This is a genomic window from Limnohabitans sp. Hippo4, assembly GCF_003063605.1.
Taxonomy (GTDB): Bacteria; Pseudomonadota; Gammaproteobacteria; order Burkholderiales; family Burkholderiaceae_C; genus Limnohabitans_A.
On the sequence record NZ_NESE01000001.1, the window covers coordinates 115,344 to 173,014 of the forward strand.

The window sequence follows — 57,671 nt, forward strand, 5'->3', positions numbered from 1 at the left end:
GCCCATCTTGTTTTTTGTGACTTGCCATGGGTGGCGGAAAGTAGTTTTATGGAGTTCTTCATCATCTCCATGCTCAATGGTTTGAGCTATGGGTTGTTGTTATTCATGCTCAGTTCAGGCTTGACCCTGATCTTCAGCATGATGGGGGTCTTGAATTTTGCACATGCATCGTTCTACATGATCGGTGCCTATTTTGGTTACACCTTAACCAGCGTCATTGGGTTTTGGCCTTCACTGATCATTGCCCCCATCTTGGTGGGAGTCACAGGTGTTCTCTTTGAACGCTTGTCTTTGCGCAAAGTGCACAAGTTCGGTCACGTTCCAGAATTACTGGTCACCTTTGGCTTGTCCTACATCGTCTATGAGTTGGTCCAACTCATTTGGGGCAGAACAGCCGTTGACTTTACGCCACCCGAAATTCTGCGTGGTGCCGCTTTTACGTTGGTCAATCACTCAGTCAACGGTTTGCAGATGATTTGGGGGGCAGCCCCTGCAGAAATGTGCAAAGCGGCTGATGCCAGCATTCGTTTGGTTTGTACGCCTTTTCCAGCCACCCGAGGCTTCATGATGATTGTGGCCTTGTTGATGTTGTTTTCACTTTGGCTGCTATTAACAAAAACACGAATTGGCCTGGTGATCCAAGCAGCATTGACACACCCAGAGACCGTTGAAGCACTTGGGCACAATGTGCCACGTGTGTTCATGCTTGTATTTGGTGCAGGTACAGGTTTGGCTGGTTTGGCTGGCGTTATTGGTGGTAGCACTTATGTCACTGAACCTGCCATGGCCGCAACTGTAGGTTCTGTTATTTTTGTGGTGGTCGTGGTGGGCGGTATGGGGTCCTTGTCAGGCGCTTTCTTGGCATCTGTCTTGATCGGTGTCATTCAAACATTTGCCATTGCTTTTGATTATTCTTTTGTCAGTGTCGCCAAACACATGGGATTTAATTTGTCTGACGCCTTGATGAACAACTCAGTTTTGAAACTGACCATTTCACAAGTTGCACCTATCTTGCCTTACTTGTTCTTGGTCTTGATTTTGATTTTCCGTCCAAAGGGACTTTTAGGTACCCGAGAAGGATGATGTCATGAGCAGTACCTTTAAATTCAAACCCTATAACGTTGGCAGATGGGTCATCTGGAGCCTTTTTGCCATCGTCCTCATTTTTGCACCCTTGGTTTTCACCAGCAACTTGTCTGGAACCATGTTGGCTCAAATGGGCATCGCCATCATTGCGTGTTTGTCCTATAACATTTTATTGGGGCAGGGCGGTATGTTGAGCTTTGGCCATGCGGTTTATACCGGTCTTGGCTCCTTCGTCGCCATTCACGCTTTGAATTCCATCAGTGGTGGACAATCCAATATCCCTGTCAGTCTCATCCCTTTGGTTGGCGGTATTGCAGGCATTGGTTTTGCTGTTTTGTTTGGTTATGTCACCACCAAAAAAGCAGGCACACCGTTTGCCATGATTACCTTGGGTGTTGCTGAACTTGTGTTCGCCATGTCCTTGATGTTCTCGGAGTTCTTTGGTGGCGAAGCCGGTATTTCTGGAAATCGCGTTGCGGGTCAAGCCTTTATGGGCATTACCTTTGGTCCTCAGATTCAAATTTACTATTTGATCGCCATCTATACATTTGTCTGCGTGGCACTGATGTATGCCTTCACCCAAACGCCTTTGGGACGCATTTTGAATGCCGTACGCGATAACCCCGAGCGTGTGGAGTTCATTGGTTACAACACCCAACGTGTGCGTTATTTGGCGTTCATCATTGCAGGTTTTTTTGCAGGCATTTCAGGCGGACTTGGCGCGCTCAATTTTGAAATTGTCACGGCAGAGGTGGTGGGCGCAGGACGCTCGGGAGGCTACTTGCTCTTTACCTTTTTGGGTGGCGCCACATTTTTCTTTGGCCCGATCATCGGCGGTATCCTGATGGTTTTGGCCTTCGTGTTGCTGTCCGAACTGACCAAAGCTTGGCTTCTGTATTTGGGCTTGCTGTTCTTGTTCATGGTGATGTATGCGCCTGGCGGCATTGCCAGTTTGATCATGATGAACTTGCGTGTTGCAGCGTTTGGCAAGCTCAAGCAAATATGGGTCAGTTACTTAGGTCTTTTTGTAACGGCCTTTGTTGCACTCATTGGCGCGGGTGCCATGATTGAAATGGTTTACCACCTTCAATTGAACTCCGCCTTGGGTGACACCTTGAAATTCATGGGTGTCACTCTGAATGCCAAAGGCATCGACAGTTGGGTTGGATCCATTTTTGTCATGATCACTGGCTTGGGCTTGTTTGAAATTGCCCGCCGTCATTTCATGATCGAATGGGGCGACATTCAAGTTGACATTGAAAAAGAAATTAAACGTCGGGAGACAGCGTGATGTCTTATGCGCTAGAACTCAAAGATCTCCGAAAAAATTTCGGAAAAACAGAAATCATTCGCGGTGCTAATTTGGCCGTTAATGCTGGTGAGCGTGTTGCCATCATTGGCCCTAATGGCGCTGGTAAATCTACCTTGTTCAACTTGATCAGTGGTCGATTTGGTCCAACCAGTGGTGAAATTTTGCTCAATGGGCACCGCATTGATCACAAAGCGCCCTATGAAATCAACCGCATGGGTTTGTCACGTAGTTTTCAAATCACCAACATCTTTCCCAAGCTTAGTGTTTTTGAAAACTTACGCTGTGCCGTGTTGTGGAGTTTGGGCTACAAATACACCTTCTTGAAATTTTTGTCCGGCTTAAAAGATGCCAACGAATTGGCAGAGAAGTACATGGAAATGATCCGCCTCGACAAAAAGCGAGACTTGTTAGCCATGAACCTTACCTACGCAGAGCAACGTGCTTTAGAGATAGGCATCACCATTGCGGGTGGCTCTGATGTCATTTTGCTCGACGAGCCTACAGCTGGCATGAGTAAAAGCGAAACGACACGGTTCATCAGTTTGATCAAAGAAGTCACCGTCGGTAAAACATTGCTAACAGTGGAGCATGACATGGGGGTGGTGTTTGGTCTTGCCGACAAAATTGCGGTCGTGGTCTATGGCGAGGTAATTGCCTTTGATACGCCCGAAGCTGTCAGGTCCAATGCGCGAGTCCAAGAGGCCTATTTAGGTTCTCATGTGGCTGACGAACAAGCGGGAGGTCACTGACATGTTGCACATTGACAATCTTCATGCCTTTTATGGCAAAAGCCACGTGCTGCACGGCGTCAGCTTCAACGTTAAACCCGGCGAAATTGTGGCACTTTTAGGTCGCAATGGTTCAGGTCGATCAACAACTGCCAAAGCCATCATGGGCTTGGTCGATAGCCAAGGTGACATCGGTTGGAAAGGCCAAAACGTTGTTGGCAAAAAAGCCTTCGAAATCGCCCACTTAGGGATTGGCTACGTGCCAGAAAATCGGGACATATTTCCCAAACTCACTGTGCATCAAAATTTGCTCCTCGGTCAAAAAGGAACTGGCAAGGGCAGTCGTTGGAGTTTTGACGACATGTATCAAATGTTTCCGCGGCTTTTGGAGCGCCAACACACTGAGGCTGGCGTTTTGTCGGGTGGTGAGCAACAAATGTTGACCTTGTGCCGTACCTTGATGGGCGATCCAGACTTGATCATCATCGATGAACCCACGGAAGGTCTTGCGCCTAAAATTGTTGTTCTGGTGGGTGAGTATCTCAAAAAGCTCAAAGACCGAGGTATTTCGGTATTGCTCATCGAGCAAAAACTGACCATTGCCATGAAGATCTCAGACCGTGCCTTGGTCATGGGCCATGGCAGTATTGTTTTTGAAGGCACCCCAGAAGAACTTAACGCGAATACCTACATTCGTAAGGAGTGGTTAGAGGTTTAAGGTGCTTTGATGGTGCGAAAAACACCGTCCCATGAGCGACAAACCCCCTACACACACTCGCCGAAACACCCTAGAATTAGCCAAAATAGAACGCCCGTTCTATTTTGGGATTGACACCACCTTTAGAGGAAAACAGCATGACCGCTGAATACAAAGTCATTGGCGATGTGGCCGTGATTACCATGAGCAACCCTCCCGTCAATGGGCTAGGACTTGCAACTCGCGTCGGCATCACCAACGGCTTGACCCAAGCCAACAGTGACGCTGCCGTTAAATCCATCATCATCACGGGTGCTGGCAACGCTTTTTCTGGCGGTGCCGACATCAATGAATTTGGATCACCCAAGGCGATCCAAGAGCCCAACCTGCTCAGCGTCATTCGCGCCTGCGAAAACTCTGCCAAGCCCGTTTTGGCCGCTGTTCACTCCGTTGCCATGGGCGGTGGTTTGGAGTTGGCATTGGGTTGCCATTACCGCATAGCAGCACCTGGCTGCAAAGTGGCACTGCCTGAAGTGAAGTTGGGCCTGATTCCCGGCGCTGGCGGCACACAGCGTTTGCCACGCGTTCTTGGTGTTGAGCCTGCCCTGAACATGATTGTCAGCGGTGAACCCATCAACAGCGAAATGCTGGCCATGTTGCCAGGTCAAAAGTTGTTTGATCGCATGGCCACTTCTGCCGAGTCTTTGGCCGCTGAAGCAATGGACTACGCTAAAGAATTGGCTGCACAACACGCTGACGGTTCTGCGCTGCCATTGGTTCGCAATTTGCCTTGCAAACACCCACAAGGCGACGCTTATTTCCAGTTCGCTCGCAACATGGTCAAGGGCATGGCCAAAAACTATCCAGCGCCTCCCAAGTGTGTGGATGCGGTTGAAGCGGCTACGAAGAAAAAATTCGAAGACGGCATGGTCTTTGAGCGTGAAATTTTCACCAACCTCATGTGGACACCTGAGTGCCGTGCATTGCGCCATATTTTCATGGCCGATCGCGCTGCGTCCAAAATTCCAGATGTGCCAAGTGACACACCCAAGCGCACCATTGCGTCTGTGGCCGTCATTGGCGCGGGCACCATGGGTGGCGGCATTTCCATGAACTTCTTGAACGCAGGCATTCCTGTCAAGATGCTCGAAATGAAGCAAGAAGCTTTGGACCGCGGTGTGGCCACCATTCGCAAGAACTACGAAGCTCAAGTGAAGAAGGGCAAGTTGAAGCAAGACAAATACGACCAGCGTATGGCTTTGCTCACCACCACTTTGAGCTATGACGACATTGGCAGCGCCGACTTGGTCATCGAAGCCGTGTTTGAAGAGATGGGCGTGAAAGAAGCCGTGTTCAAAAAGCTCGACGAAGTGATGAAGCCTGGTGCTATTTTGGCCTCCAACACATCTACTTTGGACGTCAACAAAATTGCTTCTTTCACCAAGCGTCCAGAGGACGTGGTGGGCATGCACTTCTTCAGTCCTGCCAACGTCATGAAATTGTTGGAAGTCATTCGCGGTGCCAAAACCAGCAAAGAAGTGCTGGCCACCGTGATGGCTTTGGGCAAAAAAATCAAGAAGACAGCCGTGGTGTCCGGCGTGTGCGACGGTTTCATCGGCAATCGCATGATTGAGCAATACAGCCGTCAAGCTGGCTTCCTGATTGAAGAAGGTTGTACGCCTGCACAAGTTGACAAAGCCGTTGAAAAGTTCGGTTTTGCGATGGGCCCATTCCGCATGGGCGACTTGGCCGGCAACGACATTGGCTGGGCCATTCGCAAGCGTCGCAATGTTGAGCGTCCTGGCATGAAGTACAGCAAAACAGCTGACCTCTTGTGCGAGATGGGCCGCTTCGGTCAAAAGACGGGCGCAGGCTGGTACGACTACCAAGCAGGCAAACGCGATGCCATTCCCAGTGCCTTGGTTGTTGAGATGATTGAAAAACACCGTGCTGCTGAAGGCATCACACCGCGCAAAATTTCAGATGAAGAAATCGTGCAGCGTTTGGTGTACTCCTTGGTCAATGAAGCCGCTCACATTTTGGAAGAGGGCATTGCCAGCAAGGCCAGCGACATCGACATGGTCTACCTCACTGGTTATGGATTCCCCATCTTCCGCGGCGGCCCCATGTTGTACGCAGACCAAGTTGGTTTGTTCAATGTGGCCGAAGCCATGAAACGCTTTGCCAAAAACCCACGCGACGATGCCGCTTTCTGGCAACCCGCTCCGCTGCTTGCCCGCTTGGTGGCAGACGGCAAAACATTCAACTGATCAGAGGTATTCAATATGACCAACGCCGTCATTGTTTCGACCGCACGCACACCTCTGGCCAAGAGCTGGAAGGGTGCTTTCAACATGACCCATGGCGCCACATTGGGTGGCCATGCGGTTCAACACGCCGTTCAACGTGCTGGTATTGATGCCTCTGAAGTTGAAGACGTCATCATGGGTTGCGCCACACCGGAAGGCGCTACTGGCGCCAACATTGCACGTCAAATTGCATTGAAGGCTGGCATGCCTATTTCTGTGTCTGGCATGACCGTCAACCGTTTCTGCTCATCGGGTTTGCAGACCATTGCATTGGCTGCCCAGCGCATCATCGCTGGCGAAGGCCAGGTCTATGTGGCCGGTGGTGTTGAAAGCATTTCTTGCGTTCAACAAGAAGCCAACCAACACATGCTGCAAGATTTGGCTTTAGCCAAAATGAAACCAGAAATTTACTGGAACATGTTACAGACGGCAGAGCAAGTGGCCAAGCGCTACAAAATTGGCCGTGACCGCATGGACGAATACGGTGCGGCCAGCCAACAAAAAGCTTGTGCAGCCCAAGCCGCTGGTTTGTTCAACGACGAAATTGCACCGATCACAGTGTCTGCAGGCGTCATCGACAAAACGATGGGTATGATGACCAAGCAAGTGACCGTCAGCGTGGACGAAGGTTTGCGTGAAGGCACAACAGTTGAAGCCATCTCAGGTCTGCGCTCAGCTTTGCCTGGTGGTTTAATTTCTGCAGGCAACGCCAGCCAATTCTCAGACGGCGCAGGCGCTTGCGTTTTGATGGACGAAAAATTGGCCGAGCAACGCGGCTTGAAGCCTCTGGGACGATTCTTGGGCTTTGCGGTTGCCGGTTGCGAACCCGATGAAATGGGCATCGGCCCTGTGTATGCTGTCCCCAAAGCTTTGGCACGTTTAGGCCTCAAAGTTTCCGACATTGATTTGTGGGAATTGAACGAAGCCTTTGCGGTGCAAGTTTTGTATTGCCGCGACACTTTGGGTATTCCTCCCGACCGCCTTAACGTCAATGGTGGCGCCATTGCCGTCGGTCACCCTTACGGCGTGAGCGGACAACGCCTCACAGGCCACGCATTGATCGAAGGCAAACGCCGCGGTGCTAAGCGTGTGGCTGTCACCATGTGCATTGGTGGTGGCATGGGTGCTTGCGGTATTTTTGAAGTGCTCTAAACGCACACGCTCAGCATCCACTAAGCAACCACGGGCGACCCGCTATCCATGCAGGCCGCCCGTTTTTAATTTTACTGAGAGCTATTTGCCATGAGCCTTCGGACTACGCTGGACTTTTTGTTGTACGAATGGTTGGACGTTAACCAACTGCAACAACGCGAACGATTCGCGGACCATAGTCAAGAAACCTTTGATGCCGTGCTGGACACTTGCGAGCGAATTGCCCGCGAAAAATACGCGCCCTTCAATCGCCTTGTCGACACAGAGGAACCTCGCTTTGATGGCGATAAAGTGATTCTGCCGCAAGCCACGCACGACGCGCAAAAAGCTTACGCCGCATCCGGCATGCTCAGCGCAGCGCAAGACTACGAGATTGGTGGCATGCAGTTGCCCTATACCGTTGAAGCGGCGGCCAATACTTTCTTTGCCATGGCTTCTGTCAGCATGGGCTCGGGTTTATTGACTGTCGGCAATGCCAATTTGCTGATGGCGCACGGTTCGGAATTGCAAAAGAAAGTGTTTGCTCTCAACGAGTTTTCAGGACGCTGGTCTGGCACCATGTGCTTGTCTGAACCTCAAGCAGGTTCTTCATTGAGCGACGTCATGACACGCGCCACGCCTGATGGCGCATCGTTCCAACAAGATCCTTTGGGTGCGCGCTATCGCCTCAAAGGTAACAAGATGTGGATCTCGGCGGGTGAACATGAACTTACCGAAAACATCATTCATTTGGTTTTGGCCAAAATTCCGGGTCCTGATGGCAAGTTGATTCCTGGCGTTAAAGGCATTTCCTTGTTCATCGTGCCCAAGAAAATGGTGAACACCGAAGGTCAATTGACGGGTGTTCGCAACGATGTGGCCCTGGCGGGTTTGAATCACAAATGCGGATGGCGTGGTACCACCAACACACTGCTGAATTTTGGGGAAGGCAAGTTCAAAGTTGCGACCGACAACACAGACTCAGATGGCTCGGGTGCTGTTGGTTACTTGGTCGGTGAACCAGGTCGTGGTTTGGGCTACATGTTCCACATGATGAACGAAGCACGGATCGGCGTGGGCTTGGCAGCCACCATGTTGGGCATGGCTGGCTATGAGGCCAGCTTGGAATACGCCAAAAACCGCCCACAAGGTCGTCCCGTTGCCGGTGGCTCACAGAAGGTGGTGAAGGATGCTGCGCAAGCGCAGGTTCGCATCATTGAACACGCCGACATCAAGCGCATGTTGCTGGCCCAAAAATCTTATTGCGAAGGTGCGTTGGCACTAGAGTTGTATTGCGCCAAATTGGTGGATGAGCAGCACACGGGTACAGCTGAAAATGCCGACGAAGCTCGCCTGCTGCTAGAAGTGTTAACGCCCATTGCCAAAAGCTGGCCCAGCGAATGGTGTCTGGAAGCCAACAGCTTGGCCATTCAAATTCATGGTGGCTATGGTTACACCCGAGATTTTCCTGTGGAACAGTACTGGCGAGACAACCGCCTGAACATGATCCATGAAGGCACCCACGGCATTCAAGGCATGGACTTGTTGGGCCGCAAAGTCTTGATGGAAGAGGGCAGAGGCGTGAAGCTCTTGGCTGCACGCGTGATGGCGACAGCTCAAAAAGCACAAGCCTTCCCTGATTTGGCCGAGGATGCCAAAGCGCTGACTTCTGCACTTCAAAAAGTGACGCAGGCCACCCAGTCGGCTTGGTCTACGGGACAGCCTCAAGAGGCTTTGGCCAATGCCGTGCCTTATTTGCAAGCATTTGGTCATTTGGTATTGGCTTGGATCTGGTTGGACGTAAGCGCTTCATGCAGGGGTGAGGCTTCGGCTCAACAAACAGGCCGACAAGCAGCTGCAAAATATTTTTACCGCTATGAACTGCCCAAGATTGATGCTTGGCTCAATGTGGTTAGCAATCGCGACATGACGTGTGCCAACTTATCTGAAGAGGCATTTTGATGAATCACATGAAAAGCATGCCTCAAGGTTTGCGTCACATTGTGATGTGGACTTTGAAGGAAGAAGCAGAGGGTCAGACCAAAGCGCAGAACATGCTGAAAGCGCGTGAAGTGCTCATGAGTTGTTCCAGCTTGGTGCCCGGCATCGAATTTTTTGAAGTGGGCCTCAAATCAGAGGGTCTCGATTGCACTTGTGATGTCATCTTGAATTCTGTTTTCAAGGATGAAGATGCATTGACTGCTTATCAAAACCACCCAGATCACATCGCCATCAAACCGTTCATGAAAGCCATTGTCGCGCAGCGACAGTGCATGGATTTTTGGAACTAATTTTTACAAAGGATTGAATATGACACGTACCGTCAAACAACTCTTCGACTTAACCGGACAAACTGCATTGGTGACCGGAGGCTCTCGTGGCCTGGGTTTGCAGATGGCACATGCGCTTGGCGAAGCAGGTGCTCGATTGATGTTGAGCTCGCGTAAAGCGGATGATTTGCAAGAAGCCGTGGCTGAACTCAAAGCGGCAGGCATTGAGGCAGACTTCATTGCAGCAGACTGCGGTAAGGAAGAGGACATTCGCCGTTTGGCACAAGAGACCGTGAAAAAAATGGGGCGCATTGACATCTTGGTTAACAACGCAGGCGCCACTTGGGGCGCAGCTGCTGAAGTTCATCCAGTCTCCGCTTGGGACAAAGTGATGAACCTCAATGTGCGAGGCTATTTCATCTTGGCACAAGAAGTGGCCAACTTGTCCATGATCCCAAATGGTCGTGGCCGAATTTTGAATGTGGCATCGATTGCGGGCTTGGCCGGTAACCCACCTGAGATGCAAACCATCGCCTACAACACATCCAAAGGTGCTGTGGTCAATTTCACAAAGGCGCTGGCAGGTGAGTGGGGTCAACATGGCATTACCGTGAACGCCATTTGTCCAGGCTTCTTCCCCAGCAAAATGACCTACGGCTTGCTCGAAAAAATGGGCGCCGATCGCATGGCGAGCCACGCACCTTTGCGTCGTTTGGGCGATGACGAAGACTTGAAAGGCTTGACGCTGTTGTACGCCAGCGAGGCCGGCAAGCACATTACAGGTCAATGGCTGGCTGTTGACGGTGGCGTGAGTGCCATCATTGGTGGCTAAGCAATGAGCATTCCCTTTGGCGTCCACATTCCCTTTGTGGACAACCTCGGCTTCACATTAGAGAAGTTCGAGAACGGCACATCAGAGTTGCACTACAGCCCTCGCGCGGAGCATCACAATTCTTTCGCCATTACCCATGGCGGGGCTGTGATGACTTTGCTCGATGTGGTGATGGCCACGGCTGCACGCAGTGTTGAACAAGAGATGGGCGTCGTCACGATTGAAATGAAAACCAGTTTCATGCGCCCCGCCAAAACCACCGGCGATGAGCATCTGGTGGCCAAAGGTTTGCTACTGCATCGCACCAAAACCATGGCCTTCACAGATGGCAAAGTGTATGACGCTGATGGTCAACTGTGTGCCCATGCCACAGGGACCTTCAAGTATGTCAAGCGGACCCCTTCAGTGTCTTCACCCATTTCGACTGATTAATCAATTTCAACCAAGAGACAAACATGCCGACCAATCACATCATCGTTTTAGACAATCGTCCTGAAGGCGAAGCAACAGCTTCCAACTTCAAATTGATCACCGCAGAAACACCTGCTTTGCAAGACGGACAAGTTTTGGTTAAACACCATTACTTGAGCCTTGACCCTTACATGCGCGGCCGCATGAATGCTGGCAAAAATTATGCACAGCCCCAACCATTGGGCGAAGCCATGATTGGTGGCACTGTGGGTGAAGTTGTCGAGAGCAAGCACGCCAAATTCACGGTGGGTCAAACCGTGTTGTGCATGGGCGGCTGGCAAGAGTACAGCGTGATCAACGCTGATGCCGTGGGGGCGCTCAAGCATGTGAATGCAGAGAAAATTTCGATCAGCCATTACCTGGGTGCCGTGGGCATGCCCGGCGTGACGGCCTGGTATGGTTTGGTCAAAATCATTCAAGCCAAACCTGGCGCCACCGTCACAGTGAGCGCTGCCAGTGGCGCTGTGGGCAGCGCGTTTGGCGCGTTGGCCAAAGCACGTGGTTTTCGTGTGGTGGGCATTGCCGGTGGCAAAGCCAAATGCGATTACGTGGTCAATGAGTTGGGCTTTGATGCTTGCGTTGACTACAAAGAACACACCGATTACATCTCTTTGTCCAAAGCACTGCGAGATGCCTGTCCCAATGGCATTGATGGCCATTTTGAAAACGTGGGCGGCATGGTGCTAGATGCCGTGATGTTGCGCGCCAATGACTTTTCCCGCGTCGCTGTGTGCGGCATGATTGCAGGCTACAACGGAGAGCCTTTGCCCATGACCAACCCTACGTTGATCCTGAAAAGCCGTATGACCATTGAAGGCTTCATTGTGAGTGAGCACATGGAAGTGTGGCCTGAAGCCTTGGCTGAATTGGCTGAACTCATTGCCAGTGGCAAATTCAACCCACGTCAAACCATTGCGCAAGGCATTGCTTCTGCACCTGAAGCTTTCTTGGGCTTGCTCAAAGGTCAAAACTTTGGCAAACAACTGGTGAAACTGGTTTAAATCTATACCCATTTAAGAAAGCCAAGCCATGAGCCAACTGATTCTTCACCATTACCCAACGTCACCTTTTGCAGAAAAAATTCGTTTGATTTTGGGTTATAAAAAGTTGGCCTGGCAAAGCGTGATCATTCCGATGATCATGCCCAAACCCGACCTCACGTCTTTGACGGGTGGTTATCGTCGAACCCCCGTGCTGCAAATCGGTGCCGACATTTATTGCGATACCGCTTTGATTGCGGATGTTTTAGAGAAATTGGCGCCTGCCCCCAGCCTCTACCCATCACCCGTCAATGGCGCTTCCAGAATTGTGGCGCAATGGGCCGACAGTCAGGTATTTCCAGCAGCCATGGCTTATAACTTTCAACCCGCCGGTGTTGCCGATGTTTTTGCAGGTGCCCCTGAGGCGGTGGTTCAAGCTTTTGTCGCCGATCGCGCAGCCATGCGAGGTGGCGCGCCCAGAATGTCATTGGGCGAGGGCACCAGCACTTACAAAAGTCAATTGCGCCGCTTGTCAGACATGCTGACAGAGCACCCTTATTTGATGGGGGAGGTACCCACCATTGCCGACTTTTCTGCTTACCACCCCATGTGGTTCACACTGGAGAGAACTCCCAGTGTGGCGGGGATTTTAGACGCAACACCTTTACTCAAAGATTGGATGGCGCGCATGAAAGCCATCGGTCATGGTCAGCACGACAAGATGAAGTCAGACCAAGCGGTTGAGGTGGCCAAGCACGCAAGCCCCGAAGATGTTTCAAAGCTTGCTTTTGTTGACGATCATGGCATTGCCCTAGGTTCCGAAGTCACCATCACTGCAGATAACTTTGGTTTAGAACCCACCCCAGGTATTTTGGTTGCAGCGACCAAAACTCGACTCACATTGCGCCGTGAAGATGAGCGTGCAGGCAAGGTTCATGTTCACTTTCCCCGTAACGGATTTATTTTGAAGAAGGTCAAATCATGATTCGCAATTTCGAAAATAAAACAGCTGTCTTAACAGGCGGTGGCTCTGGCTTTGGTTTGGAATGTGCACGCATTGCAGCCCGCCTGAAAATGAATGTGGTGCTGGTGGATGTGCAGCAAGATGCACTCGACAAAGCAGAAGCTGAAATCAAAGCCACAGGTGTGAAGGTTTTTGCGAAGCGCGTGGACGTTTCCAATGCGGATCAAATGGACGCCTTGGCCAAGGATGTGCAAGCGCAATTTGGCGCGCCCCACTTTGTTTTCAATAACGCGGGTGTGGGTTCAGGTGGCTTGGTTTGGGAGAACACCGTGGCCGATTGGCAATGGGTCTTGGGTGTGAATGTTTGGGGTGTGGTGCACGGCGTGCGTTTGTTCACGCCCATGATGCTAGAGGCCGCTAAAAAAGATCCGGCCTACGAAGGCCACATCGTGAATACCGCCAGCATGGCCGGTTTGCTCACAGCCCCCAACATGGGTGTATACAACGTCAGCAAACATGCAGTGGTCGCTTTAACTGAAACCCTGTACCAAGATTTGAAACTTGTGACCGACCAAGTCAGTGCCAGCGTTTTGTGCCCTTACTTTGTGCCCACCGGCATTAGCCAAAGCCACCGCAACCGTCCGGCGGATTTACCGCATCAAAAGGCCACCAAAAGCCAACTGATTGGTCAGGCCATGAGCGACAAAGCGGTCAGCAGTGGCAAGGTGTCTGCCGCTCAAATGGCCGAAATGGTCTTTGAGTCTATTGCCAATGACCAGTTCTACATCTACAGCCATCCTCAGGCTTTGGGCAATGTTCAAACTCGTATGGAAGCCATTGTTCAGCAGCAAAACCCGCCCAATCCTTTTGCCGCACGTCCTGACATTGGCGAAAAACTCAAAGCCGAACTGCGCAGCTAAAAAAGAGCCACCGGAGTGTGGCAAACTCGTCGGTTGAGTTTTAGAAATCCCTAGAAGTTAGCCGACGAGATGCAGAAAATATTGGGCCAATTGGCCACTGAAATCAAAATCCGCCCTGAGCAAGTTCAGGCGGCCGTGAGTTTGTTAGATGGCGGCGCCACGGTGCCGTTCATTGCCCGTTACCGCAAAGAAGTCACGGGCGGCTTGGACGACATTCAGTTGCGTGAACTGGAATACCGTTTGGGCTACTTGCGTGAGATGGAAGAGCGCCGCACCACCATCCTCAAAAGCATTGCCGATCAAGGCAAGCTGACCCCCGATTTGCAATTGGCCATTGAACAAGCAGCCACCAAGCAAGACTTGGAAGATTTGTACCTGCCATTCAAGCCCAAGCGCCGCACCAAAGGCATGATTGCCAAAGAGGCTGGCATCGAACCCTTGGCAGATGCGTTGTGGGCCAATCCAACGCTTGATCCTCAAGTTGAAGCGCAGGCTTATTTGAAACCAGCCGATGCCATTGAAGGTGCCGACTTTTCAAGCATCGGTGCTGTGTTGGATGGCGTTCGAGACATTTTGTCTGAGCGCTGGGCAGAAGACGCCTCTCTCATTCAGGCTCTGCGTGAATGGCTCTGGAAAGAGGGTCTGTTCACCAGCCACTTGGCTTCGGGCAAAGACGAGAACCAAGCTGAGGTGGCCAAATTCAGAGATTACTTTGATTACAGCGAACCTATTGGCCGTGTGCCTTCGCACCGTGCCTTGGCCGTGTTCCGTGGCCGTGCTTTGGAATTCTTAGACGCCAAGCTCACTTTGCCAGAACCTGAGTCCCTCAATGCTTCTGCAGCACCACTGACTGCAACGGCTGCGGCTCAAGCCGCCAATGCATTAGCAGAAGGTCGCATTGCTTTACACCTTGATTGGTCACACAGTGCAAGACCCTCAGACGACCTGATACGTAAAACCATTTTGTGGACATGGCGCGTCAAGCTCAGTTTGTCATTAGAGCGCGATCTCTTTGCGCGCTTGCGTGAAGAGGCCGAAAAAGTTGCCATCAAAGTTTTTGCAGATAACTTGCGTGATTTGTTATTGGCTGCGCCTGCTGGACCTCGTGTGGTGTTGGGCTTGGACCCAGGCATTCGCACTGGTGTCAAAGTAGCCGTTGTAGATCACACGGGTAAATTGGTTGAAACTGCCACGGTCTATCCCCACGAGCCTCGCCGTGACTGGGATGGCTCTTTGCACACGTTGAACAAACTGTGCCAAAAACATGGTGTGAATTTAATCGCCATTGGCAATGGCACTGCAAGTCGTGAAACCGACAAATTGGCGGCCGATCTCATCAAGCAACTCAAAACATCCGACAGCCCCGAAATTCAAAAGGTCGTGGTGAGCGAGGCGGGCGCTTCTGTGTATTCCGCCAGTGAATTTGCCAGCCAAGAAATGCCCGATGTCGATGTGAGCTTGCGCGGAGCGGCCAGCATTGCGCGCCGCTTGCAAGACCCCTTGGCCGAGTTGGTCAAAATTGATCCGAAGTCCATCGGTGTGGGACAGTACCAACACGACGTCAATCAAACAGAATTGGCGCGCACCTTGGAAGCTGTGGTGGAAGATTGCGTGAATGCTGTGGGTGTGGACTTGAATACGGCCAGTGTGCCTTTGCTGTCTCGCGTTTCTGGTTTGTCCGGTGGTGTTGCCAAAGCTGTTGTGCGGTGGCGTGAGGCCAATGGCGCCTTCAAAAATCGTCAAGATCTGCTGAAGGTCACTGGACTGGGCGCTAAAACTTTTGAGCAAAGTGCTGGCTTCTTGCGCATTCGCGGCGGTGACAATCCATTGGACATGACGGGCGTTCACCCCGAAACCTATCCCGTGGTCGAAGCCATCATGGCCAAGGTGGCTCAGCCGGTTGAAAACGTTATGGGCCGCGCAGACATGCTTAAAACCTTGCGCCCAGAATTGTTTGCCAACGATAAGTTTGGTGTCATCACGGTCAAAGACATTTTGGTTGAGTTGGAAAAACCAGGCCGTGACCCTCGGCCCGATTTCAAAGTGGCGCGTTTCAATGACGGTGTCGATGACATACGGGATTTGAAAGAAGGCATGATTTTGGAAGGGACCGTGAGCAACGTCGCGGCCTTTGGCGCCTTTGTTGATTTGGGTGTCCACCAAGATGGCTTGGTTCACGTCAGTCAACTCAGCAACAAATTCATCACCGACGCACGCGAGGTGGTTAAGACGGGCGATATTGTCAAAGTCAAAGTGACTGAAGTGGATGTGGCGCGCAAACGGATTGGCCTCACCATGAAGCTCAGTGATGCATCACCATCAGCTTCGCAACGTGGTCGAGAAAATAAATTTGAAGGTGGCCCCCGTCAAGGTCATCAACACCAACGTTCACAGGGTCCCGCTCAATCTGGCAATTTAGGCCAAAGTGCCATGGCCTCTGCATTTGCCAAATTGCAAAACAAGGGTTGAGGGATCGCATGAAAGCCCTTGCCATCTATGCCGGCCCTCAAGCCAAGCAGCACCTGGCTTTGCATGGGCTGAGTGCATCCGATGTGAAGGTGATTCCTGCTGCCGCAGGAGGACCCAAGGGCTTAATCCTTGGCCCACTTGATCGATTCATGTTCAACGAGTGGTTGCCGACCAGTCAGCAAACGATTGATTTGGTGGGCGCCTCCATTGGTGCATGGCGCATGGCAACGGCCTGTTTACCTGAGAGTCGCGCTGGTTTGTTGAGACTGGAGCACGATTACATTCATCAACACTATGAATTGAAACCCGGCGAAAAGTTTCCCAGTGCGCAGCAAGTCAGCGATTCGTTTCGTGAAAATTTAGATTTGTTTTATGGCGGCCTGATTGAACCCCTGTTAAATCATCCACGTTTTCGTCTTCATGTGTTGACGTCTCGTGGCAAGGGTCTGCTTCATCGAGAGCACCCAGTCCTCAGTCCCTTAGGCTATGGTGGTGCATTTTTAAGCAATCTGATCCGTCGCAAAGCCATGGGGGCATCTTTAGAGCGCGTGGTGTTTTCATCTGCAGGTACATTGCCTTTTGGTACCCACGATTACGCAACACGGCAATTGCCTTTGACGACTTCAAATTTCATGGATGTGCTGCAAGCCAGTTGTGCCATTCCCTTTGTTTTGAAGGCTGTGCATGACATTGAAGGCGCGCCGCGTGGCGCTTACTGGGATGGTGGCATCACGGATTACCACTTGCACCTTGATTGGTGCAATGCTTCAAATGACTCAGCACCTGGTGGTTTGGTTGTGTATCCGCATTTTCAAAAAGCTGTGGTACCCGGTTGGCTCGACAAAGCCCTGAAATGGCGGCACAAAGCCAGCGCCTTTCTCAACAACACCTTGGTGTTGGCACCACGCCCCGAGTGGGTTCAAACATTGCCCAACAGCAAATTGCCCGATCGAACAGACTTTGCCACTTACGGCCAAGATTTGCAGGCGAGGGTCAAGGTTTGGCAAGCCGCGACCTCAGCCAGTCAACAACTGGCGGATGAGTTTGCCGCCTGGCTGGAAAAACCAGACATGGCCTGCGTGCAAGACCTTTGATTACATCGAGGCCGAGAGCATCTCTCTATATTCGTCTGGGCTTGCAATGCGGGGGTTGGTTTTGTGGCAGTGATCGGCCATCGCCCCTTGAATCACAGCATCAAATTGCGATTCAGTGACGCCCATGGCCTTCAGGCCTGAAGGCAATCCTAGTCGCGCACTCATGTCTTGAATGGCATGCGGAATGTCAGAACCGGAAGCTAAGCCCATCACCTGCGCCATGCGGTTTAAGCGGTTTTCTTTTTGCACGGTTTCAGCAAGGGCATTGAACTGGACCACTGCTGGCAAGAACATCGCATTCAAAGTACCGTGGTGGAGGCGGGGATTGACACCGCCCAAACTGTGGCTGAGCGAGTGAACGCAACCCAGGCCTTTTTGAAAGGCCATGGCGCCTTGCATTGAGGCACTCATGAGGTGCATGCGTGCCTCTTTGTCTTGGCCATTTTTCGTAGCGCGTTCAATGTGCGCCCAAGCGCGTTGCAGACCATCCAAGCCAATGCCATCGGCAGGCGGGTTAAAGGCCGGTGCCATGAAAGTTTCCATGCAGTGGGCAATGGCGTCCATGCCTGTTGCCGCAGTGAGCATGGGCGGCAAACCAAAGGTCAGCTCCGGGTCACAAATGGCGGCTTTGGGAACGATGAACCAGGAGTGAAAGCCCAGCTTTCGACCATCGTCAACGATCAAAATGGCGCCACGCGCCACTTCGCTACCGGTGCCACTGGTGGTGGGCACTGCAATGAGCGGTGCGACACGGTCTGTAATTTTGAGTGAGCCGCCTTCAATGGTGGCGTAGGTTTTGAGGGGGCCTTCGTGCGTGACGGCAATGGCCACACATTTGGCGCAATCTATGGAGGAGCCACCCCCCACCGCAATCAAGCCATCACAACCCTGGGCCTTGTAGACCTCGCTGGCCGCACGCACAGCGGCTTCTGTGGGATTGGAGGGGGTTTGGTCAAATACAGCCACCTGAATGCCAGGCAGCGCATCTAAGGCTTTCTGCAAAATGCCTGCGGCCTTCACCCCTTGGTCGGTCACGATAAGTGGTTTGTGGATGCCGACGCGTTCGCACTCTTGTTTTAAAAGTTGGATCGCGCCGAAGTCGATCTGAATCTGGGTGACGTAGTTGATGAAAGCCATGGTATTTTCTCTGTATGCGTTACGATCAACTCTACTGCATGACGCGTTTCAAGTCAGCCTCTACAACCCTGAAAAAGTCACATTGGCGATAAAAAAGCCACCATGAGCTCACACCACAACCCTCACAGCCGGCTGACCGAATCCATGCGCTTGGTTCTGCGCAACATTGAACGGGCAGGACGCCCACCGATGTATTTGTTGAATGCGCAACAAGCGCGTTTGTTTTATGAAGTGTCGGCCAGCATTTTGGATTTGCCTGAACCCCCAATGGCCAGGGTTGAGGACTTGCGGATTCCCATGCGTGATGGTCAATCCATCAAAGCCAGGTTGTTTGCACCTTATTCAAAATCTCATGCATCCCCAATCCCTACATTGGTGTATTTTCATGGGGGTGGCTTCACCATTGGCAGCATTCAAACGCACAATGTTTTGTGCCGTGAATTGGCTCGCATCGGGCAATGCGCTGTGATTTCTGTGGACTACCGTCTTGCACCCGAGCATCGATTTCCCGTTGCAACCGACGATGCCTGGGATGCACTCCAGTGGGTTTCAAAATCAGCAGAATCAATGGGGCTGCAAGCCAACGCATTGGCTGTGGGAGGCGACAGTGCTGGCGGCACTTTGGCTGCCGTTTGCGCCATTCACGCCAGAGATGCAGGCTTGAAATTGGCCCTTCAACTGCTCATTTACCCAGGGACTGCCGCACGCCAAGAAACCACCTCCCACAACACCTATCAATCTGGGTTCATGCTTGACAAAGCCACTGTTGATTGGTTTTTTGACCACTACATTGATGCCAAAGATCGAGACGATTGGCGTTTCGCACCCATGCTGGCAGAGCGACATGACGGTCTTGCACCGGCTTGGATTGGTTTGGCAGAATGTGACCCGTTGGTCGATGAAGGTGTTGCCTATGCCGATATGCTGCGCATGGCGGGTGTGAAGGTTGATCTTGAGATTTACCATGGGGTGGTTCATGGCTTTGTCAACATGGGGCGCGTCATACCAGAAGCGCGTCAAGCACATCAGGATGCGGGTCGCGCATTGAAACATGCCTTCGCTTTAGGCCAATGATTTTTGTTTGTCAGAAAGAACTTTTTCATGAAACGCAGTGACTTCCGATTCTTCCATCGCCTTCGCGTGCGGTGGGCTGAAATTGACATGCAAAAGATTGTGTTCAATGGCCATTACTTGACCTACATCGACACCGCTGTCACTGCATATTGGGGGCGCGTGGCCTTGCCTTACGAAACTGCTTTTCACATCTTGGGTGGAGAGTTGTACGTCAAGAAAGCCACCTTGGAGTACCACGCATCAGCGCTCATGGATGATGACCTGAGTGTGGGCATGAAGTGCAGCCGACTTGGCAAGTCGTCCATGGTGTTTGAGGCAGGCATTTTTCGTGGTGATAAGTTGCTGATCAGTGGCGAATTGATCTATGTGTTTGCCGACCCACTCACGCAAACCTCCAAGCCTATTCCAGAAGCTTTGCGCAACATTTTGTTGATATACGAGGCCGGTGAGTCCGTGGTGGATTTGAAAACAGGCAGCTGGGATGCGTTGAAGGAAGGGGCCGCTGCTTTGCGCACAGAAGTATTTGTGCATGAACAAGAAATTCCTCAAGAACTTGAATGGGACGAGCATGATGCAAAGGCCGTCCATGCAGTGATCTGGAACAAATTGGGTCAACCTGTTGCAACAGGTCGTTTACTGCAACCCAAACCACAGGTTTCGCAAATTGGCCGCATGGCTGTATCCAAACCTTTGCGAGGTGGTAACTTAGGCCGCCAAGTGATTGAGGCATTCATTGAGACCGCTCGTCAACGTGGCGACAAAGAAGTGATCTTGCATGCGCAATGCAGTGCAGAAGGTTTTTACCGCCGATTGGGTTTTCAAGCACATGGCGACATCTTTCAAGACGCCGGCATCGATCACATTGAAATGAGTTTGAAACTCGCTTAAATGTCTTCAAGCAAAGGGTAGGGCAAAGCACTGAGATGCAATTCGGGTCCCTCTGGATTGCCCAAGTGCAAGACTTGAGACGCTGAATTGATTTGCATCGACACAATACCCCACCACTTTGCGGCTTCTGCATTCGGCGTGCTGTCATGTTCGGCAACACTGGCCACAGTACCGCATGATTGGTCGAGGTCGTCGGCTGAAAATACCTCTTGGCCAACTTGCATGGGCGAATGACAAGCCACGATGAACGCGCGTCGTTTCAAGGTGCCTCGAAACTGGCTTCTGGCCACCACTTCTTGCCCTGGGTAGCAACCCTTTTTAAAACTCACGCCTTCCACCGATTCGTAGTTCAGCATCTGTGGCACAAAGGCCTCGGAAGTGGCTGTTTGAACCCTGCTGATGCCCGCTAAAACTTCAGCCAATTGCCATTCGTTTTCAGTTGCGGGGGGTAATGACTGACCTAAAAAAGCAAGAGAAGAGGACGCGTCTTTCAAACTAAGCCACAGAAGGCGTGAAATAGTCAAACCAGAATTCTTGGCACTGTGCAATTTGATGAAATGGCCTTCGCCCTCCTGCATGGCACGCCATGGCACTTCAGACTGCAACGCTGGGCAAGCTTGATCTGCCGTATTTCCCAAGAGGCCCCGCATTTCGTAGTGGGCTGTGACATCCGTGAGTTTGAGCTTTGCGCGCATCACAAACATGGACAAGCGCTTGAGGGTGCTTTGCAACAAGTCTTGATGGCATGCCAACAGGTACTTTTCTGCGCTGAGTTTGAGCACCACAAAACTGGCCATCAATCGGCCCTTGGCCGAGCAATAGCCAGCAAATCGCGCTTGTCCCACTGGCAAAAGCAAGACATCGTTGGTCAATTGACCTTGCAAAAAGCTGCCCGCATCAGGCCCCTCGGCCAAAATAAGCCCCCAATGTTGCGGGGTCAAAATGCCGGAGGGTGAGAATTTCAAATCAGGTTCAATCAGGTCCATGCCTGAATTATGATCTCCTCTGAAAAACCCAAAGGATCCAAGGTTTGAGTCGACCTGCGTCAAAAGCCAAAAAAAGCAAAAATTCACGAAAAAGACACTCGTGGGGGGCTTTTCTGTCCCTGTTTGCTTTGTCGGTCATAACCGTATTGGCTGCAGCGGTGTACTGGCTTCAAAGTCCAATGGGCTTCAAGCCATCGTATTTGAATGCGTCCCCCAGCGTTCAAGTGCTTGACTTGGCCATCGAACCAGGCACTTCCCCCAAAGGCGTAGCGCAAGCCATTGCCGATGCTGGTGCCGATGTGTCGCCAGAATTGTTACGGTTTTGGTTCCGTATCTCTGGACAAGACCGGGCTATCAAAGCGGGCAGTTATGAAATAACCCCAGAGATGTCGCCTCGTGTTGTGCTCAACATGCTGGCTCGTGGTGAAGAAACACTCAGAACGGTCACGCTGGTGGAGGGCTGGACTTTCAAGCAATTCAAACAAGCGCTGGCCAAGTCCGACAATTTAAAGCTCACCACGCAAGGCATGAGCGACGCGGAGATCATGGCGCAATTGGGTCGTCCCAATCTCCATCCAGAAGGTCGGTTTTACCCCGACACTTACACCTATGCCAAGGGTTCTACCGATTTGGCGGTGATGCAAAGAGCACTCAAAGCCATGGACCGCCATTTGACCAAAGTCTGGAATCAAAGGAAAAGCAATTTACCTTTAACGCACCCCGATGAATTGCTGACGCTGGCCAGCATCGTTGAAAAAGAAACTGGCCGAGCCAGCGATCGACCGCTTATTTCTGCAGTGTTTCACAATCGACTCAAAATGGGCATGCGTTTGCAAACAGACCCCACAGTCATTTACGGTTTGGGTGATGCGTTTGACGGCAATTTAAGGCGGGTCGATTTGCGCACCGATACACCTTACAACACCTACACAAGAGGCGGTTTGCCTCCTACACCCATTGCTATGCCTGGTAAGGCGGCGTTACTTGCAGCCATTGATCCTGCGCCTTCCAACGCCCTTTATTTTGTGGCCAAAGGCGATGGCACCAGCCATTTCAGTCAATCGCTGAACGAGCACAATAACGCGGTCAACAAATACCAACGCGGTTTATCCAAACAGGGACAATGATCTATGAAGTCGGCCTGGTTTATCAGTTTTGAGGGCATCGACGGTGCTGGAAAATCAACCCACATCGAAGGTCTGGCGCAGTGGTTTAAAAGCCGTGGCCATGTGGTGACGCTCACGCGTGAACCTGGTGGTACGCCCTTGGCGGAAAAGTTTCGTGAATTGGCTTTGCACGAAAGCATGGACCCTTTAACGGAAGCTTTGGTCATGTTCGCAGCCCGACGCGAGCACTTGGTTCAAGTCATCGAGCCAGCCTTGGCAAGGGGCGAAGTTGTTTTATGCGATCGTTTTACAGATGCCACTTTTGCCTACCAAGGCGGTGGCCGCGGTTTTGATTGGAATGTACTGAAAGCACTTGAGCAAATGGTGCAAAAGGTTCCTGCAACAACGCTTCGTCAACCTGATCTCACCATTTGGTTTGATTTAGACCCAGCCATCGCTGCGCAACGTTTGAGCACGGCTCGCGTGCCCGACAAGTTTGAATCTCAGCCTCAATCTTTTTTTCAAGCCGTCCGTGATGGCTACGCCAAACGCATGCAGGAATCACCCTTGCGTTTTGTACAAATTGCGGCTGATCAGTCGCGTGAAGGCGTCTGGTCAGAGGTATTGAGGGCCGTTGAATTGGCATACGCAAAATGACCGCAACTGCACCCTGGATTGAAAGGCAAAGCTTGGCCTTGCTGTCGCAGCAAGGTCATGCTTGGCTGTTGCAAGGCCCGTCTGGATTGGGTCAATACGAGCTGGCCACGTCGATGGTCAGCGCATGGTTGTGTGAGTCAGCGACGGCACTGTCTGATGGCGCTTGTGGGCATTGCGGCAGTTGTCATGCTTTGAGTGTGCACACCCATGCTGACTTGATGGTGCTGATGCCAGAAACCATTTTGCTAGAACTGGGTTGGCCATTGAGCGAAAAAGCCCAATCTGAAATCGACAACAAAACGCGCAAACCCAGCAAAGAAATCCGCATTGAGGCCATGCGCGATGCCATTGAATTTTCACAGCGAACCAATGCACGCGGCAAAGGCAAGGCTGTATTGGTTTTTCCAGCAGAGCGCATGAACCATGTCACAGCCAATGCGCTGCTTAAAACCTTGGAAGAGCCGCCAGGCGATGTGAAATTTGTCTTGGCCACTGAAGCCGCGCATCAGTTGCTGCCTACCATTCGCAGCCGTTGCTTGATTCACACCATGGCATGGCCCTCTGAAACGGAAGCTGTTCAATGGTTGGAAACGCAATCAGTCACTAAGGATGACGCTGTCGCTTTGCTCAAAGCGGCAGGGGGTCGACCTGACGAAGTTCTGAAGCAACGCAATTTGGGGCAGTCAATGCAATGGTGGTCAAAATTCCCCAAGGCCATGTTGGCGGGAGATGCCAGCTATTGCTCGGACTTGCCAGCCTCTGAAGTCATTGATGCGCTTCAAAAACTGTGTCACGATTTATTGATGCTTCAAACGCAAGCGACATTGCGGTATTTCAATGAAGCGGATCTACCCAAGCTCAAAGTTTCATCAGCGCAACTCACGGCTTGGTTCAAGCGTTTGTCGCAGGCTGCCAAAACGTCTGAGCATCCTTTCAACGCGGGCCTGATGCTAGAAGCCCTTTGCACTGAAGCACGTGAAGTGCTGAACAGCTCCTCCTAGATGTACACCGATTCCCATTGCCATTTGTCTTTTCCTGAGCTCGTCTCTCAGTTGCCAGACATTCGTCAAAAAATGCACGACGCCAATGTGACGCGTGCCTTGTGCATTTGCACCACCATGGAAGAGTTTGACAACGTGCATGCACTGGCCACGAACTACGATAACTTTTGGAGCACCGTGGGTGTTCACCCAGACAACGAGGACATCTACGAGCCGTCGGTGGCTGATTTGGTTCAAAAAGCCAATTTGCCACGCGTGGTGGCCGTTGGAGAAACCGGTCTGGACTATTACCAAATGGAAGAACGCAAAGGCGGTCGCACCATTCAGGACATGGAATGGCAGCGGGATCGTTTCCGAACCCATATTCGAGCCGCACGCGCTGTCAAATTGCCCATGGTGATCCACACCCGTGCCTCCTCAGACGATACCTTGCGCATCCTGAAAGAAGAGGGTGAAGTAGGGGACGCAAACAGTGCAGGGGGTGTCTTTCACTGTTTTACTGAAACGATGGCGGTAGCCAAAGCTGCCCTCGATTTGGGTTTTTACATCTCTTTTTCTGGTATTTTGACCTTCAAAACAGCCCAAGATCTGCGTGACGTAGCAGCCTGGATGCCGCTAGATCGCATGCTCATAGAAACTGACAGCCCATATTTGGCTCCCGTGCCTTACCGTGGAAAGACCAATAATCCGTCTTATGTGCCTTTTGTGGCCAAATTACTGGCTGAGTTGCGCGGCATGTCACCTGAAGCAATGGGCGAGTTGACCAGTCACAATTTCGATCGCCTTTTTACTAAAATTAAAGCGACATCATGACCCCTGTATTTGTCATAAATAACTTTAATAAAGTAAAAAAGTATATTGTTTTTATTGGATTTTCAGCATTTTATACCTTGTCAGCTGCGGGGTCCTATGAGGACTTTTTCATTGCCCTCCAAAAGGACCAAGTTAAAGTTGTTTCTAGCTTATTGAGCCGGGGTTTTGATCCCAATACAGTCAATTTAAAAGCGGAACCCGCATTGCTCAACGCGTTGAATGTCGGCGCATTGACCAGCGCAGAAGTTTTGGTTCGCCATCCCAAGATCAACGTCAATGTTCGCAATGTGCATGGCGAAACGGCATTGATGCTGGCTTGCCTCAAAGGCCATCTTGCCTTGGCCAAGTTGTTAATTTCGAAGCAAGCCGATATCAACCAGCCAGGCTGGACGCCACTGCATTACGCTGCAACTGGCGGACATGTTGAATTGATTCAACTTTTGCTTGAAGAAAGTGCTTATATCGATGCGGAATCACCAAATGGCACGACGCCTTTGATGATGGCTGCACGTTATGGCTCAGCGAAAGCAACGCAGTTGTTGATTGATGAAGGTGCTGATATTCAAGTTAAGAACCAACTTGGCTTAACGGCTTTGGATTTCGCAAAGCAAGGTAATCGTCCGGATGCGTTGGGAATCATCTCCAAGGCAATGAATCAAGTCAATACTGATAAGAAGAGTCAGTAAGCCATTTGGGTTGGGTGATTGAGCCGATCTTCAAGCCCTAGATCGGCATTCATACATCTTATTAACTTCATACGATGTATATTATGTTAAGTAAAGTAAATGGATCAGAAAGCCAATCAGCAGCTAATCAATAGAAATACTCACCCCAAATAAAAATGGCCCTTTTCCGGGCCATCTGTCATTCAAGGTGTTAACTGCAGAACTTGCGTAGCACCCGAAGTTGTCATCCTCAATGGACGGTACTTCACTTGGCCCCATTCATCTTTCATGTCCTGATAGCGCGAGGAAAATGGATGGCCACTTTGACCCGTCTGATAAATGAAACCCGACTCGTCCAGATTGGCCAAATCGTAGACAGCACGCATGGAGGCCGCATGCCGTGTGGCAAATGGCAATGTGGCGCTATTTGTCCAGTACTGTCCCACATTAACCGTAAAGCCATCGCCGCCACTGGGCCCCACAACATCAAAGAAGCCCGCTAAAACTTTGACGTTGCCAAAAGGTCTGTGAGAACTCAGTGCTGGGTGTGCGCGTCCCCAGTTCCAGGCAGAAACCTTGTCACCTTGCATGGTGACAATTTTGTCCAAAGCTGTATCAAGCGCTTTGTTCATCAAGGCCTGGCAGCCGGCCACGCCGCACCATGATTGATCTTGCGTCGCCAAAATGCCTTCAACGGCTGGACGGAATGAGCGTTTGCCAAACAATGCTTTGAAACGAGTCTCACCCAATTTGGGAACCAGAATGGCGCGGGTCACCTCGTCAATCCAAACAGCGTAGATCAAAGCGCCTGCAGAATCACGCGACATGTCACCTTTGAAGGACTTGAGCAAAGGCAAGGCTTCTGAGGCCTTGGCATGTTGTGAGGTCAAAGTTTGAAGGTATGGCAACAAGCGATCGGCCGCCAATGAATGCACATCCGCCTGAATGCTTTTCATTGTGTTGGCATCTAACTTTGTACCTGATGACAAGAGTTGTGCAATGCGATTAAAACGCTCAGGACCCGTCCAGTCGTTGGTTAAGAATTGCGCATAGCCTGGGGGCAAAATCTTTTGGTTGGCTGTCGCATGCCATCCTCTTTTTTCAATGTCTGATTGTGAAACTTCAGGCGTTTGGTCATAAGGAATCCAAGATTGCCAATCGTATTGCGCAAGCCAGCCAGGTGCAGGCACCATGCCGTTCAAATCGTTGCTTGAAGCACGCACAGGCACTTTGCCAGCAGCCTTGAAAAGCACATGCCCGTTGGCATCCGCCATCACCACATTTTGCATGGGAGAATGATTTTTCGAGAAGGCTTGGCGCAAATCGGCAACTGATATTGCAAAGTTGGCTTCCATGCCTGCAACGATGGTTTGGTTGTCTGGGTCCAATGCCGACCAGCGAATGGCAATGGCATATTTGTCTTTGTTTAAAAATTGAGCGTAGGCAGGTTGAACGTCAGAGATGACAGGACCATGGCGTGTGGACCTCACTTGAATGGCAACATCGCCCTTCCCTTTGACTTTAATTACCTCGTTACGAGTTTCAAAATTCTGTTGTCCTGAAGGTGTTCTGTAGCTGTCTTTACCCTCCAGTGCTTCCAAAAATAAATCCTGGACGTCAGGACCCGTATTGGTGAAGCCCCAAGCGGCTTTTTGAGTTCGGCCCAAAACAACAAATGGCAATCCTGGCAAAGTGGCGCCAACCACATTCAATTCATCGTGCGTTTGACCATCTGGCAATTTGCCTGCGGGCGCATGCAAGCCTGCAAAATACCAAACGGCAGGCGCACTTAAGCCTAGGTGGGGATCATTGGCGAGCAATGGCAAACCAGATTTGGTGTTGTTACCTGGTAGTACCCAATTGTTACTGCCCTTGTCTTCTAACACCCCAATGTCAAGGGTGCTAGAAGCCAACAGCTGTTGATTTGCCATTGCGGTGGCTTGAGGTGTCGATGGCTTGGCGTAGACGCCCAAGTTTTGATAGAACGCCGCAATGTCAACTTTCGTGCCCCTCGCCTCCCCAGGATATGGCGGTAGCAAAGTCCAAAGTTCATCGGTGCTGAGTGTTTGCAGCGCCATCAAACGTGCAAATTCATTGCCCCAGTTACCGCCCAAATCCAAAGCCATCATGAGGGCCCAACCGACACTGTCAACGGCTGTCCAGGGCTTCATGTCTTTGCTGGGATTGATGCCGAGAATGAGGAATTCTGGCGCTCGCCATTGGGCACTGGCGTATCCTGATTGAACGCCTTGCGCATAAGCTTCAAGGGCTTTTTGTGTGTTCAGAGGCAACTTGTCAAATTGGGCTTGAGCGGCTTTGATGATCCCCAGTGTGCGCATCAATTTGTCTGTTTCCAAGCTGGGCTCTCCAAGCCATTCAGACAATTCACCATGCATCACCTGCCGATTGAAGGCCAATTGCCAACCTCTTTCTTGCGCATGGACATAGCCAATGGCGCGCCACGCATCGATAGGATTCTGCGCGTGGATGTGCGTCACATCAGATGCATCGCGTTTGATCTCTACGGCAGCAGATAAGCCGATGAGTTGCGCATGGCCATTCAAAGGGGCAATGGACTTCAGGACGTAAATTTGAAAAGCGCCAAAGCCCAATAATGCCAACAAGACAATGGCCAAAAGTGACCTCAAAAGCCAACGGCTCCACCGAATATTTTGCGCCATCAGATGTGTCCCCAAACCAAGAAGGCATCGCGTCCTTCCGTGGCCAAATCAACTTTGGCACCGATGGGTAAGAGGACTTTGGTGGGCACGTGGCCAAAAGGCAAGCCTGTCAAAACGGGAATCTTCAATTGCAAACGCAAGCGGTCTATCACTGTTTTCAATTTAAAACCTTTGTCGTGTGCGACCAATTTGTAGGCGGTGAATTGTCCAAACACAATGGCCTTCTGCTGCTGAAGTACACCCGCATTGAACAACTGCGTCAGCATGCGCTCAACTTTGTATGGATGTTCGCCCACATCTTCTAGAAACAAAACACCGCCTTTAACGGTGGGGAAATAAGGTGTGCCCAACAAGGACGTAAGGACCGCTAAATTGCCACCCCACAAAACGGCATTGTTGACTTTGACAGGTTTGGTGAGCTCATCGGCAGGGAAACGCCAGCCAGTGCCCTCCCCTTGTTCCAAACACAAATCATCAAAACAAGCCTGCATGATGTCATCGGGTTCATTCTCTGGCCCAAAGTCTTCACCCAAGGCGGGGCCTTGCCATGTGATTCGCTGCGTTTTGGCATAGACAGCCAATTGGAAGGCTGTGAAGTCGCTCAAACCGACAAACTGCGTGCCTTTGTCGATGGCCTTGGCGATGGCCTTATAGGGCAGCTGCGTTAGAAGTCTTGTGAGCCCATAACCACCCCGAGAAATCATGGCAATGTCAGCACCACTGGCAGTTGCACGCGTAATGGCGTTGAGGCGTGTTTCATCATCACCCGCAAAGCGCATGCTGGTGCTCAGCGCATCTGCATCAATTTCGACTTGATGGCCTTGTGCTTGAAGGCGCTTCACACCTCTCTTGAATGCTGCTTTGTCGCGAACCGCACTGGACGGTGAAAAAATGTAAATGTGGCTCATGTCTTGTTATATTTGAAAAGCTGAACAGCAGCTTCAGCAATGGATTGTCCATGTTCTTGAACGAAATGCCCAGCTTCTGGCAACAGCATGGGCTCGGGGCAATTTCGAATCTTGTTGCGAAGTGCACGCATGACGGATTCACCCAACACAGGATCTTGCAAGCCGATGGCCATCAATGATTGCCCTTGCCATTGATGTCGCCAAAATTCAGCAGCTTGGCGTGCAATGCTGGCACCAGGGCTGTCGACATGTTCTGGCACCATGGGCGGAAAAGCATGCAATGCAGCTCTGTGGCCTTTGTCAGTAAAGGGACGGTTGTAGGCTGATATTTCGTTGGCAGACAAGTGTCGATTGCCTCGCCCCAAAAGTTTGCCAACATCAAAGTCTGGGTTGGCTTTGCACCAAGCACGCCAACTCAAGAAACCCTCTGACAACGCTTCTTCGCCGGTGGTCAAGGTGGTGTTCATGACCAGCAAACCCGAAATGCGCTCGGGCATGACCATGGGCAATGTGAGACCCAGAATTCCGCCCCAATCTTGAACCACCAACACGATGTTGCGAAGGTCTAAGCGCTCAATGAATTCAATCAAAATTTGTCGATGAAAGCCAAACGCATGCGCAGATGATTTTTTCAACTTGTCACTCTTGCCAAACCCGATCAGGTCCGGCGCAACAACACGATGACCATGCGATGTGAAAACAGGGATCATCTTGCGGTACAAATAACTCCAGGCTGGATTGCCGTGCAAACACAGGTAAGTCAGTTGTTGGGCATGGGGCTGGCTTTGGTTTTCATCCAAATAGTGAAGGCGAAGTCCACCCAAGGCAGGTAAATCGGACACGTAATGCGCTTTCCACGGGTAATCGGTCAAGCCTTCAAACCATTCATCAGCAGGCCTGAGTGCGTCATCTCTTAAGGGGTTGGCGTTCAATCGTTTAGGTTTGAAAAACTGCTGCATGAGCAGACGACACTCGTCCGCCAAAACACCCCGTGTCACTTGTGTTTGATGATTGATCGTGGCGTTGGCAAAGACATCTAAGATGGAACCGGCTGCACCTGTTCGAGGTTCAGAAGCACCATAAACCACACGTGCCAGTCGGGCGTTCACAATGGCACCAGCGCACATGGTGCAAGGCTCTAAAGTGACATACAGCGTGCAGTCTTCCAGTCGATAGTTGCCCAGTGTGTTGGCTGCATCCCTTAAGGCCATCACTTCAGCATGTGCGGTTGGATCCTTAGAACCTACGGGGCCGTTGCGGCCTCGCCCCACAATCACACCGTTTTGAACCACCACAGCGCCAACAGGCACCTCACCTGCCTGCCCTGCTTGTTGCGCCAATTGAATGGCTTCTTGCATCCATTGCAGGTCAGAGGTCATGCCACCATTCCAAGACGACGCATCCAAAGGGCCAATTCTTTTTCAGACGGGTTGCCAGCTTCGTAGGCGGCATGCATTGCAGCATGCGATTCGGGACGGTGTTGATTCAGTTTGACTTTGGTTTGAATGTTCAAGACGCGCATTTCAAAGGCCACGATGGCATTTAGCATGGGTTCTGTGTAGCTGCTGGGCAATTGTCGCCACTGTTGCGCGTAGGAAGGTTCATGGTCTGAAATCAGTTGTTTCAGGATGGCATCTTTGGCTTCTTCACCTTCCAACATACGAACTTGCGCTTTGACATGCACGGCCAGATAGCTCCAAGTGGGTACTCGAACCAAATCGGGGTAAACAGACGGTGACATGTAAGCATGAGGCCCCATGAAGACCAATAAAACCTCAGGGCGTTGCTTCAAATAATTGGCATGTGGATTGCCCTTGGCCACATGTCCCAGTAGCAAGTCGCTTGATACATCGTTCTCATCGGTGGTGCTGGGTTGCAACTTGATGGGAAGGTGCGTCACAAACGGAAAACCATCGTCATCATTTGAAATCAAACTGGCAAATGGATTTTCACGAATGATGGTTCGTGCATGGGAGGGGTGATCAAATTGCTTGGGCAGGTACATGGTCTGATACCTCTTCAGATGTATGTGCCAGCCAATGTAAGAACCTTGCCACCCGTGCTCATTTTAAAACGTGCAATGCCAGCACTTCGAATGGTGTTGACGCCGCCCAAGTCAAGCATGCGAATGCCTCTTTCTTTCAGGGCTTCAATGCCTTTCCACAAAATCAAATTGTGTGCATGCAAGTCACGTCCTTTGTCTGACGTCCATCCCACTTGATAGGTGGCAGCTTCGCCATGAATTAAAAACATCATGGCGGCGATGCGGTCGCGACCCACATCGGCCCTTAAAGTCAGAATGTTCTTGGCAGGTTGCTTGCGTGAGTCAACGTAAAGGTCAAAGAATTGAACGGGCAAGCCATCTAGTTTTTTGTCTGCGCGCTGCTTCATTTCGGCATCCAGCAACCATCGATACTGACCTGCATTGGTGCCAACTCGATGGACTACCATTTCACTGTTTTCTCCACCGACCAATCGGTGGCGCCAACGGCGATCAAGCTGAGCGCGCAATTCTTCAAGCGAGGGTGTAATGTCCAACATGACCGTGGACATGCCTGACATGATTCGGCGCATGGGATTTAAACCATGCGGCTCACCTTGCGCCACTTCAGGTGTGATCGCCATGAAACGAATGCCAGAAAGTGGCAATGACTTTTTCATCGCAGCATAAACCTGGGCTTCTTCTTTGGGCGTCAAAGGCTGGGACCAAACAGGCCCGCGCGTGCAAAGCGCCATGGCCCCTAAGCTGCCCCATTTGCGAACAATGAATTGCGCTTGGGCGATCTGCTGGCCATCACGAAGAACACGCGCACGCAGCACAGGAACGCCCAACATCGCTAAACTTGAACCGTAGGCCCAATCTTGTTGCAGTGCAGCAGCGGCAGAAGCGTGAACCGCATCCCAAGATGCAATGTCGTGGCCATCCCAATGAACTATCATTGGCACACTCCTGCATGTTTCGCAGAGACGGACTGGATCATGTTGAAGAAATTCCTTGAAAAACGCCGCGCACAAGTTGTGATGGGCCACAAACTGAAAGAAGCACGTCCTACCTGGCAGGCCGGATTTTGGGCTGCTGTGTATTTTGGGTTGCCATTTTTTCTGTTCACGGTTTTGATCGATGTTGCGATTGAGTGGTTTTCAGGCAAATGTTACGGACTGTGGTGCTATTTTCAATGAAGATTGAGCGCTTTAAGCCCTGAACAAGCCATCTAAAGCAGTATCCCACCGGTAACTCGGAAAGATTTCCTGAATTCTGCTCTGTGGAAGGCCCACAGAATGCGTTAATGCTTGCGCGAACACGCCTCTGAAGTCGTGATGAACTGGCAGGTCTCGGCCCTCATTGAGCTTGTCTGCCGCCAAGCCGTCCCAGCGACCATGCCACTGCCCCCCTTTGACGCCATTGCCCATGAGCCACATCACGTTGCCGTGGCCGTGGTCAGTTCCGCGCGTGCCATTTTCGGCACAGGTGCGGCCAAACTCACTGGCAACGATCACCACATCCTTGGGCTCACTGAAAGCGGCACGCAGCTGCAACAAGGTATTAGACAGGTTGAACAAATTGTTCGCCAATTGACCTGTGACGCTGCCTTGGTTGATGTGGGTATCCCAACCACCGGATGACAAGAAACCCAACTGCAATTGTCTGTTTTGGCGCATCAGGGTCCCAAGGTGTTTGGCATCCAATGCCAGACCCTGAGGTGAACCGGCACCGTTGTTGGCAGCTTGTTGTTCATTGACCATGTTGGCTGGTTTCAACATGGCGGCAGTGGCCATGCGGTTGTTTGCCCCCTCCATCATGGTACTGGCCAACTTCTCATCACCTGCATACAACTGCCGCATGGCTTCGCGTGTTTTCGATTCTGCAAGGTAGCCTGGCCGTGTCGCCGACAAGCCATTGCCAACCAGTTGAACCGAATGAGGACCTGACAAAATTTTGGGGCCACTTTCACCTACACCTATTGCACGCAGGGCATGACCCTCCCCCAACATGCCAGACACCACATTGAGCCAGCCCGCGGAAGGTGAACTCGAACCAGGCTTGCCAGTTTCCCAATGGTATTGCGCATCAAAGTGCGAACGACTTGGGTCAGGTGATCCGGCGCAAGGGATGGCAGCCAAAACACCTTGCTGCCAAAGTGGCAGCAGTCCAGAACATGCTGGATGCAAGCCAAAGGTGTCGTCCAATGTCAAAGCGGATTGAAGAGAGCCATCGGGTTTGGGAATGCCAATGGTGGGTCTAATTTGGGCGTAGCGTGAATCGCCATGAGGCACCAACATGGACAGACCATCGTAAGCACCTCGCAAAAAGACAAGTACCAAGCGACCTTTGGGGTCTTCATTTGCGGCCATGGCATGCAGACCCTGTAGCGCAAATGCGCCGGCACTCAATGACTGCAGAATGGCATGTCGTCGCGTTTGCATCATGTGAATTGCACCACCCTTGCTACTTGAATACAAACTCTGAACTGCCCAAGACAAAGCCCATTCTCTGTGCTGGTGGCTGTTTCATGACAGCCTGAAGACTGCTGTCACTCAAGTAGCCATAGAGGTCTGATCGCTCTGGCGAATTTCTGGCGATGTTGAGTGAAAAATCAATCCGCCTTGTCAGCGCTTCTGGCGTCAACCATGTCGCAGCGTTGAAGGCATAACCATCCGGTGTGAGCCAATTTTGAATGCCTTGCCCCGCCACTGCCGCATAGCCAAAGGCTTGTAACCACTTGGTTCGATCTTGGCCTGCATTGAGAGCGCGCAAACTGGCGCACGCAAAATCAATGGGTGTTCTGTACAGTTTGTGCTCAGGATTCCAAAAGGCATCGTGGTTCAGCATCACCTTCATCACTTCGTAGATGTCGCCACCCGAAGACAAGAATTTTTGTGTCATGGCGCTCACCAAGTCTTGCGGCGGTACATCGGCTACAAAATATTCAGCCAACCGTTTGGCGACACGTTGCGCTGTAGAGGGGTGATTGGCCAAAAAGCGGATGATCTGTTCGCCTTCTTGTTGACCCATCTTCTGCGCTGAACTAGGCACGCTTTGACCCATCACAGTTTTGGTACCCGATTCGTGCAAACGCATCACAAATTGAAAACCATTGGAAGCGCGGGGCGCAATGGTCCATCCCGTCAAAACCTTGGCCAGCTCTCGCACGTCGTCTTGTGAATAGCCACCGTTGACGCCGAGGGTATGAAGTTCCATCAACTCACGCGCATAGTTTTCATTCAGTCCGCGAGCATTTTGTCCTGCCCTCGCCGCTTGCGGACTGACACTGAGCCACTGGTCGAGGTAATAGAGCATGGCGGGATGTTTTGCACTGGCCATCACCAAATCTTCAAACTTGCCCAATGCATGGGCGCGTGCAACATGGAGGGTGTAGTGCCCCACAAAGGGACGCACCGTTCCCTTTTGTTGATAGACGTTGAAATGGTTAAACCAGAATTCAGTCATGCGGGCAAGCAAGGGCTGCTCAATCGCATCGCTACTGCAACTTGCCAAACGCCAAGCAATGGCCTTGTTCACTTGCGTTCTGTTGTAAAACAAGGGATCGGTGGGTTCTGTGAATTGAAAACGTTTTTCGTTCACCACCAGTTCATTGATTTGCGTACCAGCAGGCACTGCAGCGCGTGCTTCTCGCTCCTGCCTAGCGCCGTCAAAAATAGTGGGCAAGCTGGCATTGATGGAAGCCAAATCAGGTGGCAGATTGGCAGGCGCTAAACTGGCTTGTCGGGCTGCATCAAGTTGGCTCAAAGCCCAAGCTTTAGGCTGACCATGGGCCTTGAGATCGGCCAATAAAGCAGGTGTTGGGCCATAACTCAAACGATTGAGGACGCGCCACTCAGCCGCTTTGCCTTGGGGGTTGAGATTTCCTGGAATTCCAGGAGAATCAATTTGCGAAAGTGGCCCTTGTGCGCATCCCCACAAACCCATCAAACAACAAGTCAATCCAACAAGCCACAATGGCTTGATACCCTTGAGACTTGTTGATCGAATCATGATGCTTGAATGTTATTCCCACTCAATGGTTGCTGGTGGCTTGCTGCTCACGTCGTAAGTGACACGGTTAATGCCGCGCACTTCATTGATGATACGGCCCGACACTTTTTTCAGCAAGGCATACGGTAACTCAGCCCAATCAGCCGTCATAAAGTCAGAAGTTTGAACGGCGCGCAAGGCCACCACGTAATCGTAGGTTCGACCGTCGCCCATCACGCCGACACTCTTCACGGGCAAGAAAACCGTAAAAGCTTGACTGGTCAGGTCGTACCAAGACTTACCCGACGCATCTTTGAAGTTGCGTAACTCGTCAATGAAGATGGCATCGGCGCGTCGCAGCAAGTCGGCATACTCTTTTTTGACTTCACCCAAGATGCGCACACCCAAACCAGGACCTGGGAAAGGATGGCGATAAACCATCTCGCGAGGCAAACCAAGTGCCACACCCAACTCGCGCACTTCGTCTTTGAAGAGTTCACGCAGAGGTTCGAGAAGCTTCAGACCCAATTGCTCTGGCAAGCCACCCACGTTGTGGTGGCTCTTGATGGTGACAGCTTTCTTGCTTTTGGCGCCACCTGATTCGATGACATCAGGATAAATGGTGCCTTGTGCCAAGAAGCTTGCGCCTTTGTGGCCGCCAGTTCCCGCTTTCAATTTGGCAGCTTCGTCTTTGAACACATCGACAAACAATCCACCAATGATTTTGCGTTTTTGCTCTGGCTCACTAACGCCTGCCAATTTCCCCAAGAACAAATCAGCTGCGTCCACACGAATCACACGTGCGTGCAATTTGCCTTCAAACATTTCCATGACCATGTCACCCTCGTTCAAGCGCAAGAGTCCATGATCCACAAAGACACACGTCAATTGATCACCAATGGCGCGGTGAATCAAGGCAGCTGCTACCGAGGAATCAACGCCGCCTGACAAGCCTAAGATGACTTCTTCGTCACCCACTTGTTCGCGAATCTTGGCAACGGCTTCTTCAATGTAGTTGCCCATGATCCAATCTGGACGGGCTTTGCAAATGTCCAACACAAAGCGATTCAAAAGCGCTTGGCCTTGAACGGTGTGTGTCACCTCTGGGTGAAACTGCACGGCATAAAAGCGGCGCGCTTCATCGGCCATGCCAGCGATGGGGCAAGCAGGCGTAGAGGCCATCACTTTGAAACCTTCTGGCATTTGCGTCACTTTGTCGCCATGGCTCATCCAAACTTTGAGCATGCCGTGGCCCTCTGCCGTGGCAAAGTCTTCAATGCCCTTGAGCAATTCGGTATGGCCATGCGCACGCACTTCGGCATAACCAAATTCACGGGTATGGCCTGCCTCTACCTTGCCGCCCAATTGTTGCGCCATGGTTTGCATGCCGTAACAAATGCCGAGAACAGGGATGCCCAACTCAAACACTGCATCAGGGGCCCGATCGTCGACTTCATAAACGCTGGCGTGTGAGCCTGACAAAATGATGCCCTTCAAGTTACCATCTTTGGCGTAATCACGGACCCATTCACTGGTGACGTCGCAAGGATGCACTTCACAAAAGACATGGGCCTCACGCACGCGACGTGCAATGAGTTGGGTGACTTGGGAGCCAAAGTCAAGAATCAGAATTTTGGAATGCTGCATGGAATGGGGTCAATTCAAAGGGGCTGATCTGCGATGAACGAATGTTCAATTAATCGGCGCGGTAATTGGGGGCTTCTTTGGTAATTTGGACGTCATGCACGTGACTTTCGCGAATGCCGGCCGATGTAATTTCGACAAACTCTGCCTTGTTGCGCATGTCTTCAATGGTGGGGCATCCACAGTAGCCCATGCTGGCACGCAAGCCGCCAGCCATTTGGAACAAAATGGCAACCACCGAACCTTTGTAGGGCACGCGTCCCTCAATGCCTTCAGGTACCAGTTTGTCGGCATTGGGATTACCCGTACTGGACTCTTGAAAGTATCGGTCGGCACTGCCCTGTTGCATCGCGCCAATGCTGCCCATGCCGCGATAACTCTTATAGCTTCGGCCTTGGTACAAAATCACTTCGCCTGGCGCTTCTTCAGTTCCTGCAAACATACCGCCCATCATCACGGTGCTGGCACCTGCTGCAATGGCTTTGGCAATGTCGCCGCTGTAACGAATGCCACCGTCTGCAATGAGGGGTACCCCCGTGCCTTGCAAGGCAGTGGCAACGTTGTCGATGGCCATCACTTGTGGCACACCCACACCGGCCACAATGCGCGTGGTGCAAATGGAACCAGGGCCGATGCCCACTTTGACGGCATCTGCACCCGCTTCGACCAACGCCAAGGCCGCAGCACCGGTGGCAATGTTGCCGCCAATCACTTCAATGTGCGGATAATTTTTCTTGACCCATCGCACACGCTCGATCACGCCTTGGCTGTGACCGTGGGCTGTGTCAACCACAATGGCGTCCACACCCGCTTTGACCAGTGCTTCAACGCGGGCCTCTGTGCCATCACCAACGCCAACGGCTGCACCAACCAACAAACGACCCGAGGCATCACGTGCGGCTAAGGGAAAGTTCAACTGCTTGGTGATGTCCTTGACCGTGATCAAGCCTTTGAGTTCAAAGGCATCGTTGACCACCAAGAGGCGTTCCAATTTGTATTTGTTCAAAAGCGCTTTGGCTTCTTCTGGCGTGGTGCCTTCTGGCACCGTGATCAAGCGGTCACGCTTGGTCATGATCTCGCTGACTGGCTGGTCGTAACGTGTTTCGAAGCGCATGTCGCGTCCCGTCACAATGCCCACCACTTTGCCGCCTTCACAAACGGGGAAACCAGAGACGCCCAGTTCATCGGACAGTGCCATGACCTGGCGGACTTTGGTGTCGGGTGTGATGACCACGGGGTCGCGCAATACGCCTGACTCATAGCGTTTGACTTTGGCAACCTGGGCGGCCTGTTCTTGAGCGGTCAGATTCTTGTGAACGATGCCAATGCCGCCTTCTTGGGCGATGGCAATGGCCAAACGTGCTTCGGTTACCGTGTCCATGGCCGCAGAGACCAAGGGCAGGTTCAATCGCAGTTTGCGTGTGAATTGGGTGGCAAGAGAAGTGTCCTTGGGCAGGACTTGGGAGTAGGCAGGCACCAACAACACATCGTCGAAGGTGAGGGCTTTACCGAGCAGGCGCATAAGGGAGGGCTCCAAAAAAAGGATTGTACCCTCGTCAAAGCTGGCTTTGAAGCCGAAATGTCGACTTCAATAGCCCGCAACAGCCCCAACACGGCGGCGCGCAAAAAGTCCCGTCCTGCCCTTGCCTTGGCGTTTGAATCGCTGTTTTCGGGCTAATTTAGGGTCAACCTGCAGGGCGCGGTAGATTTCAAGGCGATCCCCATCCTTGAGCACTTGGTGACTGGTGACCATGCGACCCCAAATTCCTTGTTTAGAAGGCATTTCAGGGGGGTGTTTCAAGGCGGCTAAGTAGGAGAGCCATTCGGGTGATTGGTACAAGGACGCAAGGGCATCTTTGACCAAGCTGCCTTCAGGCAAAGACAGACGCATTTGCACCACCTTCCTGGGCGCGGTACTGAACAGGCAGTCGACCTGAATCATGCTTCTGTGCCGTAGATTTGATCGGCGCGCTTGACAAACGCATCCACCAAAGTTGCGGCAATTTTGTCAAACACGGGGCCCACCACAGCCGCCAAGGTTGCGCTGGAAAAGCCGTATTCCAAAGTGAGAGTGACCTTGCAGGCCCGTTGAGAGTTGTCGCCCACAGGATCAAATGACCATGTGCCATCCAAATTTGAAAACGGCCCTTTGACCAATTTCATTCGGACTTCGCGGTTTTCAATGTGGGTGTTGTGCGTGACAAAGATTTGTTTGACGCCAGCCATGCCAATGCCGACTTCAGCGTCCATCTCTAAACCTTGAACATCCAACACTTTGGAGTGATTGCACCAAGGTAAAAAATGCATGTACTGATCGACATCTGTTACCAGGCGAAACATTTCCTCTGGCGAGTACCAGATTAAAACGGATTTGATCAGTTTCTTCATACAATAAGGCTTCTGAGACACATTGTAATTTCTCTAAGAGGCTCCTTGCTCAAACAAGCGCAAATTCAAGCGCCAAAGCAAGACGGGCCAACGCCCTCCTCCTATCACTGTCATGGCCACGCCACCCAAAAAAAACAAAGGACCTGGTAAGTCAGGTCTCATTGCCGAAAACAAAAAAGCAGCCTTCGACTACTTTTTTGAGGAGCGGCACGAGTGCGGCATGGTCTTGGAAGGCTGGGAAGTGAAAGCTGTGCGCGAAGGCAAAGTTCAACTCACCGATGGCTATGTGGTCATTCGCAACAAAGAGATGTTCATCATTGGTTGCCTGATCAATCCGCTTAAAACGGCCTCGACTCACGTCAATCCAGAAGCGGCCCGCACTCGCAAGTTATTGCTTAAACGGGATGAAATCGATCGCCTCACCAGCAAGGTCGAGCAAAAAGGTTTTACCTTGGTGCCCATCAATTTGCATTGGAAGGCGGGTTTCATCAAGTGCGAAGTTGCGCTTGCAAAAGGCAAGGCCGAACACGACAAACGTGACACCATCAAAGACCGCGAAGGCAAGCGCGAGGTAGAACGCGCCATGAAAAGCCGCCACCGCTAAGGGCGGCCGCATGGACTAATTCAGGTGGCGCAGTGGGTGCGTCTCTGGGCTCCAAGGACTCTCAAAAAACGCAGGCCATTCAGTTGGCGCTACATCGGCCAACTGTCCGTGAGCCCATTGGGGTTGATGATCTTTGTCAATGGCCAAGGCACGAATGCCTTCAACGGTTTCGCTGCGTTGTCGCAAGTGGAAACAATGGTGAACCAAATCACGCTCCATGCGCAAGTCATCGGCCAAACTCATGTTGCGTGCTTTGCGAATTTGAGCCAACACCACATGCACCATCAAAGGGGATGCCTTGGTCAAACTGGTCAGGGTTTGCTGGGCCCATTCAGAATTGTCTTGCGCCAAAGCAAGGCTGATTTCTAAAGGCGAAGACAATGCAAAAATTTGATCGATCTCAGCCTTATGAGGGAAAGAAGAAGTTTCCAATTTGGTGAACTGACTTTGAATCCATCGCTCAACCGCTTCGCCACTTTCAAAAGGTGTGCTCAACAAGGTGTTCCAAAGTACAGGCAAGCGTTGCACCTCAATCAACCCATCTGCCAAACCGGCCTGAATGGCTTGCAGACCATTGATTTTTTGACCAGTCAGACCCAAGTACTCACCAATCCGACCAGGACAACGACCTAAGAAATAGCCGCCGCCTACATCAGGAAACAAACCAATGTGTGTTTCGGGCATGGCCATTTGCGTTTTGTCAGTCACGATTCGAACGCTGGCACCTTGGCTGATGCCCATGCCGCCGCCCATCACAACACCGTCCATGAATGCGATATAGGGCTTTGTATAGGTGTGAATCAAATGATTCAATGCGTATTCTTCTGTAAAGAAATCTGTCAGACTTGTATCGCCAGCCAAAGCTGCCTGGTGAAAGAATCGAATATCACCACCGGCACAAAAGTGTCCGAAGGGACTTTCTTTGCCGTGGCCGCGCACCAGCACAGCCAACACTTGGGGATTGTTCTGGAACTCTATCAAGGCTTTCGTCAAATCGCGAACCATGTCAAGCGACAGCGCATTCAATGCTTTGGGACGATTGAGCGTGATGCACCCTACTCGACCGGTAACTTCTTTGATGATCAAAGAACTGGCGTTGCCAGCATTCATGTCAGACATTGCGTTGTCTCCATCCAAACCATTCATTTCCAAACAAAGCAGCAATCACCATGCTGCCACCCACCAACACACTCAGGTGTGGTTCTTCATTGGCACCCCACCAGGCCAAGGCAATGCCAAAAATAACTTCTAACAAAGCGAGCAATGAAACCTCAGGCGCCTTCAAGGATCTGGCACAAATGACCGACAGCGTACAAGGGATGGCCAATTGCACAAAACCCAACAAAGCCAGCAAACCCAAATCGTGAGGGCTCGTTTGCAAGGGCCAGGCCAATGGCAATGTAAGCAGAGAAGAAATCACAGCCCCTAATAAAACCGAGGGCACCAGGTCAATGGACGTGCCTTGTGACTGACTTTTCTGTGTCAAGTTCCATTGCGTAGCGCCTGCAAGCGGAACACACAATGCCACAGCGGCACCCATCAAAAAATTGGGATCACCCAATTGCAGTTGGCTGACAAACATCAATGCAATACCAGCACCTGCGAATGCAATGGCAACCCACGTTCTAAGTGGCAGTCGATGAGATATAAAAAGCCAAGAGCCAAGCGCTGTCAGCAAGGGACCACAAGCCATGGTGATCAAGACATTGGCGACTGCAGTCAGCGTCAAGGCCATCATGAACGCTGTGAACATGATGCTCCAGCACAAGCCCGACAACCAAAAATAAGGGCTGCGCCAAGGCAACCTTTTCCAAACACCCACACCTTGCCAGAGGGTCAGGATGAAGATTAAGCCCAGAACCGTGAAAGCACTCCGCCAAAAAGTGATCTCAAAGCCGCGCGCGCTTTCTAAGTGGCGTGAGACCACGCCAGCGATTGACCACAAAGCGGTCACGAGCACCATCAAGGCAACTGCGTGACCGTGTTTGAGTTTGAGCACTTTGAGTGCTTACGAGTCTTAAGGAACCGGTCGCAAATTACGCGCGACCAGCTTTCTTACGCTCGTGCTCTTTCAAGAAGCGCTTGCGCAGACGAACGCTCTTCGGTGTGATTTCCACCAACTCATCATCGTCAATGAACTCAACGCCGTATTCCAAGGTCAGGTCGATGGGCGGTGTGATCTTGATGGCGTCTTCTTTGCCAGACACGCGGAAGTTGGTGAGTTGTTTTGTACGTGTGGCGTTGACCACCAAGTCGTTGTCACGGCTGTGGATGCCCACAATCATGCCTTCGTACACAGGGTCATTGGCCTTCACAAACATGCGGCCGCGGTCGTCCAATTTGCCCAAGGCGTAGGTGAAGATTTCACCATCGTCCATTGAAATCAGCACGCCATTTTTACGACCACCAATTTCACCTTTGTGAGGTTCGTAGCTGTCAAAGATGTTGGAAATCAAACCGGAGCCACGTGTCAAGTTCAAGAATTCGTTGGTGAAGCCAATCAAACCACGAGCAGGAATACGGTATTCCAAACGCACACGTCCGCGGCCATCGGGTTCCATGTTGACCAATTCGCCTTTGCGCTCGCCCAGGGCTTGCATGACGCCGCCTTGGTGAGTTTCTTCGATGTCAGCGGTGACCAATTCAATCGGCTCATGACGTACACCATCAATGTCGCGGAACACAACGCGTGGCTTTGAAACAGCCAACTCATAACCTTCGCGGCGCATGTTTTCCAACAAGATGGTCAGGTGCAATTCGCCGCGACCTGCTACGTCAAACACGCCTTCTTCGTCGGTTTCCTTCACGCGCAGCGCTACGTTGTGTTGCAGTTCTTTTTGTAGACGATCCCAAATTTGACGGCTCGTAACGTACTTACCTTCGCGACCGGCCAAGGGGCTGGTGTTGACACAGAAATTCATTGTCAACGTGGGCTCGTCGATCTTCAGCATTGGCAGTGGTGCAGGATTGACAGGGTCAGTGACAGTTACGCCGATGCCCAAGTCTGCAATGCCATTGATCAATACGATGTCTCCAGGGCCAGCTTCAGTAACTTGAACTCGGTCCAAGCCACGGAAGGTCAAAACTTGGTTGATGCGGCCTTTGAAGGAATTGCCATCAGGGCCTTCCATCACTTGCACATCCATCATGGGTTTGATGGTGCCTTGGCTGATACGGCCCACACCAATGCGTCCGACAAAGGTCGAGAAATCAAGCGCTGAAATTTGCAATTGCAAAGGCGCATCTGGATCACCTGCCTGTGCGGGTACGTGCTTCAACACAGTGTTGAAAAGCGCAGACATGTCAGGACCCCACTGCTCGCCTGGTGCACCCTCTTCTAAGGATGTCCAGCCGTTGATGCCCGAGGCGTAAACCACTGGGAAGTCGAGTTGTTCGTCTGTTGCGCCCAATTTGTCAAACAAGTCAAAAGCTTGATTGACCACTTTGTCTGGGTTCGCGCCAGGCTTGTCTACTTTGTTCACAACCACGATGGGCTTCAGGCCCAAGGCCAAAGCCTTCTTGGTCACGAAACGCGTTTGGGGCATAGGACCTTCTTGCGCGTCAATCAGCAGGACCACGCCGTCCACCATGGACAAAGCGCGCTCCACTTCACCACCAAAGTCCGCGTGGCCTGGGGTGTCAACGATGTTGATGTGCGTACCTTCCCAGCTGACGGCACAGTTTTTGGCCAAGATGGTAATGCCACGTTCACGCTCAATGGCGTTGTTGTCCATGACGGTGTCGACCACTTTTTCGTGTTCGGCAAATGTGCCAGACTGACGCAGCAGTTGGTCAACCATGGTGGTTTTACCGTGGTCAACGTGGGCGATGATCGCGATGTTACGAATTTGTCTACTCATGCTAAGGCCTTCTCCAAAATTGATTGAATTTCTAGGGGGCTTAACAAGCGCCCCGGAATAAGTTCACCAGCTTTCACATGCGCAGTGCCCAAGAGCGCGCGCGGTGAATCGCCGTACACAGCAACATGCAAGTTGTCGGGCCAATCGCCTCGACGGCGCACGCCGCTTAAGAATCTGCCCGCATCATCTGGGGGCAAGGTGACAGGGGTATGACCATCGAGCAAGGCATCGACAGCCAACAATTTCATTTCACGCTCTGCTTCAGGCAAAGCTTCTAATTCTTGAACACTGATGCATTCAGCTTCTTTAAATGGACCCGTTTGAATGCGCCGCAAAGCACTAAGGTGTCCACATGTACCTAAGGCAATGGCAATGTCTTCACCCAAGGTGCGAATGTAGGTGCCCTTGCTGCAAGTCACTGTGACTTTCAATCGACGGTGGTCATTCTCGGGCGCAACTTCTTCCAATGCCAAAGCATGGATCACGATGTGGCGAGTTTCTCGTTCCACTTCTATGCCTGCACGTGCGTAGTCATACAAAGCTTTGCCATCCTTTTTCAAGGCGCTGTACATGGGTGGAATTTGATCAATCGGCCCAGTGAACTTGGTTTGCACTTGTTGCAGTTGATCCGCTGTGAAGCTCACAGGCATTTCAGAAACCACTTCACCTTCCAAATCACCCGTGCTGGTTTGGACACCCAAAACAACAATGGCTTCGTAAGACTTATCTGCATCCAAGTGCAGCTGACTGAACTTGGTGGCTGCACCAAAACACAAAGGCAAAACACCCGTGGCCAATGGATCCAAGGTGCCTGTGTGCCCTGCCTTTTCGGCGCGCAGCAACCACTTGGCTTTTTGCAAAGCATCGTTACTGGACATACCGTATGGCTTGTCTAACAACAGCACCCCATGCACAGGGCGCCGTTGCACCCTGGTGCGTGGCGCGTTCATATCACTCCTCGTCCTTTGAACGTGAAGCGACTGCCTTGGAGATCAAGGCATTCATGTCGGATGCACGCTCAGTGGTGCGATCAAAAATGAAATGAAGCGTGGGAACTGTGTGAATTTGCAAACGCTTGAACAAGCCATTGCGCAAGAAACCAGCGGCCGCATTCAAACCTGCAGTGGCTTCTTCTGGCTTACCCGTAATGATGCTGAAAAACACCTTGGCATGTGCGTAATCGGGCGTGACCTCAACGGCATTCAAAGTCACCATGCCCACACGTGGATCTTTAAGCTCGCGCGCAATCAGCTCCGACAGATCCCGTTGGATCTGGTCGGCAACGCGAAAACCGCGGTGTGCTGAGCTGGTGGGTTTGCGAGCCATGATGCGGTGAGCCTGGTACTGTGTTTACAGGGTACGTGCAATCTCTTTAACTTCAAAGAATTCCAGTTGGTCACCCACTGCAATGTCGTTGTAGTTTTTGAGTTTGATACCGCACTCGAAACCTTCTTTGACTTCGCGAACGTCGTCTTTAAGGCGTTTGAGTGAGTCGATGTCGCCAGTGTAGATAACCACGTTGTCGCGCAACAAACGGAATTTGGAAGAGCGAGTAACTTGGCCATTGGTGACCATACAACCCGCAACCGTACCAATTTTGGAAGCCACGAACACCGTGCGGATTTCGGCCATACCAATGACTTCTTCCTTCTGCTCTGGGGCCAACATGCCAGACATGGCGGCTTTCAATTCATCTACCGCGTCATAAATGATGTTGTAGTAATGAATGCTGACGCCGTTACCTTCGGCTTGCTTGCGCGCACCGGCATCGGCACGCACATTAAAGCCAATGACCACCGCTTTGGACGCAATGGCCAGGTTGATGTCGGATTCGCTGATACCACCCACCGCTGCGTAGACCAATTGAACCTTGATCTCGTCGGTTGACAGTTTGAGCAATGATGCGGCCAAGGCTTCTTGCGAACCTTGTACGTCGGCTTTGACAATGATGGGTAAAGTTTTGACTTCGCCAGCACTCATGTCGCTGAACATGTTTTCCAACTTGGCGGCTTGCTGCTTGGCCAGTTTGGTGTTGCGGAACTTACCAGCGCGGTAAGTGGCAATTTCACGAGCTCGACGTTCGTCGCTGAGAACCATGAATTCGTCACCTGCTTGCGGTACTTCCGTCAGACCCTGAATTTCGACAGGGATGGAAGGACCCGCAGTTTTGATGGGCTTTCCGTTTTCGTCCAACATGGCGCGAACACGGCCAAATGTTTGACCTGCCAACACCACGTCGCCAGTAGACAAAGTACCCGATTGAACCAGAACGGTGGCCACAGGACCACGCCCTTTGTCCAAACGCGCTTCAATGACCAAGCCTTTGGCGGCTGCATCAACCGGCGCTTTCAACTCAAGCACTTCAGCTTGCAAGAGGACTTGTTCGAGCAATTCGTCAATGCCGGCACCGGTTTTAGCGGACACGCCCACGAATGGCGAATCGCCGCCAAATTCTTCAGGCACCACTTCTTCGGCAACCAATTCACCCTTCACGCGGTCGAGGTTGGCATCAGGTTTGTCGATCTTGTTGATGGCCACAACAATCGGTACACCCGCTGCTTTGGCGTGCTTGATCGCTTCTTTGGTTTGTGGCATCACACCGTCATCAGCGGCCACCACCAAGATCACAATGTCGGTCGCTTGAGCACCACGAGCACGCATGGCCGTGAAGGCCTCGTGACCTGGCGTGTCCAAGAAAGACACCATGCCACGGGCAGTTTCAACGTGATAAGCACCAATGTGTTGCGTGATACCACCTGCTTCGCCAGATGCCACTTTGGCTCGGCGAATGTAGTCCAGCAAAGACGTTTTACCGTGGTCAACGTGACCCATCACCGTCACCACTGGGGCACGTGACAACAAAGGCGCATCGCTTTGTGACACTTCCTCGTCGGTAAATGCTTCTGGATCGTCAAGCGCAGCAATGACAGCTTTGTGACCCAGCTCTTCCACCACGATCATGGCGGTGTCTTGGTCCAAAGGCTGATTGATGGTGACCATCTGGCCTAGTTTCATCAATTGTTTGATAACTTCAGAGGCCTTGATGGCCATCTTGTGCGCCAACTCAGCCACTGTGATGGTTTCGGGCACGTGCACCTCAATGACGCGCGCCTCGACGGGTGCTGCTTGCGTGTGTTCTTCACGATCACGGTCATTGCCACGACGGTTTTTTGGTCCGCCGCGCCAGTTGTTGCGGCCAACACCACCACTGGTGTCGCCACGTGTTGGGATGGCTTTCTTTTTAGTCGCTGGATCACCAGCCCAGCTTGAAGAAAGCTTGGCTGATTTAATTTCTTTGTTACCACCAGGCGCCGCATCTTTGGCATCCGTCGAAGCAGGCGCGCGTTTGGCGGTAGCACCTGCGACCTGAGCCGGTTTGTGCAAAGTGCCTTTTGCGGCTTTAGGATCCGCTTTGGGTTCTTCTTTGACTGGGGCTTTTTTGGCCGGACCACTCATCATGGCGCGAATGGCTTCCGCCTCCGCCAATGCTTTGTTACGGCGCAAGTTCAAATCACGTTCGCGTGCAGCTTCATCAGCCACAACGGCTTTGGCTTCGAGCTCTGCCTGATCTTCAGCGGCTTTTTTCTGCGCTGCTTTTTCAGACAATTTGACTGATTCAGCGTTCACACGCTCGGCCTCAGCAGATTGTGCAATGCTGGGATCAACGGGTTTAGAGGCTGCGTTGATGCTGTCAGCTTCATGTTGAGCGGCTGCAGCTTTGGCGCTGCGAATGGCTGCAGCCTCAGCGGCAGTTTCTTCAGGCGATTTTTGAGCTGCGTTAGCAGCCAATTCGGCTTCTTGAGCTTGCGCTGCTAAGCGTTTGGCCTGTTCTTTGGCCTCGCGCTCGATCCGCTTTTCTGCAAGCGCTTCCTCTTGGCGACGAAGCAATTCGGCTTGGCTGCGTGCTTCTTCTTCACGGCGCGCCAATTCAGCATGATCGATCAAGGGTGCAGCAGGCTCTGCAGCGGCGGGCGTTTGTTCAGTTTCTAATTCGTCATCGCGTTTGATGAAGGTGCGTTTTTTGCGAACTTCAACTTGGATGGTGCGCGCTTTACCTGTTGAATCAGCCTGTTTGATTTCACTGGTTGATTTTTTAACCAAGGTGATTTTTTTACGCTCACCTGTGGCGGTGCCATGGCTCGCTTGCAAATAACTCAGAAGCTTTTGCTTGTCTGTTTCAGTCAACGCATCGGATGGCGCTGACTTGTCGACACCTGCAGAGCGCAATTGCTCAAGCAAAGTGTCAGGTGATTTTTTGAGTTCGCTGGCGAACTCGGCGACGGTATTACTGGACATATGGGGTTCTTGCCTCCTTGAATTTAGGCCTGACCAGTGAACCAATGTTCACGGGCTTTCATGATCAGGGCGGTGGCTTCACCATCGGTTTGTCCGGTGATGTCAGTGAGTTCGTCGGTGGCCAAATCGGCCAAGTCGTCACGAGTGTGAACGCCTGCCTCAACCAATTTGGCAATGAGGTCGGGTGTTAAACCCTCGAGGTCACGCAAATCTTGCGAGACGTCTTCCACGCTTTCTTCGCGTGCAATTTCAAGTGTGAGCAAGGCATCTTTGGCACGTGAACGAAGTTCGTTGACCGTGTCTTCGTCAAAGCTTTCAATTTCCAACATTTCTTGCAAGGGCACGTAGGCCACTTCTTCCAAGCTGGTGAAACCTTCTTCGATCAAGATGTCGGCAATTTCTTGGTCCACATCAAGTTTGTCCATGAACAAAGCGCGAATGCCCGTTGTCTCTTCGGCTTGCTTTTGAGCAGACTCTGCAGCATCCATGATGTTGATTTTCCAACCGGTGAGGTCGGAAGCCAATCGGACGTTTTGACCGCCACGGCCAATGGCAATGGCCAAGTTTTCTTCATCAACCACCACATCCATGGCGTGCTTTTCTTCGTCCACAACGATGGACTGAACGTTGGCCGGTGCCAAAGCACCAATGACGAATTGTGCGGGGTCTTCACTCCACAAAACAATGTCAACACGCTCACCCGCCAATTCGTTGGTCACGCCATTGACGCGTGTACCGCGAACGCCCACGCAAGTGCCAATAGGGTCAACACGTTTGTCGTGAGACAACACGGCAATTTTGGCGCGAGAGCCTGGGTCACGGGCGCAAGATTTGATTTCAAGAAGGCCCTGTTCAATTTCGGGAACTTCTTGACGGAACAATTCAATCATGAACTCGGGTGATGAACGCGACAAAATGATGGGCGCACCACGCAAAGTCAGGTCCACTTCCATGATCATGGCGCGAACACGGTCGCCATTTCGCAAGTTTTCCTTGGGGATCATTTCGCTGCGGCGCAAACGACCTTCAACACGGCCAGACTCGACAATGATGTCGCCCTTGTCCATGCGCTTCACAGTACCGACCAAGATTTTTTCGCCGCGTGCCATGAATTCGTTGAGCAACATCTCGCGCTCAGCGTCACGGATCTTTTGCAAGATGACTTGTTTGGCGGCCATGGCACCAATGCGGCCAATGGGCAAAGACTCGACGCTCTCTTCGATGTATTCATCAACTTCGATGTCAGGAATTTGCTCGAGTGCTTCAAACAAGAGAATTTCTTGATCAGGCAACTGCAAACCCGCTTCATCAGGCACAACGTGCCAGCGGCGGAAGGTTTCGTAATTGCCGCTGTCGCGGTCAATGGCAACACGAATGTCCACATCGCCTTCGTAAAGTTTTTTGGTGGCTTGGGCCAATGCAGACTCCACAGCACCGAACACGATGTCACGCTCCACGTTCTTTTCACGTGAGATAGCTTCAACCAGCATCAACAGTTCGCGATTCATGTTAATTCTCTCCTAAGTCTATTTTGGGCTTACGGCCCTTGAAATCAACCACTGGCGCAAGACGCGCCTCTCTTAATTCGTCTAACCTGAAACCCAGCACTTGCATGGGAACTGGCGGTCTCTTTTTACTGACACGCGCACCAGGCTTGGGCTCTGGCGCATCGGACCACACAATTTGCCAAGTGTTCTCGGCAACTGCTTTTTCCAAGGTGCCCCGAAACTTTTTGCGCAAAGCGTTGACCAATCCAGCCGCAGCTTCGCCCATGGGGGCCTTCAGGGTGATGTCAATCAACTCACCTTCAAAGCGAGCCAAATCGCGGTCATTTCGCAATGGACGGTCAATGCCAGGGGAAGACACTTCAAGACGGCGATATTCAACACCGTCAACTTCCAAAGCAAACATCAATTGCCTGTTTACTTTTTCGCAGTCTTCCACCGTGACAAAGGGAATGTCCATTCGGTCAACGCCTTCTGCCCAAATGTTGTCGATGGTGATGCGCACAAGGCCTCCGGCAGAGCGTTCAATCTCTACCAGCTCGTAACCCAGTCCGGCTACAGTTTCTTCAACAATCTGCTGCAATGCCACGCGAAATCAGTCTTTTCATTCAGGTTTCAGGAATTGAAAAATGACAGGTAATTACCCTGCTCATTAATCGATCGACCAAAAAAAACGGGCGGTGAAAACCCGCCCGTTTGGTCGTGAAGCTCGCATTCTAATCCATAAATCCTTGATTTGGAACGATTTTGTTGGAAAAAAGCGCCAATTTAAGACAGTGCCGTGTTGAGTTGCGGCACGGCTGAAAGCAAGGATTTTGTGTAAGCATGCTGTGGATTGTTCAAAATTTGAGAAGCTTCCCCCATTTCGACCATTTCACCAGCATGCATCACGGCAACACGGTCTGCCAAATAGGCGACCACCCCAATGTTGTGTGTGACAAACAAATAGCTCACGCCCAAATGGTCCTGCAATTCACGCAGCAAATTCAAAATCTGGGCCTGCACAGACACATCTAAAGCAGAAGTTGGCTCGTCACAGACAATCAGGCTGGGCTTAACAGCCAGTGCGCGGGCAATGGCAATGCGTTGGCGTTGCCCGCCAGAAAACTCGTGGGGGTATCGGTCCAGAGCATCTGCTCGCAAGCCCACTTGATCTATCAAAGTCTTCAAGTCTGCTTTTCGTTGGTCCACCGACCATTCAGGGTGAAGACTCTTCATGCCCTCCTCCAGAATTTCCTGAACACGCATGCGGGGGTTCAGTGAAGCAAATGGGTTCTGGAAAATGATTTGCATTTGCTTGCGGGAAGCTTGCAATGCCTGGCCCTTGAGTTGAAACAAGTCTTGTCCTTGCAAGATGGCTTGTCCCGTCACTTGGGTCTGTGGTGTCAACAATTGAAGCAAGGATTTACCGATGGTGGTCTTGCCACAGCCAGACTCCCCCACCAACGCCAAGGTCTGCCCCCTTTGGATGTCAAAACTAACGCCCTTCACTGCTTGGAAAGTTTTTTTGCCACCTAAAACGCCACCGCCCATTGAATAAGTCACCGTCAAATTCTTAACAGACAGCAGCACGGCGTGGTCCAAAGATGTTGCTTGGGCTCGCTCCAACAAGGGAGGCAAACTCAAAGACTGCAAACTGGCATCGTGCACCCGAACACAGCGAACATTGTGCGTGTCAGACAAGGCGGTCATAGCGACAGCTTTGTCTGTACAAACTTCAGTTTGGTAGGGACAACGTGGCGCAAAGCGGCAACCTGTGAAGGTTTGCGTCAGAGGCGGCACCGTGCCATGAATGGCCGCCAATTGACGACCTCTCAAATCTTCACCGGGCAAAGCTTGCAACAACAATTTGGCATAAGGGTGCGAGGGACGGACAAAGAAGTCAGCGGCAGAGGCCACCTCCACAATTTGTCCCGCATACATCAAGGCCACTTGATCAGCCATGCCACTGACAACGGCCAGGTCATGGGTAATCAAGAGCATGGCCATGCCACGTTCTTGTTGAAGGCTCTTGAGCAAGTCCAAAATTTGAGCCTGAATGGTGACATCCAAAGCGGTGGTGGGTTCATCCGCAATCAACAGATCGGGTTCAGCGGCCAAGGCAATGGCAATCATCACTCGCTGCAATTGTCCGCCCGACAATTCAAATGGGTAACTGTCCATTCTCCGTTCGGGTTCTGGCAATCCTACTTTTTGAAGCCACTCGATGGCTCTCTTTCGAGCCTGTTCTGCTTGGAGGTCGGTGTGCTGAAAGATCACTTCCAAAATTTGATCGCCCACAGTCATCACGGGATTCAAACTGGTGGAGGGCTCTTGGAAAATGATGGAAATGCGGCGTCCGCGGATGGAACGCATTTGTTTTTCACTCAAGTCAAAAACATCGACATCGTTCAAATTGACTTTGCCGTTTTGAATGACCGCGTTGTCGGGCAACAAGCGCAGCAAAGACAACGCTGTCATCGACTTGCCACAACCCGACTCACCGACCAAAGCAAAAGTTTGACCTTTTTGCAAGGTTAAATGAAGGGCATCAACGGCCCTCGCCATACCTTGCTCGGTTTGCAAGTCGACCACAAGATTCTGAACATTCAACTGCTGACTCATGCGGCCACCTCTTGCGTTGTGTTCGCCACGGAACTGCCACTGCGTAAACGGGTTCTGGGGTCAAAAGCATCCCGAACTGCATCGGCCAACAAATTGGCACTGAGCACAATCAGAAACATGAACCCAAATGCGGTGGCCAAGGTCCACCAAACCAAAGGCGTCGCGGCCAACTCAGCACGCGCTGTGTTGATCATGACGCCAAAGCTTGCCGTCTTAGGATCGACGCCAACACCGACGTAAGACAGAACGGCCTCAGCCAACACAAAACTTGAAAATTGCATCACCGTATTGATCAGCACCAAATGCATCAAGTTGGGAACAATGTGCCGCCAAAGAACTCGGGGTGTTGAAACGCCAAAAGCACGGGCCGACTGGATGTACTCCAGCTCTCGCAATTTCAAGGTTTCACCGCGAACCAAGCGGCATAAACCTGTAAAGGATGTGATGCCCAAGATTAAACACAAGAAGAACAAACGTGCGTCAGCGCGTTCGAGTGAGGTTTCAAAAACACCTTGATTCTTATCGATAAACACTTGCAACAGCAAAACGGATGCAGCAATCAGCAGCACATCCGGAATGGATGCCAGCAAGGTGTACAGGTATTGAATGGCTTCATCCACCCAGCCCCGTAAATAACCCGCAGTGACGCCGAGTAGCAATGCCAAGGGCAGTACGACAAGTGTGGTGAGGCCACCTATGACCAAAGCCGTCCTGACGCTTTTCAATGCAAACACCAAAACGGAGTTACCTGTTCTGTCAGTGCCAAACACATGGTAGCCCTGCGACAGAATCACAACCCACGTAATTGACAAGACTAGAACCGCAAAAGTGATGGCCATGGATCGCCAAGGCCAGAGGGTTTGGCCATTTCGAAAGCGAGTCAAAACGACAGAGAAAGATTGACCTGTTTGAGCCGTTGCAAGGGCTAATCCCAGCAACATCAAACTCACAACGATGGCCGCCCCCAATCCCAGTGCAGTCCACGTTTTGCGCGAGACATCTGCAGAGAGCTCGGAGGCTGGATCTTGCAAATGTTTGCCGCCAAATCGCAAACGCGGATAGTCACGCACCGAGACGCCATCGCGCTCAAAGGTTTCTTTTCTAAAAGCCACAGCAGACAAGGGCTCTGAATAACTGCGCTCTCGTGCTGTCGCCAAGGGCTTCAACAAGTTGTCTAAAAGAGAGCTGGCCTCAGAGGAATACTGTGTGCTTGTTTGCCCTGTGGAAGCTGGCAATGCTTCTCTGTAATGAACAGAGTCGGCCAAAGCAATGACCAGGAAAAAGCCCAGCACCATGCTGCTGACCATGGAGACGGGGCGTTGCATGGCCAAGCGCCAATTGGCCCTTAAATTGCGGTCGGAGCGCACTCGCCACATGTACCAAAGTACAAACAGCAAAATGGCATAAACGAATAAATCGGTGAGTAAAAATACAGGTTGCATGGTGCGCTTACTGCAAACGAATGCGAGGATCAGCCAAGGTGTAGCTGATGTCGGTCAATATCAGACCAACGATATACAAAAATGAGCCAATGAAAACCATGGCTCTCACGATGGCAAAGTCCTGGCCCGCAATGGCTTCAATCAAATAGCTGCCTAGGCCCGGAATGGCAAAAAATGACTCCGTGATGAGACTACCCATGAACAGAAGCGGAATGACCGCTACAGAGGCACTCAAAATGGGAATCAAGGCATTGCGAAGCACGTGCACCAACAACACACGAGCTTCAGACAAGCCTTTAGAACGTGCTGTGCGCACATAGTCCTTGCCAATTTCTTCCATGAACAAGGTGCGATTGAATCGCACCTCGCCACCCAAGCGCGCCAAGATACCAACGGCAATGGGCAGCACCAAAAAACGCCAAGCATCCATGCCAGGCGCAAAGCCAGAAACAGGCATCAATTGAAGAACCCTAGAGAAAATGAACTGTCCCATCACTATGAAAAACAAGGATGAGATGGACATGAACACCACGCACAAAACGGTACCCCAAAAATCCAAATAGGTGGCCCGGAAAAAAGCCAAGCCGAGGGCCAAGACGATCGAAATACCTAAGCCCACCACAAAAGTTGGTAAAGCCAAGGCGATCGATGGACCTGCACGTCTGACGATTTCAGAAGCAATGTCGCGGCCGCTGTCTGCACGGCCAAAATCAAAAGCAAACATGCGCAGGGAACTGTCTAAAAATAAGGTGTTGGTCACTTGAGCCACGCCCTGCTCTTTTTCATTGAAAAACAGAGGTCGGTCGTAGCCGCGTTCAGCTTTCCATTTTTCAATGGCATCGGGCGTGACGCGTTTGCCACCGAGCTGCATGCGTGCCATGTCATCCGGCGTATTGACTTTGAAAAACAAGACAAAGGTTAGCAAGTTGATGCCAATGAGAATGGCAAAACCGTAGGCCAATTTTCGGGTTAAAAATCTGAACATCACATGCTCCTTGTTGAGGTGGCAGAACCTTGAACGGCTCGCTGTGACTGTCGCCGACGCCAGGCTTTCCATGCAGGCCATGCGACGGCCAATAGCAGCAAGGGCAGGATGGCCAAAGGCCACCAAATGGCTTGGTTCCATTCTTTGATTTTGCTGGTTCTCAGTTGGGGATCAATGCGCAAATAGGGCAAGCTGTCACGGATGATGTTGGAAGGCTTGCCGTTACCTACCCACTGGTGATAAGCCCCACCAAACTCTTCTGACCAACCATAGAGCATGGGCATTTCGTCCTGCATGATGTCAATCATTCGACCAATCAGGGCCGCGCGATCGGGTGTGTCATCCAGATCCTTCATGCGATCAAAGAGTTGATCGAATTCAGGATGCGCAAAATTGCTGGAGTTTTCACCATCAAATTTGGCCTTCGAATTAGGGCCGTACAACAAGAACAAGAAGTTCTCAGGATCTGGGTAATCGGCCAGCCAACCCCAGAAGAAAAATTGCGCGGAACCTTTGCGCATCTTGTCTTGAAAACGGTTGTAGTCTGTGTTGCGAATTTCTATTTGGATGTTCAACTTGGCAAATTGCTTGGCCACCCAATCCAAACGAGCTTTGTAACCTGGACCCACACCCTGCGTGTCGTAATTCAAAACCAAAGGCTGCCCTGTTTTAGAGTCGCGGCCCTCTGGATAGCCTGCTTCAGCTAGCAGCTTTTTGGCAACCTCAATGGATTTGCGTTTGTATTTGCCATCGGCCGCAATGTCGTAAACCACAGGATTGGGCTTTGACAAGTTGTTGCCAAACAAGCCTGGCACCACAACACTGTGATTGACCTGCGCACGGTCATCTTCAAAAATGGACACGTACTCTTCAAAGTCAAAAGCAATGGCCAATGCTTGGCGTAACTTCTTATTGCGAACACGGTCCTCTGGCGTTTTGCCGAGTCCCACGACGGGGTCTAGCCAATTGAAACCAAAATGCCAAAAACCGACTTGAATGGTGCTGGGCAATTGAATTTTGCGCTCCAACAATTCTTTGGCGCGACCTGTACCATCTTGAATCGACACTTGGTAACCAATGCCAGGCTCACCACGTTCTAATTGAGGAATGTCGTAATAACCTTGGATGAATTTGGTCGCAACCGAAGTGGCTTCCTTTTCGATCACCGAGACCACCTTGTCCACGAAGGGGGTTTTAAGACCACAGTCTTTCAACAAGCCCTTTTCTTTGTCCCCCTCTTCGCCTTCACAGGGATAGGGAACGCCTCGGTAGTTGGGGTTTCGCACCAGTTCCATGCGCGAATTGGGAATGTATTCGGTCAGCATGTAAGGGCCCGTACCCACGGGCCAGGTGTCTGGGTTCAAGTTGCGACGAGACATTCCCGCTTGTGCATAAAACGCATCGACTTCCCATGGAATGGGCGCAAAAAAGGTCATGGCCAACCAATATTTGAATTGCGGGTATTTGCCCACCACTCGAATTTTCAAGGTGTGCGCATCAAGCACTTCAACGCCAGTCAGTTTGTGTTCTCTGAAATCTAGCCAAGGCAAATGACCGAAAGGTCCCACCTCTCGCGCTGACTTACCCTCTTTGAGTTTTTCATTGAAAGCTTTGATCTCTTTGCCGTAATCTGCCAAGCCCACAATCTTTTCTGACAAGAAACCAAACGAAGGTGACTTGATGCGAGGTGTAGCCAAACGTTTGATGGCGTAGGCATAGTCTTCAGCCAGCAATTCGCGAGTACCCATGTGTTCAAAGTCGTAGGGACGGCGCTTGCCCTCTAAATCGGATTCTTTCAATGACAAGTATCGATGCTTGCCATCGGGCGACTTTGCAAATGCTGGGTGCGGTTGGTATTGAATGCCGGGTTCAATTCTCAGCTCAAAAACACTTTCAGCGATTTGATCGGCTGGTGTTTGAAGAGGCACTTCACGACCATCTTTTCCCACAAACTTCACACTGGGCATGTCGGTCAAGGTGCGGGGCACCAACTCATAGGGACGCTTCAAATAGTGGTACTTAAGTGGCGGTTCATACACCGCATAAGTCCAAGGCGTTTCATTGTTGCTGTACGAGGACGTTGAATCTAAATACTTAGGTGATTCTTGATAAGAGCTGAAGAGGACATTCTCAGCCAAGAGTGCTTTGGGCACAGGTTCATTGGAGACGCCACCACAAGACTGGAGCAGAAAGGCAAGCCCGCAGATGGCAGCAAAACGCTGAAGTCGATGAATTGAACTGAACATGATGATTGTTTTTGAAAGATGGCGTACTTTATCTCAAGCGACATGAACTTTTCGCCAGCGCCCTCTAAAGAAAAAACGCCTCGAAATCGAGGCGTTTTTAGTGGATGTCAAGACAACTTAGTTAAAGATGTAGTTGGCAGTCAAGCGCGAGTAGCGACCTGTGTTGTTGTACAAACTAGAAGAATAACCCTGCTGCACCGTGGTGCTGGTGTTGGAGCCAGGATAGTAAGGCGCTGGCTTGTCAAACACGTTGGAAATGTTCAAGCCCAATTGCAGGTTTTTGATGCCGTTGTACATGTACCCCACGTCAAAGGTTTTCCATGAAGGCACTTTGCAGTCAGGGTAGTAGGTGTTGTACAAAGCAACGCCACCCAAGGAAGTGGCTGTTTTGGGCTGACCTGAACCATAGTGGCAATAAGCAACAGGGTACTCAGTGGCACCGTCATAACGACGCATCATGGAAATAGACGTGGTCATTTTCATGGCGGCCAAGAAGATGTGTGAGCCTTGCTCTAACGCGGTCGACAAAGACAAACGATTGCGTGGAATAGCGCCAACAGAGGTTGCCCAGTCATTCAAGCCACCAGCAGTGCCTACGGCATTGCGCATGAAGTCGCCAGGCGCTTCTGCACGCATGTAAGACATCAAGTGCGTCATTTTGAACGATGAAGTCAAACGACCATAGTCGCCCAAGTTGTTGCGTGACTTCAATTCCAGGTCAATACCCGTGATCTCTGTGGCACCTTGGTTAACCCAAGGTGTTTTGACAGCAATCAAAGGACCTGTACCAGGAATAGGATTGCCATTGGCATCCTTCAATTGGTTCAACGGATTGGTGTCGCGTGTGATGGCGTCTGCTGGGAAGCGATCGGGGTGCTCAAGCAGGTAGGTTGCGCTGCCCAAGGCCACTTCGTTCTCTTGACGAACCTTGTAGGTATCGATCA

General features: G+C 51.4%; 50 protein-coding genes (1 of these 50 only partly in view). 24 read left to right on the forward strand and 26 right to left on the reverse strand.

Going from position 1 to position 57,671, the window contains the following annotated elements; genetic code table 11:
* Positions 1 to 48 precede the first annotated feature (48 nt).
* The 15 genes from B9Z46_RS00530 to B9Z46_RS00600 all read left to right on the forward strand — a co-directional run bounded on the left by B9Z46_RS00530 (position 49) and on the right by B9Z46_RS00600 (position 17,263).
* On the forward strand, positions 49 to 1,083 hold the full coding sequence (locus B9Z46_RS00530) for a branched-chain amino acid ABC transporter permease (RefSeq protein WP_108254164.1): 1,035 nt from the start codon (positions 49 to 51) through the stop codon (positions 1,081 to 1,083).
* Between the two features lie 4 nt (positions 1,084 to 1,087).
* On the forward strand, positions 1,088 to 2,377 hold the full coding sequence (locus tag B9Z46_RS00535; RefSeq protein WP_108254165.1) for a branched-chain amino acid ABC transporter permease: 1,290 nt from the start codon (positions 1,088 to 1,090) through the stop codon (positions 2,375 to 2,377).
* Positions 2,377 to 3,147, forward strand: a complete 771-nt coding sequence (locus tag B9Z46_RS00540) for an ABC transporter ATP-binding protein (protein ID WP_108254166.1) — start codon at positions 2,377 to 2,379, stop codon at positions 3,145 to 3,147. Before B9Z46_RS00535 ends, B9Z46_RS00540 begins: the two co-directional genes overlap by 1 nt.
* A gap of 1 nt (position 3,148) precedes the next feature.
* Entirely contained in the window at positions 3,149 to 3,844 is a 696-nt protein-coding gene (locus B9Z46_RS00545) for an ABC transporter ATP-binding protein (protein WP_108254167.1), read from the forward strand.
* 137 nt (positions 3,845 to 3,981) lie between these two features.
* Positions 3,982 to 6,093 carry a 3-hydroxyacyl-CoA dehydrogenase NAD-binding domain-containing protein gene (locus B9Z46_RS00550; RefSeq protein ID WP_108254168.1) on the forward strand — a complete coding sequence of 704 codons (2,112 nt, stop codon included), beginning with the start codon at positions 3,982 to 3,984 and terminating at the stop codon, positions 6,091 to 6,093.
* 15 nt (positions 6,094 to 6,108) lie between these two features.
* The gene (locus B9Z46_RS00555; protein WP_108254169.1) at positions 6,109 to 7,284 is read left to right on the forward strand and encodes an acetyl-CoA C-acyltransferase; all 1,176 of its coding nucleotides are present in this window, start codon (positions 6,109 to 6,111) and stop codon (positions 7,282 to 7,284) included.
* 90 nt (positions 7,285 to 7,374) lie between these two features.
* On the forward strand, positions 7,375 to 9,225 hold the full coding sequence (locus B9Z46_RS00560) for an acyl-CoA dehydrogenase (protein ID WP_108254170.1): 1,851 nt from the start codon (positions 7,375 to 7,377) through the stop codon (positions 9,223 to 9,225).
* Positions 9,225 to 9,554, forward strand: coding sequence for a Dabb family protein (locus tag B9Z46_RS00565; protein WP_233245863.1), 330 nt, complete (start codon positions 9,225 to 9,227; stop codon positions 9,552 to 9,554). The genes B9Z46_RS00560 and B9Z46_RS00565 overlap by 1 nt, the downstream gene beginning before the upstream one ends.
* Positions 9,555 to 9,573: 19 nt before the next feature.
* On the forward strand, positions 9,574 to 10,365 hold the full coding sequence (locus B9Z46_RS00570; RefSeq protein ID WP_055360774.1) for an SDR family oxidoreductase: 792 nt from the start codon (positions 9,574 to 9,576) through the stop codon (positions 10,363 to 10,365).
* Between the two features lie 3 nt (positions 10,366 to 10,368).
* Positions 10,369 to 10,797, forward strand: coding sequence for a PaaI family thioesterase (locus B9Z46_RS00575; RefSeq protein ID WP_108254171.1), 429 nt, complete (start codon positions 10,369 to 10,371; stop codon positions 10,795 to 10,797).
* Positions 10,798 to 10,820: 23 nt separating this feature from the next.
* Entirely contained in the window at positions 10,821 to 11,837 is a 1,017-nt protein-coding gene (locus tag B9Z46_RS00580) for an NADP-dependent oxidoreductase (RefSeq protein WP_108254172.1), read from the forward strand.
* Between the two features lie 28 nt (positions 11,838 to 11,865).
* Entirely contained in the window at positions 11,866 to 12,801 is a 936-nt protein-coding gene (locus B9Z46_RS00585) for a glutathione S-transferase family protein (RefSeq protein ID WP_108254173.1), read from the forward strand.
* Positions 12,798 to 13,700, forward strand: coding sequence for an SDR family oxidoreductase (locus tag B9Z46_RS00590; protein WP_108254174.1), 903 nt, complete (start codon positions 12,798 to 12,800; stop codon positions 13,698 to 13,700). The genes B9Z46_RS00585 and B9Z46_RS00590 overlap by 4 nt, the downstream gene beginning before the upstream one ends.
* A 69-nt stretch (positions 13,701 to 13,769) precedes the next feature.
* Positions 13,770 to 16,169: a Tex family protein gene (locus tag B9Z46_RS00595; protein ID WP_108254175.1), complete on the forward strand. Its 2,400-nt coding sequence runs from the start codon at positions 13,770 to 13,772 to the stop codon at positions 16,167 to 16,169.
* 8 nt (positions 16,170 to 16,177) lie between these two features.
* Positions 16,178 to 17,263, forward strand: a complete 1,086-nt coding sequence (locus B9Z46_RS00600) for a patatin-like phospholipase family protein (protein WP_108254176.1) — start codon at positions 16,178 to 16,180, stop codon at positions 17,261 to 17,263.
* On the opposite strand, the gene B9Z46_RS00605 is transcribed toward B9Z46_RS00600, so the two are convergent.
* Positions 17,264 to 18,400, reverse strand: coding sequence for an iron-containing alcohol dehydrogenase (locus tag B9Z46_RS00605; RefSeq protein ID WP_055360767.1), 1,137 nt, complete (start codon positions 18,398 to 18,400; stop codon positions 17,264 to 17,266).
* Positions 18,401 to 18,502: 102 nt separating this feature from the next.
* Here B9Z46_RS00605 and B9Z46_RS00610 point away from each other — a divergent pair, with 102 nt between their 5' ends.
* A complete protein-coding gene (locus B9Z46_RS00610; RefSeq protein ID WP_108254177.1) occupies positions 18,503 to 19,474 on the forward strand; it encodes an alpha/beta hydrolase in 972 nt (323 codons plus the stop codon).
* Between the two features lie 27 nt (positions 19,475 to 19,501).
* Positions 19,502 to 20,362, forward strand: a complete 861-nt coding sequence (locus B9Z46_RS00615) for a YbgC/FadM family acyl-CoA thioesterase (RefSeq protein ID WP_108254797.1) — start codon at positions 19,502 to 19,504, stop codon at positions 20,360 to 20,362.
* Here the strand turns inward: B9Z46_RS00615 and B9Z46_RS00620 are convergent.
* On the reverse strand, positions 20,359 to 21,348 hold the full coding sequence (locus B9Z46_RS00620) for a folate-binding protein YgfZ (RefSeq protein ID WP_108254178.1): 990 nt from the start codon (positions 21,346 to 21,348) through the stop codon (positions 20,359 to 20,361). The two genes, B9Z46_RS00615 and B9Z46_RS00620, sit on opposite strands and share 4 nt — an antisense overlap.
* 128 nt (positions 21,349 to 21,476) lie before the next feature.
* Here B9Z46_RS00620 and mltG point away from each other — a divergent pair, with 128 nt between their 5' ends.
* The 5 genes from mltG to B9Z46_RS00645 are packed head-to-tail and all read left to right on the forward strand — an operon-like array spanning position 21,477 to position 25,611.
* A complete protein-coding gene (gene mltG / locus B9Z46_RS00625; protein ID WP_233245864.1) occupies positions 21,477 to 22,475 on the forward strand; it encodes an endolytic transglycosylase MltG in 999 nt (332 codons plus the stop codon).
* A gap of 3 nt (positions 22,476 to 22,478) precedes the next feature.
* Positions 22,479 to 23,111: a dTMP kinase gene (tmk, locus tag B9Z46_RS00630; protein WP_055360764.1), complete on the forward strand. Its 633-nt coding sequence runs from the start codon at positions 22,479 to 22,481 to the stop codon at positions 23,109 to 23,111.
* The gene (locus tag B9Z46_RS00635; protein WP_108254180.1) at positions 23,108 to 24,112 is read left to right on the forward strand and encodes a DNA polymerase III subunit delta'; all 1,005 of its coding nucleotides are present in this window, start codon (positions 23,108 to 23,110) and stop codon (positions 24,110 to 24,112) included. Before tmk ends, B9Z46_RS00635 begins: the two co-directional genes overlap by 4 nt.
* Entirely contained in the window at positions 24,113 to 24,925 is an 813-nt protein-coding gene (locus B9Z46_RS00640; RefSeq protein WP_108254181.1) for a TatD family hydrolase, read from the forward strand. It abuts the gene before it with no gap.
* Positions 24,922 to 25,611 (forward strand): ankyrin repeat domain-containing protein, encoded by a 690-nt coding sequence (locus B9Z46_RS00645; RefSeq protein WP_108254182.1) that lies wholly within the window; start codon positions 24,922 to 24,924, stop codon positions 25,609 to 25,611. The genes B9Z46_RS00640 and B9Z46_RS00645 overlap by 4 nt, the downstream gene beginning before the upstream one ends.
* Positions 25,612 to 25,793: 182 nt before the next feature.
* On the opposite strand, the gene B9Z46_RS00650 is transcribed toward B9Z46_RS00645, so the two are convergent.
* Genes B9Z46_RS00650 through B9Z46_RS00670 form a run of 5 tightly spaced genes read right to left on the reverse strand, consistent with a single transcriptional unit; the run spans position 25,794 to position 32,119 of the window.
* Positions 25,794 to 28,271, reverse strand: a complete 2,478-nt coding sequence (locus B9Z46_RS00650; RefSeq protein WP_108254183.1) for a penicillin acylase family protein — start codon at positions 28,269 to 28,271, stop codon at positions 25,794 to 25,796.
* Positions 28,271 to 29,179 (reverse strand): LD-carboxypeptidase, encoded by a 909-nt coding sequence (locus B9Z46_RS00655; RefSeq protein ID WP_108254184.1) that lies wholly within the window; start codon positions 29,177 to 29,179, stop codon positions 28,271 to 28,273. The genes B9Z46_RS00650 and B9Z46_RS00655 overlap by 1 nt, the downstream gene beginning before the upstream one ends.
* Complete coding sequence (tadA, locus tag B9Z46_RS00660; RefSeq protein WP_108254185.1) at positions 29,176 to 30,558, reverse strand: tRNA adenosine(34) deaminase TadA; 1,383 nt, start codon at positions 30,556 to 30,558, stop codon at positions 29,176 to 29,178. Before tadA ends, B9Z46_RS00655 begins: the two co-directional genes overlap by 4 nt.
* A complete protein-coding gene (locus B9Z46_RS00665) occupies positions 30,555 to 31,184 on the reverse strand; it encodes an FMN-binding negative transcriptional regulator (RefSeq protein WP_108254186.1) in 630 nt (209 codons plus the stop codon). The genes tadA and B9Z46_RS00665 overlap by 4 nt, the downstream gene beginning before the upstream one ends.
* A 14-nt stretch (positions 31,185 to 31,198) precedes the next feature.
* Positions 31,199 to 32,119, reverse strand: coding sequence for a GNAT family N-acetyltransferase (locus B9Z46_RS00670; RefSeq protein ID WP_108254187.1), 921 nt, complete (start codon positions 32,117 to 32,119; stop codon positions 31,199 to 31,201).
* Positions 32,120 to 32,158: 39 nt separating this feature from the next.
* Here B9Z46_RS00670 and B9Z46_RS00675 point away from each other — a divergent pair, with 39 nt between their 5' ends.
* Positions 32,159 to 32,359 carry a hypothetical protein gene (locus B9Z46_RS00675; RefSeq protein WP_055360755.1) on the forward strand — a complete coding sequence of 67 codons (201 nt, stop codon included), beginning with the start codon at positions 32,159 to 32,161 and terminating at the stop codon, positions 32,357 to 32,359.
* A 12-nt stretch (positions 32,360 to 32,371) separates the two neighbouring features.
* On the opposite strand, the gene B9Z46_RS00680 is transcribed toward B9Z46_RS00675, so the two are convergent.
* From B9Z46_RS00680 to B9Z46_RS00705, 6 genes are all read right to left on the reverse strand, one after another.
* Positions 32,372 to 33,607 (reverse strand): DUF1501 domain-containing protein, encoded by a 1,236-nt coding sequence (locus tag B9Z46_RS00680; protein ID WP_108254188.1) that lies wholly within the window; start codon positions 33,605 to 33,607, stop codon positions 32,372 to 32,374.
* Between the two features lie 19 nt (positions 33,608 to 33,626).
* Positions 33,627 to 35,174, reverse strand: coding sequence for a DUF1800 family protein (locus B9Z46_RS00685; protein WP_108254189.1), 1,548 nt, complete (start codon positions 35,172 to 35,174; stop codon positions 33,627 to 33,629).
* Between the two features lie 12 nt (positions 35,175 to 35,186).
* The gene (gene guaA / locus B9Z46_RS00690) at positions 35,187 to 36,800 is read right to left on the reverse strand and encodes a glutamine-hydrolyzing GMP synthase (RefSeq protein WP_108254190.1); all 1,614 of its coding nucleotides are present in this window, start codon (positions 36,798 to 36,800) and stop codon (positions 35,187 to 35,189) included.
* Between the two features lie 49 nt (positions 36,801 to 36,849).
* Positions 36,850 to 38,319 carry an IMP dehydrogenase gene (gene guaB, locus B9Z46_RS00695; protein ID WP_108254191.1) on the reverse strand — a complete coding sequence of 490 codons (1,470 nt, stop codon included), beginning with the start codon at positions 38,317 to 38,319 and terminating at the stop codon, positions 36,850 to 36,852.
* Positions 38,320 to 38,385: 66 nt separating this feature from the next.
* A complete protein-coding gene (locus B9Z46_RS00700) occupies positions 38,386 to 38,739 on the reverse strand; it encodes an RnfH family protein (RefSeq protein WP_108254192.1) in 354 nt (117 codons plus the stop codon).
* Complete coding sequence (locus B9Z46_RS00705) at positions 38,736 to 39,185, reverse strand: type II toxin-antitoxin system RatA family toxin (protein WP_108254193.1); 450 nt, start codon at positions 39,183 to 39,185, stop codon at positions 38,736 to 38,738. The genes B9Z46_RS00700 and B9Z46_RS00705 overlap by 4 nt, the downstream gene beginning before the upstream one ends.
* A gap of 112 nt (positions 39,186 to 39,297) precedes the next feature.
* On the opposite strand from B9Z46_RS00705, the gene smpB reads away from it, so the two are divergent.
* Positions 39,298 to 39,789, forward strand: a complete 492-nt coding sequence (gene smpB / locus B9Z46_RS00710; protein ID WP_108254194.1) for an SsrA-binding protein SmpB — start codon at positions 39,298 to 39,300, stop codon at positions 39,787 to 39,789.
* Positions 39,790 to 39,804: 15 nt separating this feature from the next.
* Here the strand turns inward: smpB and B9Z46_RS00715 are convergent, their stop codons facing one another.
* The 13 genes from B9Z46_RS00715 to B9Z46_RS00775 form a co-directional block, all read right to left on the reverse strand.
* Positions 39,805 to 40,908 (reverse strand): enoyl-CoA hydratase/isomerase family protein, encoded by a 1,104-nt coding sequence (locus tag B9Z46_RS00715; protein WP_108254195.1) that lies wholly within the window; start codon positions 40,906 to 40,908, stop codon positions 39,805 to 39,807.
* Positions 40,901 to 41,752 (reverse strand): DMT family transporter, encoded by an 852-nt coding sequence (locus tag B9Z46_RS00720; protein ID WP_108254798.1) that lies wholly within the window; start codon positions 41,750 to 41,752, stop codon positions 40,901 to 40,903. Before B9Z46_RS00720 ends, B9Z46_RS00715 begins: the two co-directional genes overlap by 8 nt.
* Before the next feature lie 73 nt (positions 41,753 to 41,825).
* Positions 41,826 to 43,649 (reverse strand): translational GTPase TypA, encoded by a 1,824-nt coding sequence (gene typA, locus B9Z46_RS00725; RefSeq protein WP_055360746.1) that lies wholly within the window; start codon positions 43,647 to 43,649, stop codon positions 41,826 to 41,828.
* Positions 43,646 to 44,599, reverse strand: coding sequence for a tRNA pseudouridine(55) synthase TruB (gene truB / locus B9Z46_RS00730; protein WP_108254196.1), 954 nt, complete (start codon positions 44,597 to 44,599; stop codon positions 43,646 to 43,648). The genes typA and truB overlap by 4 nt, the downstream gene beginning before the upstream one ends.
* Before the next feature lies 1 nt (position 44,600).
* On the reverse strand, positions 44,601 to 44,975 hold the full coding sequence (gene rbfA / locus B9Z46_RS00735; protein WP_108254197.1) for a 30S ribosome-binding factor RbfA: 375 nt from the start codon (positions 44,973 to 44,975) through the stop codon (positions 44,601 to 44,603).
* Between the two features lie 24 nt (positions 44,976 to 44,999).
* Positions 45,000 to 47,945 carry a translation initiation factor IF-2 gene (infB, locus tag B9Z46_RS00740; protein WP_108254198.1) on the reverse strand — a complete coding sequence of 982 codons (2,946 nt, stop codon included), beginning with the start codon at positions 47,943 to 47,945 and terminating at the stop codon, positions 45,000 to 45,002.
* A gap of 23 nt (positions 47,946 to 47,968) precedes the next feature.
* Positions 47,969 to 49,453 (reverse strand): transcription termination factor NusA, encoded by a 1,485-nt coding sequence (gene nusA / locus B9Z46_RS00745; RefSeq protein WP_055360742.1) that lies wholly within the window; start codon positions 49,451 to 49,453, stop codon positions 47,969 to 47,971.
* A 1-nt stretch (position 49,454) separates the two neighbouring features.
* A complete protein-coding gene (rimP, locus tag B9Z46_RS00750) occupies positions 49,455 to 50,039 on the reverse strand; it encodes a ribosome maturation factor RimP (RefSeq protein WP_108254199.1) in 585 nt (194 codons plus the stop codon).
* Between the two features lie 179 nt (positions 50,040 to 50,218).
* Positions 50,219 to 52,054 carry an ABC transporter ATP-binding protein gene (locus B9Z46_RS00755; protein WP_108254200.1) on the reverse strand — a complete coding sequence of 612 codons (1,836 nt, stop codon included), beginning with the start codon at positions 52,052 to 52,054 and terminating at the stop codon, positions 50,219 to 50,221.
* On the reverse strand, positions 52,051 to 53,496 hold the full coding sequence (locus B9Z46_RS00760) for an ABC transporter permease (protein ID WP_108254201.1): 1,446 nt from the start codon (positions 53,494 to 53,496) through the stop codon (positions 52,051 to 52,053). Before B9Z46_RS00760 ends, B9Z46_RS00755 begins: the two co-directional genes overlap by 4 nt.
* 7 nt (positions 53,497 to 53,503) lie before the next feature.
* Positions 53,504 to 54,481 carry an ABC transporter permease gene (locus B9Z46_RS00765; protein ID WP_108254202.1) on the reverse strand — a complete coding sequence of 326 codons (978 nt, stop codon included), beginning with the start codon at positions 54,479 to 54,481 and terminating at the stop codon, positions 53,504 to 53,506.
* Entirely contained in the window at positions 54,481 to 56,727 is a 2,247-nt protein-coding gene (locus B9Z46_RS00770) for an ABC transporter substrate-binding protein (RefSeq protein WP_108254203.1), read from the reverse strand. Before B9Z46_RS00770 ends, B9Z46_RS00765 begins: the two co-directional genes overlap by 1 nt.
* Positions 56,728 to 56,844: 117 nt before the next feature.
* Positions 56,845 to 57,671, reverse strand: partial view of a TonB-dependent siderophore receptor gene (locus B9Z46_RS00775; protein ID WP_158268375.1) — the end only. Its footprint extends 2,011 nt past the window's final position; 827 of the gene's 2,838 nt are visible here — the last part of the coding sequence; its start codon lies off the right edge, out of view — the gene reads right to left on this strand; the stop codon is at positions 56,845 to 56,847.

Excerpts from the sequence above, each read along its gene's own strand:
- B9Z46_RS00530 (WP_108254164.1), top strand. The coding sequence starts at position 49 with ATGGAGTTCTTCATCATCTCCATGCTCAATGGTTTGAGCTATGGGTTG.
- B9Z46_RS00535 (WP_108254165.1), top strand. The coding sequence starts at position 1,088 with ATGAGCAGTACCTTTAAATTCAAACCCTATAACGTTGGCAGATGGGTC.
- B9Z46_RS00540 (WP_108254166.1), top strand. The coding sequence starts at position 2,377 with ATGTCTTATGCGCTAGAACTCAAAGATCTCCGAAAAAATTTCGGAAAA.
- B9Z46_RS00545 (WP_108254167.1), top strand. The coding sequence starts at position 3,149 with ATGTTGCACATTGACAATCTTCATGCCTTTTATGGCAAAAGCCACGTG.
- B9Z46_RS00550 (WP_108254168.1), top strand. The coding sequence starts at position 3,982 with ATGACCGCTGAATACAAAGTCATTGGCGATGTGGCCGTGATTACCATG.
- B9Z46_RS00555 (WP_108254169.1), top strand. The coding sequence starts at position 6,109 with ATGACCAACGCCGTCATTGTTTCGACCGCACGCACACCTCTGGCCAAG.
- B9Z46_RS00560 (WP_108254170.1), top strand. The coding sequence starts at position 7,375 with ATGAGCCTTCGGACTACGCTGGACTTTTTGTTGTACGAATGGTTGGAC.
- B9Z46_RS00565 (WP_233245863.1), top strand. The coding sequence starts at position 9,225 with ATGAATCACATGAAAAGCATGCCTCAAGGTTTGCGTCACATTGTGATG.
- B9Z46_RS00570 (WP_055360774.1), top strand. The coding sequence starts at position 9,574 with ATGACACGTACCGTCAAACAACTCTTCGACTTAACCGGACAAACTGCA.
- B9Z46_RS00575 (WP_108254171.1), top strand. The coding sequence starts at position 10,369 with ATGAGCATTCCCTTTGGCGTCCACATTCCCTTTGTGGACAACCTCGGC.
- B9Z46_RS00580 (WP_108254172.1), top strand. The coding sequence starts at position 10,821 with ATGCCGACCAATCACATCATCGTTTTAGACAATCGTCCTGAAGGCGAA.
- B9Z46_RS00585 (WP_108254173.1), top strand. The coding sequence starts at position 11,866 with ATGAGCCAACTGATTCTTCACCATTACCCAACGTCACCTTTTGCAGAA.
- B9Z46_RS00590 (WP_108254174.1), top strand. The coding sequence starts at position 12,798 with ATGATTCGCAATTTCGAAAATAAAACAGCTGTCTTAACAGGCGGTGGC.
- B9Z46_RS00595 (WP_108254175.1), top strand. The coding sequence starts at position 13,770 with ATGCAGAAAATATTGGGCCAATTGGCCACTGAAATCAAAATCCGCCCT.
- B9Z46_RS00600 (WP_108254176.1), top strand. The coding sequence starts at position 16,178 with ATGAAAGCCCTTGCCATCTATGCCGGCCCTCAAGCCAAGCAGCACCTG.
- B9Z46_RS00605 (WP_055360767.1), bottom strand. The coding sequence starts at position 18,400 with ATGGCTTTCATCAACTACGTCACCCAGATTCAGATCGACTTCGGCGCG.
- B9Z46_RS00610 (WP_108254177.1), top strand. The coding sequence starts at position 18,503 with ATGAGCTCACACCACAACCCTCACAGCCGGCTGACCGAATCCATGCGC.
- B9Z46_RS00615 (WP_108254797.1), top strand. The coding sequence starts at position 19,502 with ATGAAACGCAGTGACTTCCGATTCTTCCATCGCCTTCGCGTGCGGTGG.
- B9Z46_RS00620 (WP_108254178.1), bottom strand. The coding sequence starts at position 21,348 with ATGGACCTGATTGAACCTGATTTGAAATTCTCACCCTCCGGCATTTTG.
- tmk (WP_055360764.1), top strand. The coding sequence starts at position 22,479 with ATGAAGTCGGCCTGGTTTATCAGTTTTGAGGGCATCGACGGTGCTGGA.
- B9Z46_RS00635 (WP_108254180.1), top strand. The coding sequence starts at position 23,108 with ATGACCGCAACTGCACCCTGGATTGAAAGGCAAAGCTTGGCCTTGCTG.
- B9Z46_RS00640 (WP_108254181.1), top strand. The coding sequence starts at position 24,113 with ATGTACACCGATTCCCATTGCCATTTGTCTTTTCCTGAGCTCGTCTCT.
- B9Z46_RS00645 (WP_108254182.1), top strand. The coding sequence starts at position 24,922 with ATGACCCCTGTATTTGTCATAAATAACTTTAATAAAGTAAAAAAGTAT.
- B9Z46_RS00650 (WP_108254183.1), bottom strand. The coding sequence starts at position 28,271 with ATGGCGCAAAATATTCGGTGGAGCCGTTGGCTTTTGAGGTCACTTTTG.
- B9Z46_RS00655 (WP_108254184.1), bottom strand. The coding sequence starts at position 29,179 with ATGAGCCACATTTACATTTTTTCACCGTCCAGTGCGGTTCGCGACAAA.
- tadA (WP_108254185.1), bottom strand. The coding sequence starts at position 30,558 with ATGACCTCTGACCTGCAATGGATGCAAGAAGCCATTCAATTGGCGCAA.
- B9Z46_RS00665 (WP_108254186.1), bottom strand. The coding sequence starts at position 31,184 with ATGTACCTGCCCAAGCAATTTGATCACCCCTCCCATGCACGAACCATC.
- B9Z46_RS00670 (WP_108254187.1), bottom strand. The coding sequence starts at position 32,119 with ATGATAGTTCATTGGGATGGCCACGACATTGCATCTTGGGATGCGGTT.
- B9Z46_RS00675 (WP_055360755.1), top strand. The coding sequence starts at position 32,159 with ATGTTGAAGAAATTCCTTGAAAAACGCCGCGCACAAGTTGTGATGGGC.
- B9Z46_RS00680 (WP_108254188.1), bottom strand. The coding sequence starts at position 33,607 with ATGATGCAAACGCGACGACATGCCATTCTGCAGTCATTGAGTGCCGGC.
- B9Z46_RS00685 (WP_108254189.1), bottom strand. The coding sequence starts at position 35,174 with ATGATTCGATCAACAAGTCTCAAGGGTATCAAGCCATTGTGGCTTGTT.
- guaA (WP_108254190.1), bottom strand. The coding sequence starts at position 36,800 with ATGCAGCATTCCAAAATTCTGATTCTTGACTTTGGCTCCCAAGTCACC.
- guaB (WP_108254191.1), bottom strand. The coding sequence starts at position 38,319 with ATGCGCCTGCTCGGTAAAGCCCTCACCTTCGACGATGTGTTGTTGGTG.
- B9Z46_RS00700 (WP_108254192.1), bottom strand. The coding sequence starts at position 38,739 with ATGATTCAGGTCGACTGCCTGTTCAGTACCGCGCCCAGGAAGGTGGTG.
- B9Z46_RS00705 (WP_108254193.1), bottom strand. The coding sequence starts at position 39,185 with ATGAAGAAACTGATCAAATCCGTTTTAATCTGGTACTCGCCAGAGGAA.
- smpB (WP_108254194.1), top strand. The coding sequence starts at position 39,298 with ATGGCCACGCCACCCAAAAAAAACAAAGGACCTGGTAAGTCAGGTCTC.
- B9Z46_RS00715 (WP_108254195.1), bottom strand. The coding sequence starts at position 40,908 with ATGTCTGACATGAATGCTGGCAACGCCAGTTCTTTGATCATCAAAGAA.
- B9Z46_RS00720 (WP_108254798.1), bottom strand. The coding sequence starts at position 41,752 with ATGGTGCTCGTGACCGCTTTGTGGTCAATCGCTGGCGTGGTCTCACGC.
- typA (WP_055360746.1), bottom strand. The coding sequence starts at position 43,649 with ATGAGTAGACAAATTCGTAACATCGCGATCATCGCCCACGTTGACCAC.
- truB (WP_108254196.1), bottom strand. The coding sequence starts at position 44,599 with ATGAACGCGCCACGCACCAGGGTGCAACGGCGCCCTGTGCATGGGGTG.
- rbfA (WP_108254197.1), bottom strand. The coding sequence starts at position 44,975 with ATGGCTCGCAAACCCACCAGCTCAGCACACCGCGGTTTTCGCGTTGCC.
- infB (WP_108254198.1), bottom strand. The coding sequence starts at position 47,945 with ATGTCCAGTAATACCGTCGCCGAGTTCGCCAGCGAACTCAAAAAATCA.
- nusA (WP_055360742.1), bottom strand. The coding sequence starts at position 49,453 with ATGAATCGCGAACTGTTGATGCTGGTTGAAGCTATCTCACGTGAAAAG.
- B9Z46_RS00755 (WP_108254200.1), bottom strand. The coding sequence starts at position 52,054 with ATGAGTCAGCAGTTGAATGTTCAGAATCTTGTGGTCGACTTGCAAACC.
- B9Z46_RS00760 (WP_108254201.1), bottom strand. The coding sequence starts at position 53,496 with ATGCAACCTGTATTTTTACTCACCGATTTATTCGTTTATGCCATTTTG.
- B9Z46_RS00765 (WP_108254202.1), bottom strand. The coding sequence starts at position 54,481 with ATGTTCAGATTTTTAACCCGAAAATTGGCCTACGGTTTTGCCATTCTC.
- B9Z46_RS00770 (WP_108254203.1), bottom strand. The coding sequence starts at position 56,727 with ATGTTCAGTTCAATTCATCGACTTCAGCGTTTTGCTGCCATCTGCGGG.